Below are 52,706 nucleotides of genomic sequence, written 5' to 3' on the forward strand. Positions count from 1 at the left end.
GTCACCCGGGCGCCGGTGCGCACGTCCACCCCTGCCCGGCGGACCAGGGTCTCGAAGGCCGCCACCACGGCACCCGCGCTGCCCGGACGATCCAGCGGGAAGATCCGGCCATTGTCGCGGCTGTAGGTCTCGACCCCTTCTCGGCGCAGCAGCTCCACCACGGCCTGGTTGTCGAAGGCCAGCAGGGCGGGACGGAGGAACCGGGCCTGGGGCTTGGAAAAGGCCTCCAGCAGGGAGAGCGGCGCGCCGTCATGGGTGATGTTGCACTTGCCGCCACCGCTGATGCGAAGTTTCACGCCCAGGCGGCCATTGGCCTCCAGCAGCTGCACCTGATGGCCGAGGTTGGCAGCCCGCCAGGCCGCCACCAGCCCCGCTGCCCCGCCGCCCACCACGATGACCTTTGCCATGGCTCCATCATGGCCCAGGCGGCGCCTCGCGTACCGGTCGAGCCCCGGGTCCAGACCATCCGGGTACACTCGGACCATGACCGACTTTGGGTTCTCCGTCCCTCGCCCTGCCCAGCTACGCCGCTTCAAGCGGGTGTTCTACCCGGCGGGCCTGCGGATGCAGAAGGCCTTGGCCGAGCACGTGAGCCCCGGGGACCGGCCTGACCAGCTCGTGCTCCTGGAGCATGACCCAGTCTTTACCTTGGGCCGCAACGCCACGCCCGCCGACATCCACATGAGCGACGACTTCCTGAAGGCCCAGGGCGTCAGCGTCCACCGCACGGACCGGGGCGGCGAGGTCACCTACCACGGCCCGGGCCAGGTCGTGGCCTACCCCATCTGCAACCTGCGCGGCGGCCGCGAGGATGTGGGCCGCCTGGTGCGCGGCCTCGAAGAGGCCATGATCCGCACAGCGCGGGACTTCGGCGTCGTGGCCGACCGGCTGCAGGGCGCCCCGGGCATCTGGGTGGACACGCCGCGGGGGCCCGAGAAGCTCGGCGCCATCGGCCTGCATCTGAGCAAGTGGATCAGCACCCACGGTATTGCCTTCAACGTTCAGCCCAACCTGGACCACTTCCGCTGGATCACCGCCTGCGGCTTCACCGACAAGGGCGTGTGCAGCCTGGCTTCCCTGCTGGGACCAGAAGCCCCCACCTGGGAAGCCGCCACCGACCGGCTCCAGGCCCACCTGGTCGAGTTGCTGGCCCTGGACCTCCAGCCCTCACGGCCACCCAGCCGCAGCGTGTCCGCCCTGACCTGGCGCCAGACCGCGGCCGGACCGGAGGTTCTCATGATGCTCCGGGTGCCCACGCACGGCCTCTGGTGGCAGAGCGTCACCGGCATGATGGAGCCCGGGGAGACGCCCGAGCAGACTGCGCACCGCGAGCTGGCGGAGGAGACCGGGCTCACGGGGACGCTGCGACCGCTCGGCCTGTCCCACAGCTTCTGGGTGGATCCCGCCATCGTGCGCTTTCCCGATGACGAGCCGCGCTTCAACACCGAAGTCTGCTTCTCCATGGAGGTGACCCCGGACGCCCAGGTTCGCCTCGAGCCGCTGGAGCACAGCGAATACCTCTGGTGCGGCCTGGACGAGGCCCAGGAGCGCATGAAGTGGGAAGGCTCCAAGGCCGCCGTGGCGCTCCTCCGGACCCTCCTCGCCGGCTGATCCCCCGACGGTACAAGGACTCATGGCCGCCTCCCCCGGAACCGATGAAGGTTCAAGACCGCCATGCCCCCCCTGGACTCCGCTTCCCCGCCTGCTCAACTCGGCACCTGGCCGAGGTCCACGCCATGGCTGCTCCTGGGTTACACCGCCCTGGGCCTGGGCACGCAGCTTCTCTCCCCCTCCGCCCGCGGCCTGGGCCTGAACGCTCTGAACACCCTCATCTTCGCCCATGCGGGTCTCCTCACCTTCACCCGCTCATCACGAGAACCGGATGCCCGGCGGGGCTGGCGCCTGATCACCCTGGGGCTCTTGGCCCAGGCCACCAACCAGGGCTGGGCCACCCTGCACATGTTCCGGCACGAGGCCCCACCGCCATTCCCAGCCTGGGGAGACCTGTTCACGTTCCTGTCCCTGGGCCTGATCATCGCCTCCCTTCTGGCCTGGCCCCTGACGTCCGCCTCGGGGTCCGAGCGCTGGCGGAAAAGCCTGGATGGGCTCGGCGCCGCGCTGTCGGCCTTCTTCCTGGGCTGGTTCTTCACCCTCGGCCCCCTCTTCCGCCAGTCGCAGTCCTCCTCTCTGGAGCACGCGGCCCTGGTGATCTTCTTCCTCGGCAATGCCATGGTGCTGGGGACCTGCGCCTACCTCGGCGCGCGGCAGACCACCCGGTTCCGCGGCCCCCTGGGCTGGATTACGCTGGGGTTCGTCATCTCCATGGCGCAGGTGATGCTTCAGGTACCCCTGACCCTGGCTGGGCAATACCACCTCGGGGATCCCATTGACCTCCTGGTCCTTCTCGCGGCCATCCTCATCCTGCTGGCCCCCCTGGCCCCGCGGTCCCTGGAACCGGGCCCGCCGCCCAGTTCGGAGATCCGGGACCACTCCCCGGTGGCCCGCATTCTGCCCATGCTGCCCGCCGCCTCGTCCCTGGCCATGGTTCTCGCTGCCCTGGCTCTGGCCCCGACCCGCCTGGACCCCATCATCCTGGCGCTGGCCTCGGTGATGGCCGGGTTGGGGCTCCTCCGGGGCGCGCTCGCCCTGCGGGACTTGCAGCACCTGTCCGCGGCGCTGGAGACTCGCGTAATCAGTCGCACCCAGGATCTCGAAGCCATGCAGGACGCCATGCTGAGGACTGAGCGGATGAATGCCATGGCCGTCCTCGGCGCGGGCATGGCCCACGACCTCAACAACACCCTGGCGACGGTCAAGGCCTGTGCCGAGCTGGCCCGCATGAAGCTTGAGGATGGCCAGCGTCCCGAGATCAAGGACCTGGACCACCTCCTGGTGGCGGCGGACCAGTCCGCGGCCCTCACCCGTCGGCTCATGAGCTTCGGACACATGGAGGAAACCCCGCCCGGGATCATCTGCCTCCGCGAGGAGCTGTCCCATCTTGAGACCATCCTCCGCATGCTGCTGGGGCGGCAGATCAGCCTGCACCTCGAACTGGGGGTGGATCGGGTCCCGGTGCTGGGCTCCCGCGCCCAGGTGGAGCAGATCCTGGTGAACCTGGTGGGCAATGCCCGGGACGCCATGCCCCGGGGTGGCCTCATTCTCATCCGGCTCTCCAAATCCACATCGGCCGGCAAGCCCATCGCCCGGGTGGAAGTGGAGGACAGTGGCGAAGGCATGACACCCGAGGTCCAGGAGAAGATCTTCAGCCCCTTCTTCACCACCAAGGGCCCGGGCCTGGGTACGGGCCTGGGCCTCGCCTCCGTGCGCCAGATCATGCACGAGCTCGGCGGCACCTTGGCCGTGGCCTCGCAGCCAGGTATCGGCACGACCTTCGTGCTGAGACTGCCGCTGGCGGAGGGCTGATGCCCGTAACCGTGCATCCAATCCCTGCGGGACTGCCGCGAGGGCTACCATTGGAGTCGCAATATCCTGGCGCTTCCTGAACCTGATGGCGGGGGTCGACCAGCCTCATTCCCGCTCTGAATATTGGCTCAGGACGATATGCCCCCTCCCCTCCCAGCCCACACGGCACCCACCCGGGCACTCCTGGTGGGCGCCCTGTTGCTGATGGCGGCCTTCAGCGCCGTAATCTCGATGCTTCCCGTGCCCAAGGTTCAGCCGGTCGTCAGCGTGGTTCTGGGACTTTCAAACGTAGTGGCCTTCTTCCTGCTCATCCGCCGGGCCCGCCAAGGTGGCCCCGAGGAGCGTGGCTGGTGGATCCTGGCCCTCAGCTTCCTGGGTGTGGTGGGCTCCAATACAGCGCTCTTCATGGCGCCAGCCACCCTTGGCCGCGCCTCTCTGGCAGAGAAAATATTCGTCGGGATTCAGCCGGTCATCGCCATCATCCAGGCCTGGGCGCTGCTGAGCTGGCCCTTCCGGGCTCCTGAGCGACAGGGCAAGCGACTCATGAACCTGCTCGGCTGCGGAATCTTCGGGGGATCCCTGTTCCTGGTGCTCTGGAGCACGACCCTCTATCAGGAGCTGGACCACGGGCAGTGGCCTATCTTTATCCGGTTGATGGGCCTGGCCGTGCGCGTGGCCATCGTCGGTGGCGTGGCCACTTACATACTGGCGGATGATCCTCGCCGTATCCGGGGACCCGTGGGGTTGATCTTCGTGGCTGCCGTGGCCATCCTCGCGGTCATCGTGCTGGTGCGGCCGTACCTGTATGACGAGAGTGCCACCATGCAGGCGACGCCGTGGCTCGGCATCGTGCTGTGCGCCCCCCTAGCCTTCGCCTTGGCCGCCTGGCTGGGGCATCCCGTGGAGGTTCCAGCGGATGAGCCCCGACTGAAATACCCACTGGTCGAGGGACTCCTCTACCTCCCCTTCGTGGCCGTGGGCGGGGTGCTCATCCTGTCGGCCCTCCATCACCGTGATGATCAGGTCGCTCCACTGATCGGCTACATGGCCATCAGCGGCCTGCTCCTTGCGCGGCAGTTCCTGCTGCTCCGGGAGGTGCGGCGGGCCAACGAGCAGCTTGAAGAGCGTGTACAAGCCCGCACCCGGACCTTGGAAGAACTGCAAAAGGTGATGCTCCGAACCGAGCGCCTGAACTCCCTCGGCGCCCTGGGAGCCGGCCTCGCCCATGACCTGAACAATGCATTGGCTGGCATCCGGGCCACTGCCGAGCTCGCCCACATGAAGGCCGAGGATGGCCAGCCCTGTGGCACCTCCGAATTGGACCGGATCCTGGTGGCGGCGGACCAGTCCGCTGCTCTGACCGGCCGACTGATGGCCTTCGCCCGCCAGGAGGTCGAGGCCCTCGGTCCCCTGGACCTCGCCCTGGAGGCCTCCCGGTTGGAAAGCCTGCTCCGCATGCTCCTCCCCCGGAACGTCTCCCTCCACTTCGACATGGGCCCAAGTCGCGTGCCCATCCGCGGATCCCGCAACCACCTGGAGCAGATTCTCGTGAACCTGGTCTGCAACGCCAGGGATGCCATGCCCACGGGCGGCACCATTACCTTGCGCGTACTACTGGTGGACCAAGAGGCGCCGCCTGGAGCGGTCCTGCAGGTGGAAGACACAGGGGGCGGCATGCCGCCCGAAGTGCTGGACCACCTCTTCGAGCCGCTCTTCACCACCAAGGCGCCCGGCAAGGGCACGGGCCTAGGGCTGGCCTCCGTCAAGCACTTGGTCAACGAGGCGGGGGGGCGCATCGAGGTCCACTCCCGGCTTGGCCAGGGCAGCCGCTTCATCCTTCACTTCCCGCTTTTAGACGCCTGACTCCCGTCGAGCCGGAGCCGCCTGCCCCGGGCACGTGGTCTGTGATTCCAATCAAGCGAAGCTTCTGAAGGCCTGACTTGGCATCGGGCCTTGATAACCTGACCCATCTCCAGGAGTCCCAATGTTCCCGACCTTCACCGAAGACCAGTCCGCCATCCGCGAGGCTGCGAAGGACTTCGCCATGGCCGAGATCGAGCCAGGGGCCGCTGCGCGGGACGCCAGCGGCGACTTCCCGAAGGCGATCCTGCAGCAGCTCGGTGAGATGGGCTTCCTGGGCATGACGGTGCCCGAGTCATACGGCGGCGCGGGCGTGGATTTCCTCAGCTACATCCTGGCCCTGGAGCAGATCGCCTACGCCGATGCCTCCGTGGCAGTGACCATGAGCGTGAACAACTCCGTGGCCTGCGCGCCCATCCTGTCCTTCGGGACCGAGGCCCAGAAACAGAAGTACCTCAAACCCCTGGCCAGCGGCGAGGTGCTGGGCGGCTTCATGCTCACTGAGCCCGACGCGGGTTCCGATGCCGCTGCGCTGAAGACCCGTGCCATCAAGGTAGACGGCGGCTGGCGCCTGAACGGTGCCAAGGCCTGGATCACCAACGGCGGCGTGGGGCGATACTTCGTCACCATGGCCCGCACCGACCCCGACAAGGGCAAGAAGGGCATCAGCGCCTTCATCCTCGACGCGGACCAGCCCGGAGTGGTCATGGGCCGTCCCGAAGAGAAGATGGGCCTGCGCTCCAGCAAGACAGTCATGGTGGCGCTGGAAGATGCCTTTGTGCCCGAGGACGCCATGCTAGGCAAGCCCGGCGATGGCCTCAAGGTGGCCTTCGGCGGGCTGGATGGGGGGCGCATCGGCATTGCCGCCCAGGCCCTGGGCATCGCCCAGCGGGCCATGGACGAGAGTGTGGGCTACGCCAGGGCCCGCATTTCCTTCGGCAAGCCCATCGGCGAGCACCAGATGATCCAGACCTACCTGGCCGAGATGGAATCCCGCCTCCAGGCCTCCCGCCTGCTGGTCTACCGGGCCGCCTCCCTCAAGGAGGCCGGAAAGACCTGCACGGTGGAAGCTGCCACCGCCAAGCTCTTCACCACGGAGAGCGCGGTCTGGCTCTGTGACCGGGCCGTGCAGATCCATGGTGGCTACGGCTACTCCCGCGAGTACCTCGTGGAGCGGCTGTACCGCGACGTGCGCGTCACCACGATCTACGAGGGGACCAGCGAGATCCAGCGCATGGTCATCGCCCGGGAGCTGTTGAAGTAGTGGTTTTCAACGACCGATGAAATTACCCTTGCCCTCAAGACGCGAGGGAGAGATCCTGCTTGGGGTTAATCTAAACCGGGGCCTGCATTTGTCCGTAGTCAGCCTGTCCCCGAGGCAGTTCTTTTTGATCTTCAAGGAGTGGTGATGACGCGTCTCCCGATCCTCCCGGCCCTGCTGGTGGCCTTCTCCCTGGTGGCCCAGGAGGCCCCCAAGGTTCAGCCCCCTGCAGGCGCGCCCACAAAGCTGACCCTCCAGGGGGCCATCGAGACCTCGCTGAAGAACAACCTCCAGGTGCAGATCGCCACGGAGACACGTGACTTCACCCGCGCCGGTGTGCTCGTCGAACAGGGCACCTTCGACTGGAACCTCACGGCCGGCCTGAAGGTATCGAAGAGCAACGACCCGCAGTTCGGCGCTGATGCCACCGCGTTCAGCCGCGGTCTCACCGTGGGTTCCACCAAGGCCTTCGGCTGGGGTGGCAACCTCAGCCTCCAGTACGCCCCCACCTACTATCAGAGCACTCCCGTAGGGAGCACGACTCCCTACGACGGCAGCTTTTCGGCCACCTACACCCAGAGCCTGCTGAAGGGCTTCGGCCGGGACACCACCGAAAGCCGACTCATCGTCGCCCGCAAGAGCGCGCAGGCAGCCGATCTCGGCTTCCAGAAGGCCATCATCGACTTGGTGGCCAGCACCGAGTCCCTCTACTGGGATGTGGTCTTCGGCCAGCGCAACCTCGAGAACAAGCAGCAGGCCCTCTCCCTCGCCCAGAAGCAGCTCAAGGAGAACCAGATCCGCGTGCAGGTGGGCACCCTAGCCCCCATCGAAGTGACTTCATCCGAAGCCTCCGTGGCTCAGCGTGAGCAGGACATCATCACCGCCGAGGCCCAGCTGCTGAATGCCAAGGACGCCCTCATCCGGGCCCTGTATCCCTCCACCGAGCGGCCCACGGGCCTGGAGATGGTGGACGCCCCCAGCGTGAAACCCATGGCAATGAGCGAGACCGAGGCGGAGAAGCAGGCCCTGACCAGCCGCATCGAGCTCAAGAGCGCCCGGCTGGACGTGGAGTCCAAGCAGATCCTGGAGACAGCCGCTGGAAACCGCACCCTGCCCCAATTGGACGCCTACTACACCTACAATGGCAGCGCCGCCTCCCACACCGCTTCCGAGGGGCTGTCCGCCGTGAACAAGGACCTGACCAAGAGCACCTATCCCGGCTACACCGTGGGCCTCCAGTTCGCCCTGCCCATCCTGAATCGTACCGCCCGGGGCAGCCAGGCCCAGGCCCGAGCCAACCGCCGCCAGAGCGAGCTGAGCCTGCGCGACCTGGAACTGGGCATCACCCTCGAGGTGCGCCAGGCCTTCCGCAATGTGGATGCCTCCGCCAAGGGCGTGGCCGCTGCCGAGAAGACCCGCTACTTCCGCGAGAAGGACCTCGAAGCCGAGCAGAAGAAGTTCGAGAACGGCATGAGTACCAATTTCCTTGTGCTCTCGAAGCAGAACGACCTCGACACCGCCAAGAGCAACGAACTCCAGTCCCAGATCACCTACGCCAAGGCCGTCACCGCCATGGAGAAGGCCCTGGGCCGCTTGCTGGAAGCCCGGAAGCTCGAAGTGAAGTAGGGATCAAACCCATGCTGAAAACGGGCCCTGAGTGGGGCCCGTTTTCGGTTACCTTCGCCGCGGAGCGGTAGAGCCTGTGGGCGTTTCAGGCTTGGCCTCCGCATCGGCTGGCAGTGTATCCAGCAGCGCCTTCCAGTCGAACCACTCCGGCTTGCCCTTGATCCACTTTTCGAACCAGTTGAACTCGCTGACCATCTTCACCAGCTGATAGCGCGGCTCAGTCAGGCCGTGGGGCATGCCGGGATACACGATGTATTCCACAGGCACGCCCAGCTTCTTGAGCGCCATGTAAAGCTCGTCGCTCTGGGGCTTGGGTACGCGCTGATCCGCCTCACCCACGTGGATGAGCGTCGGCGTTTTCGCGTTCTTGATGTACTTCAGCGCCGACTCGTTCACGAAGTTGTCCCAGGCCTCGTAGGGCTTCCCACCCAGGTAGAACTCCCGGACGCTCTGCACGTCGCTCTCGGCGTACATCGAGATCCAGTTCACGGCGCCTGCCCCAGTGCTGATGGCCTTGAAGCGATCGGTCTGGGTGAGCGTCCAGCTGGACAGATGGCCGCCGGCGCTCCAGCCCATCATGCCCAACTTGTCCGGGTCGGCGATGCCCTCGCGGATCAGGTGGTCCACGCCGCTGATGATGTCGCCGTAGGACAGGCGCATGAAGTTCCCGCCGATCTGGCGCGTGAAGGCCTCCCCGTAGTTCGATGAGCCCCGGTAGTTGGGCTGGAATACCGCGTAGCCGGCAGCGGCGTAGAGGTGGGGGTAGGTCACGTAGCGGCCCTGGAAGGTGTTCATATCCGCCGCGGCAGGTCCGCCATGCAGCTGCACGATGAGGGGATAGCGCCTGCCCTTCACGTAGCCGAGGGGCTTGATGAGCAGCCCTTCCACCTGGACGCCATCCTTGGCCTTCCAGCGCACTGTTTCCGTGCTACCCAGGGACAGCTTCGCTACCTGGGGGTTCGCGTCGGACACCTTGACCCAAGCAGTCGGAGTCCCCACGCTCTGGGGCTTGGCCACATAGAAGTCCATGGGCTTGCGAGGGTGGCTGTGGGTCAGAAGAAAGGCCTTGGCCTCATAGCTGTAGCTGCCCGCCAGGACGCCCGCCTCCTTGGTCAGCTGGGTCATCGTCCCATCCGCCACAGAGAGCGCGAAGAGGTGCTGGTCCACACCCACGGCTTCGGTGAAGTAGAGCGTCCGCGAGTCCTCGCCCCAGTTGGCGGCGGAGACGCTCAGGTCCTTCCCGGCCATCAGGTTTTTGGCAGAGCCGCCCGTGGTGGGCACCACCCACAGCTTCGTATTGCGCAGGCGCTCAAAGCGCTCGGGCGCTGAATAGGCCAACCACTGCCCATCCGGGGAGAAGGCCGAAAACCGCGCGTACTTCTCCAGCACCGGGTGGACCTTGCCGCTGCCCAGGTCCAGCAGGTGCAGGCTGGCCTCCTCTCGGGTGATATCGCCAACGCGGCGTCCTGCGGGCATGGCCCGGAAGGCAGCCCAGCGGCCGTCCATCGAGAGGTCGAAGGCGGTGATGGTGAGACCGGTCCCCTCGGTCCAGCGCTTCTCCACCTTCTCCTTCAGGTCCACGGACCAGAGGTGGACCGGCGCCTGCTCCGGATCCGCGAGGCGCACATCGAACTTCTTCTCCTTGCGCTTCACGTCATCCTTGTCCAGCCGGTCGGGGCTGGTGAAGAAGAGGCGCGCGCCATCATCGGCAAAGGTGAAGTCGCGGATGGGCGTGGCGTGCTTGGGCAGCGCGGTGACGGCAAGTTCCTCCGAGGCCAGGTCGACGAGGGACAGCTGCCGGTCTTCGGCCTTGCCGGCGCTGAAGGCCAGCCACTTCCCGTCCCGGCTGAAGGCGAAGGCGTGGACGCCGTCCTTGGCCTCGGTGAGCTTGCGGGCTTCGCCCCCCTCCACGGCCAGGAGGTACACCTGCTGGCTGCCCTCGCGGTCGCTGAGGAAGGCAAGGCGCCGGCCATCCCGCGCCCACTGGGGGCCCGTCTCGTTCTTCTCGCGGGTGAAGGTCATCTGCCGCGCGACGCCGGTGGCGGCATCCGCCACGAAGAGGTCCGTGTAGGCCTTGCCCGACTTCCAGTGGGGCAGGCTCACCGTGTACACCACCCGCGACCCATCCGGCGACAGGGAACCGGCGCCCACGCTCCGCATCTCCATCACATCCATGAAGGTCATGGGCCGTGTCTCCTGGGCCCGCAGAGGACCCACCAGGACCAACGCCGCCAGGACACCCCATCGCATCGAACGCATACCGCCTCCTGCCTCGTGACTTGAGGCTTTCAGTATGTTCGGGATCCTGCAGCTCAGTCCATCCGCAGGCTGAGGTCCACCGCCGGAGCGCTGTGGGTGAGGGCGCCCACGCTGAGGAAATCCACGCCGGTCTCGGCCACGGCACGGGCCCGCTCCAGGCTGAGGTTGCCGCTGGCCTCCAGGAAGAGGCGCCGCCCGCTGCGATCCCGCAGGGCCACGGCCTCCCTCAGCTGCTCCAGGCTCATGTTGTCCAGGAGCACGCCGTCGACCTCCGGCAGCTCCAGGCAGGCCTTGAGCTGGCCCAGCGTTTCGGCCTCGACCTCGATCTTCACGAGGTTCGGCGCGGCCCGGCGAGCCGCCTCCACTGCGGCTCGGACACCGCCCGCTGCCGCCAGGTGGTTCTCCTTGAGAAGTACGCCATCGCCCAGGGTGAGCCGGTGGTTCACGCCGCCCCCGCAGCGCACGGCGTACTTCTCCAGCAGCTTCAGGCCCGGCGTGGTCTTGCGGGTATCGAGGATGCAGGCCCCGGTGCCTTCGATGGCGTCCACGAACCTGCGGGTGAGCGTTGCGGTGCCCGAGAGGCGCTGCAGCAGGTTCAGCATCACCCGCTCGGCCAGGAGGATGCCGTGGCTGGAGCCCTCGACGCGCAGAACCTCGGTCCCCTTGGTTACGCCTTGTCCATCGGTGGCCAGCAAGGACACGGCCAGGGCGGGATCCGCGAGGCGGAAGACCTCCCGCGCCACCGGCAGTCCCGCCAGCACCAGATCACCCTTGGCGATGACGCGGGCGGTCATTGGCCGATCCGGCACTGCCGCCGTGGTCCAGTCCTGGGTGCCCCAGTCCTCGCGGAGGAAGGCGCCCAGCTGTTCGCGATAGGTTTCGGGATGAGGAGGGTGGAACATCGGAGACTCCGTCCTCAGCGTACAATGACCGCACACCAGGAGCCCCCATGTCCTTTGTCCTCGTCGAGAAAGCCGACCGCATCGCCTGGGTCACCCTCAACCGCCCCGAGAAGCTCAACGCCCTGAACAACGAGGTGCTGAAGGAGCTGGAACATATCTTCGCCGGTCTGGAGCACGACGCCGAGGTGGGCGTGGTGGTGCTCACAGGGGCGGGCGAGAAGGCCTTCGTGGCCGGCGCCGACATCGCCGAGTTGAAAAGCCTCGATACTGCCGCGGCCCGCGTCCAGGCCCTCAGCGGCCAGGCGGTCTTCCAGCGCATCGAGGCCCTGCCCAAGCCCGTCATCGCTGCCGTGAACGGCTTCGCCCTGGGTGGCGGCTGCGAGCTGGCCCTGGCCTGCCACATCCGCATCGCCAGCGAGAACGCCCGCTTCGGCCTGCCCGAGGTGAGCTTGGGCGTCATCCCCGGCTATGGCGGCACCCAGCGCCTGCCCCGCCTCGTGGGCAAGGGCGTGGCCCTGGACCTGATCCTCAGCGGCGAGATGGCACCCGCCGCCGATGCCCTGCGCATGGGCCTGGTGAGCCGCGTGGTGCCGCTGGCCGACCTCAGGGCCACCGTCGAGAAGCTGGCAAAAACCATCCTCTCGCGCGGCCCTCTGGCCCTGCGCAGCGCCCTGGCCGCCGTCCACGATGGTCTGGAGATGGCCCAGGACAAGGGGCTGCAGTATGAGGCATCCCTCTTCGGCCTCCTCGCCGCCACCCAGGACATGCAGGAGGGCATGGGCGCCTTCCTGGAGAAGCGCCAGGCCCAGTTCAAAGGCTTGTAGCTAATGCCGCCGTAAAAAATCGGCGGGCCATCTGGCCCGCCGATTCTTTGTAATGAGGAACGTCCTATCGCTTGGCGCCGCTGACCCCCAGCGACACAGCCGCAGTCTGCTCATTGTTGTGCTGGTCCACCACCCTCACCAGGACACGATCTCCACGGACTGCTTCGCGCGGCACCAGGACGTCGAAGCGCTCCTCCTTCTGATCGAAGACCCGGTCTTCGGGCACGATCTGGAGCCAGCGTTCGCCGTCGGCGCTGATGGCCGCATCCTTGAGGACCGAGGTCTCGTCCCGGGCCAGGAAGCGAACCCGGACGCCCTCGCCCTCCGCCGCGGCGCTCAGTTCCGAGATGGCAGGTGGCGTGTGGTCCACGGTGAAGGGCGCCGTGCGCCAGACGCCGGTCAGCGCCACGTTGAAGGGGGCCGAAGGCGCGTCCGTGGCTGTGACCTCCAGGCGGTAGCGGCCATCGGGCACGGGCAGCGTGTCGAAGCTGAAGAACTTCTCCTTCCAGGCCTTCTCGAGCAGCATGGGCGCGCCCCGTTCCGGGATCAGACGGATGGCGAACTGGACGGTATCGCCATTCGGATCGTTCACCCGGAACTGGAAGCTCTGGCCCCCCCGGCGGAAGCTGCGCTTCTCCGCGCCCATGTAGCCCAGGGCGGGAATGAGCTTCTGGGTCTCCAGGGGCACCCGCTCGATGCCGATGTCGTCGGGCGGCGCGGTGCGGGTGATGACCAGACCGGGCGGCATGATGTCCACGCCCTCCCAGACCGGGGCCAGGTTGCGGTGGGCCCAGAAGAGGCTCACGGTTTCGACGATGGGCGTGGCACCGCCCCGGGTGCTGCTGAGGCGGAGGCGGAACTGGGCGAAGCGCGCCGGCGGCAGGGCCGATCGCTCACCGCTGCGGAGGGGCGGGGTCCAGGGGCTCCAGGTGGCGTCTGGCGTCTCGGTGCTGCCCGTGCGGAACTGGAGCTCCACGTTGGTGCCGGTGGGGGTTTCCGCGTCCAGGTAGGCACGCCCCCAGTCCGCGAGGGGTGCTCCCCTGAGGATCTTCGATTCCAGGGTGCCCTCCGTGGCCTGGGCCTCGGAGAGCAGGTGCAGCTCGGCTGGATTCGAACCCACCACCAGCAGATCGCCTCCGGACGGCAGGAAGGCCGTGGCCTGGGCGGTACCCAGCTCCTGCACCACCGCGAAGGGATCGGTGTCCCGGGCCTTGCCCAAGGGCAGGGAGAAGAGCCGGGACCGGTTGCCCGTGCCCACCAGCAGCTGCCCCTTCCAGGCCGACAGGGCGTAGATCTGGCTCTGGGTGCTCTGCCACAGGGTCTCCGGAACGCGGTCCTTGTCCAGGCGGATGACGGCGGAGCGGGCGGTGCTGCCGGTGTCGGCCTGGAGGTAGCCTTCGCGGCGCTCCAGCTGGCCGGTACTGAACTTGGGCGTGAGGCCGTTGTCGGCGCCGATGTAGAGCTGGCCATCGGCGACCGCCAGGGCGCGGACCTCGTCGAAGGGCGTGTCCATCAGGGTCTCCAGGCGGTCGCCCTGGCGGCTGAAGCGCAGGACCAACCCGCGACCATGGCTGCCGAGGTACCAGCCCCCCTGCCCGTCCGGGGCCAGGGCCGTGAAGGCGGTCTCGTCCGCCAGCTCCGCCAGTCGGCGGCTGGAGCCTTCCCGGGCCTGGACCAGCAGGGCGCCCTTTTCGAAGCCGCCGGCCACGATCACCGCATCCCCATCCACAGCCAGGGCCCACACGATGCGGGCATCGATGTCGGCGAAGGGTTTCACCTCGCCGCCGGGCGACACCCGGAGCAGCTTGCCCTCCCCCGTGGGGGCCACGATCAGGTCCTGGCCCAGGCGGGCCATGGCGAACACGATGCCGCCCTTCACCTGGCCCAGGGGCTTCATCTGGCCGCCCACGTAGTGGAACAGCTTGCCGTCCGTGCCAGCGGACAAGTAGGCGCCGCCCGAGCCATCGGGCACCGCCGCCCAGATCACGCCCTCCGGCAGCTGGCCCACCCGACGGAGGTTCGGGGCCAGACGCAGGCGACCATCGGCGCTAATGCGCACGCCCCGGGTCTCCGAGCCGAGCCAGTCATTGAAGCCCGAGAACGTGGCCGAGGGCTGATCGGCGATGGCCGTCACCCCCATCGCCGCGAATAGAAGAACGGTCATCCAGCGCATAGATCCCTTTCGCGAACGCATCTACTCAATCTCCACTTCCAGCTGGCTCAGGCCGCGCACTTCCCGCTCCAGGGGCAGCAGGGCGCGCCCGATGATGCGGCGCTGCAGCCGATTGTCGCTGCTGACCCCGTCGCCGCTCACCAGGCTGGCCACGGAGGGCGGAATGCCCTCGATGCGGCTGCCGCGGAGCCCCGCGCCGGGCTGCGCCTGCACCAGAAGGGCGTAGGCGTGGTTGTTCCGCAGGGCGCCGTTCAGGATCCGCACCACGTCGCCGAGGGAGGCTGTCTCGATCACGCGCTCATCCGGATCCGCAGCGGTGAGGCTGTAGCCATCGCCCACCATGAGGATGGCCTTCCCCTTGGTGGCCGAGGAGGGCACCTGGATGTTGAAGGTCGCGGTCTCGCGAACCCCCTGGATGTTCTGGAGCGTCACCAGCACGGGCAGGACTTCGCCCCGCTTGGCGCGGGCCTTGAGCAGGCGTACGCCGGCGATGGCGGTCAGGTCCAGGCGCTCCTCGGCCTTGATGGTGAGGGAAATGCCCTCGATCAGGGGCTTCTCATAGGGGTTGAGGCAGATGGCCTGGAGCATGGCGCCCACGTACTGGGCCATGCGCCCGGGGTTCAGGTCTGCGATGACGTTCTCGATCACGATGGCGGGCTGGCCCACCAGCTTGATGTTCCCCTGCATGGAGAGGCTCTGCAGCCCGATGCCCCGGGTGTGGGCATCCAACGTCTGGGCCACGGCCGTGGCGGCCAGGGCGGCGGTCGCCGTGGGGTGGTCCATGAGCTCGAAGCGGAAGTTCAGGGTCTTCTTGCCACCCAGGTTCAGGCCGATGCGCATGGGCACTAGGCGGGCCTCGGCGCCCAGGAGACCGGCCACCCCCGAGCTGCGATCCAGCCGCAGGGCGCCGATGGGGGCCACCGGCATGGCCAGCTTGAAGGAGCTCTGGTAGCTGGCCACCGTGGTGGACACCGTGGCCGACCAGAGGGGCAGGTCCACCGGGCCGAGGTTGAAGAGCTGGTGCCCGAACAGCAGGATGCGCTTGCCAGAGACGTAGGTGATGGTGCCGGAGGCCGCCAGGTCCAGGTCCCCCTGCATGAGCGTGATGGCCGCCATGCCACCAGGCTCGATGGGGCTGGCGTCCTCCCGGCCCCCGGAGAGCGTGGGCACCGCCGTGAAGGTGACCGGCCAGCCGGACCACAGGCGCTGGGCTTCGGTCCCCAGGGCGCTCCCCACCAGGGCCATGGGCAGGGCCTGCGGATCGGACTCTCCGGTCAACGCCTGGAAGTCGAGCATCTGGCCCAGCAGGGCGGCCTTCAGCACCTTGGGCGGCTCCAGCTTGGGCAGGATCAGGGGCGTCCGGCTGGGGGCCAGCTCGGGGATGTCCCGGAGCTGGTCCAGCATCTCCGCAATGGGGGTGATGCCGCCGATGGGTTCCTTCTCGAAGGCGATGCCCGTGCTCAAGGCCCCGATGAGCTTGCCATCGATGTAGCAGGGGCTACCGCTCATGCCCGCCAGGATGCCGGTCTCGGCCAAGGGGCCACCGGAGGCCCGGACCATGATGCGGCTCCGACCCGGGGCCGCGTTCTTCTGCACGCCCAGCACTTCGAACTCGAAGCGGTCGATCTTCCCGCCCTGAAACACGGTCCGGCCATGCCCCTTCATGCCAGCCCGGATCTCCCCCACACCCATGGTGGCCGGCGCCTGGGCAAAAAGGGACATGGAGGACAGGAATAAAACGAGAAGACCGGCCAGTTTCATGAGGATCTCAAGGAAAGAAGAAGCCTAACAGACGGCCCCCCTCGGACCCTCCTGTGACCATCAGGTGTCATCGGCGTCACATTCGTTCCACGACCCAAAGGTCCCCTTCTGCGGAAGCCCCTGCCCCGTTACCCTCGAACAATGGAGGAACTTCACATGCGTTCAAGGCACTTGAGCAGCTCATCCCTCGTGGCCCTGCTGGTGGCAGCGGCCCCCCTCATGGCCCAGGGCGTGTCCGTCCAGCTGGGCGGGCGGGTACTGGACACCAAGGGGTCGGCCGTGGCGGGCGCCACGGTGGTGATCCGCAACGGCGAGACGGGCCTCACCCGCACCCTGCAGACCAGCAACGAGGGCCGGTATCTGGCCACCCTGCTGCCCGTGGGCCCCTACACCGTGACCGTCACCAAGGCCGGCTACCAGACCGCCGCGAACATCAAGGTGAACCTGAACCTGGGCGATGCCGCCCCCCTGACCATCAAGCTCGCCCTCGAGAGCGGCGCCGTGGTGGAAGTGGTCGCCGCCAGCGCCCAGGTGGATTCCGAGCGCGCCAGCGCCGCCGCCATCGTCTCCCCTGACAACCTGACCAGCCTGCCCGTCTTCGGCCGCAACTTCACCAACCTCGCCACCCTGGCCCCCCAGGTGGTGGTGGACAGCAGCCGCGGCAACCTGGCCATCGCCGGTCAGCGCGGCGTGAACACCTCCATCAACATCGACGGCGGCGACAACAACGAGCCCTTCTTCGGTGGCGCCACCGGCGCGGCCGAGGGCAAGACCCCCTTCACCATCTCCATCGAAGCCATCCGCGAGTACCAGGTGATCACCGACGGCGCCAGCGCCGAGTTCGGGCGCATGGGCGGCGGCTATGTGAACGCCATCACCAAGAACGGCACCAATGACCTCAGCGGCAGCCTCTTCTACTACCTGCGCCCCCGGAAGACGGTCGAAGCTGGCCCCACCCTGCGCCAGCCCAACGGCAGCACCACCACCAGCCCGGTGGGCGACTTCCAGCAGGAGCAGTTCGGCTTCAGCGTGGGTGGCCCCATCGTCAAGGACAAGCTCTTCTACTTCGTCGCCTACGATGCCCAGCGCAAGAAGTCCCCCATCAACCAGGTCTGGGGCGGCAACAGCCCCGTGACCCTGGATCCCGTGGCCAACCCTCGGGATGCGGTGCTCATCGCCAAGGGCGGCAGCTACTCCGTGCCCGAGGACTCGGACACCTACTTCGTGCGCTTCGACTTCAACCCCACCGTCAACCACAACATCCAGTTCCGGGTGAACCACTCCAGCTTCAAGGGTGTCACCGGCGCCGGCACCACTGCCGCCTACGAGAACCTGGCCTCGGATGACGTCAAGACCGACGCCTACGTCCTGCAGTGGAACTGGGTGCTGGGCAGCAACTGGATGAACGAGTTCCGCGTGAACATCGTCAAGGACGACATGCCGCGCTCGACCTACTCCAGCATCCCCGAAGTGAGCATCAGCAACGTCGGGTTCTACGGCGCCTACCCCTTCGACCGCACCTACAACACCAAGCGCACCCAGATCCAGGAGAACATCAGCTACGTCACGCCCACCTTCCAGGTGAAGGCCGGCATCGACCACAACACGATTGATGTCTCCGAGTTCTTCGCGGGCAACTGGCAGGGCGTCTACCTCTTCAGTTCGCTGACCAACTTCCGCGCCGGCAACTGGTCCACCTACCGCCAGAACTTTGGTCTGAGCGGCCCCGTGCAGCAGGCGGGTCTCTTCAGCGCCAGCGAGAAGCAGATCGCGATCTTCCTCCAGACCGACTGGCGCCTCACCGACAGCTTCAAGCTGGGCCTCGGCGTCCGCTGGGACCGCCAGGAGAACCCGGAGTACCCGGTCCTGGACATGAGCAACACCACGGCCAACCCCATGCCACTGACTGGGAAGATCCCCACGGACAGCCAGTTCTCCCCCCGCCTCTCCTTCACCTGGACTCCCGGCTTCGACCAGGGCAAGACCGTGGTTCGCGGCAGCCTGGGCCGCTATGTCAGCACCACGCCGGCCGTGTTCCTCTACCAGGCCTTTGCCGCCAATGGCCGGCGCACGGGTCAGAAGGACTTCACCGCCGCCGAGGCTGGCACCTACGGGATTCCCATCGGCGCCGCCTTCAATGCCGCGAGCCCCTACTGGATCTCCTCGTTCCCCACGGGCGCGCCCATTCCGCCCTTCAACATCTGGACCTTCAGCAAGGACTTCAAGAACCCCTACACAGACCGCGTGAACCTTGGCGCCGAGCGCCCCTTCTTCCGCGACCTGGTGCTCGGCTTCTCCGCCACCTACGCCAAGAGCAACCAGCTGGAGCGCACGGCTGACCTGAACCTGGGCACCCCCACGGCCAACGCCCAGGGCCGCCTGATCTATCCCAGCACCATCAGCCCCATCGTCATCTCGGCGCCGAACCCCACCACGGGCCTGTCCACCTGGTCCGGTGGCGCCTACACGCCCGTTCGACCCAACACCAACTACGGCACCATGGGCTACTACCTGTCGGATGCCACCGGCATCTACCATGCCTACACCTTCAGCCTGAAGTACCACAAGGACGACAGCGCCTTCGATGCGCAGGTCTACTACACCTACGCCATCAACAAGGACAGCGACTCCAACGAGCGCAACTACTCCGGCATCTCGATCCAGGACGCTGGCCAGCTGGGCAACCAGTGGGGCTATGCCGACACGGACCGCCGCCATGTGCTCACCGGCTACATGAGCTTCATGGACAAGAACGTCACCGGCGTCCTCTCGTCCCTGTCCTTCCGCTACCAGTCCGGCACGCCCTACACCCTGACCTACGGCACGGACGTGAACGGTGATGGCAACGGCAGCAACGACCGCTACTTCGCCAACGGCGTGGACTCGGGCCGCAACACCCAGCGGGCCGGCTCCGTCTTCTTCCTCGACCTGGGCCTGCGCCGCGACTTCAAGATCACCAAGCGCATCAAGGCGACGGCATCCCTGGACATCTTCAACCTCCTGAACCGCCAGGACACCTGGATGTCCACCCGTGTCTCCTACCCCAGCACTGGAACCAACCCCGGCAATCCAGGCGTCGTTCCGGCCACAGTGGATGCCGGCTACGCCCGGAACCTGCAGCAGCAGCAGAACCCGATCGGCTCGGCTCGCCAGATCCAGGTCGGCGCCCGGTTCGCCTTCTAATTCCAGAAGCAGCAGTAGCACCAGAAAGGCGGCGCCTCTGCGCCGCCTTTTTCGTGGGCCATGATTCCGGATCCCATGGACGGGCGGCCTACTCGATTCCGCGTAACCCAAGTGAATTCAATATGCAAACCTGTTACCCGGAAATAGCACTCGGGGAGTGCCATTTCGCCCTGCTTCAGCCATAATTCGACAATCCCGAAACGGATCCCCCGCTTTTCAACCTGCAGGCCACCCCCCTGGCCCCTCATGGAGGACTACATGCACTTCCGCCGCCCATCCATCGCCGTCCTCACGGCGTTCTCCCTTTGCGTCGTGGCGCACGCCCAGACCAGTCAGACCTCCGGGGCCCTGCGGGGCACCGTCAAGGACCGCGGTGGCAAGGCCATCAGCGGCGCCAGCATCCGCGTCGCCAACCTGGAGACCGGCGCGGGCCGCACGGTGCGGTCCACTGCCACCGGCGACTACAGCTTCCCCCTGCTGCCCAGCGGCGTCTATGAGGTGCTCGTCTCGGCCCCCGGCTTCAAGCCCGTCAAGGAGAACATCCGGGTGACCCTCGGCAACTCCGTGACCCTGAGCCCCACCCTGGAAGCCTCCGATGTCGGCGCCGTGGTGGAAGTGGTGGCGGCGGCCGGGACGGTGGACGTCAAGCAGGTGAGCACGGTGACGACGCTCGAGCAGGACCTGGTGGAGTCCATCCCGCTGGTCACCCGCAACTTCACGGATGTGGCCAAGCTGGCCCCTGGCGTCACCGCTGGTTCCGGCAGCCCGGCCCGCCTGGTGGTGGAGGGTGGCCGCCAGATCTTCAATGCGATCCAGATCGATGGCGCCAGCAACAACTCCGCCTTCTTCAATGAGCAGCGCGGCGGCGTCTACACGCCCTTCATTTTCGGCGCCGACACCATCAAGGAACTGCAGGTCGTCACCAACGGATTCGATGCCCAGTACGCCCAGGCCGGTGCCACCATCAACGCCATCACCAAGGGCGGTACCAACGAAGTGACCGGCAGCGCCCTCTACCAGCTGCGCAAGACCGCCTGGACCGAGTCCTCCGACCGCCCGCCCTTTGGCGGCTCCCCCGCCTCCGCCCGCACCAACGACTCCGAGAACATCAACTTCAACATCGGCGGCCCGCTGGTGAAGGACAAGCTCTTCTACTTCGTGGGCGTGGAGCGCTACACCAAGAAGATCACGGCCAATCCCATCGCCACCACCACCAGCGCCGCCGCCGGCATGACCGCGGGCGACCTGACGACCTTCCTGGCCTCACCCCTGGGCGGCATCATCACCAACCGCTCGGGTCTCACCTTGGCCCAGGAATTCGGCAACCCCGGCGCCGGCATCCCGGCCCACCCCTACCCCATGTCCAACACCAACACGGTGTATTTCGGCCGCCTAGACTGGGTGGCCAGCCAGAACCACCGCTTCGTGTTCCGCGTCAACTTCCAGGACATGACGGACACCCTGCAGAACACCAGCGCGAACCCCAACAACGCCGAGAGCAACAACATCCCCACCCGAGTGCAGTCCGTCAGCTGGGTGATCGAGGCCAACAACATCTGGACGCCCGAGCTCTTCACCGAGAGCCGCCTGCAGCTGGCCCGTGAGGCCCGGCCCATGACCGGCAACGCCGCCACCGGCGTCCCGGCCATCGCCATCCCCACCTCCGGTACCAACATGTCCTTCGGCACCAAGACCTCCACGCCGCGGGAGAGCAACGAGCTCACCACCCAGTTCTTCAGCGCCACCACCTGGGCCCACGGGGACCTGCAGGTGAAGGGCGGCGTGGACCTCCTCCGGGTCGACGAGGACAACCAGTTCTTCCAGAACAACGCCGGTTCCTGGCGCTTCGACACCTATGCCGGCGCCACCGCCTGGGCCACGGGCACCCTGGCTGCGGGCACCCCCGGCGGCATCACTTACGCCGGCGCAGTGAGCCCCTTCAATGGCCGCATCCCCATGAAGACCAGCACCGATGGCTTCTTCGGCCAGGTGCAGTACTCCGGCCTCTTCGACAAGCGGCTGACCCTGACCGCCGGCGTCCGGCACAACAAGCAGGACTTCTCCAACAACCCCCGCCCGAACCCGAACTTCAAGGGCCTGGACCAGGGCTTCGGAGGCACCACCACGGACCCCCGCCTCGCCTTCAGCTTCGATGTGGACGGCAAGGGCAAGACCGTAATCCGCGGCGGCTACGGCGTCTTCACCAGCCCCACCCCGCTGCTCCTGCACTCCAACACCATGACCGGCAACGGCCAGATCATCACCAACTACTCCTTCGCCCTGAACAAGACGAGTGCAGGCAACCTCGCCCTCTTCAACTCCGGCCTGCTGAGCGCCACCAACCTGCTCGGCGGCACCAGCCTGCGCAAGGCCACCGACTCTGAGCTGGCCGCCATCGCCACCAGCGGCCTCTTCACCGCCGGCGCCTCCCCCACCTCCCTCTGGGACCCCAACAACAAGCTGTCCCAGTCCAAGAAGCTGAACCTGGGCGTCGAGCGCGACCTGGGCAACAACCTCGTGGTGGGCATCAGCGGCACCTACGTGAAGTACGAGCACCTGCAGCGCTTCGAGAACATCAACCTGGGCCAGTACGACAGCTATGACCCGGCGACGGGCGTGGTGACTGCCGGCTACTACAACGACGGCTATGCCACCGGCATCAACCGCTGGTCCACCGCCACCCGCCCCGGCTACGCGGTGATCGCGGGCCGCCGCGTGGACTTCGGCCCCGCCGCCACCGTCCCCGGCAACCCCGTGGGCGGCTTCAGTGACGTCTACCTGGTCAAGACCGACGGCTACGGTTTCTATCGCGGACTCAGCGTGACCGCGAAGAAGACCTGGAATGACCGCACGGGCCTGATCGCCAACGCCACGTTGTCCCGCAGCCAGGATACGGGCTCCTTCGAGCGCGGCACCTACACCTCCGCCAGCACCGACTTCACCAGCGAGCTGGGCGCCTCCCTCACCCAAAATCCGCAGGACCCCGCCTCCAACTTCGGTTACGGCGACAGCGACCGCCGCGTGGTGGCGAACCTGGTCTTCTACTTCCCCGTCGGGGAGAACCTGGATGTGGCCATCCGAGGCCTCTACCAGTCGGGCCTGCCCTACACCGCCTACTACTCCAACGACCTGAACGGCGACAACATGGCCAACCATGTCCTGGCCGGCCACACCCGCAACGACCAGCGCCAGCCCAGCTACCAGCAGTTCGATGTGCGGGTGACCCGCGCCTTCAAGCTCACCAAGCGCTTCCATGTCGATGCCATCCTGGATATCTACAACATCCTGAACAAGCCCGACTTCAATGTGGCCAGTGCCAATTACAAGGCTGGCGCCTTGAACACGACGACCAACGCCTTCACCCCGAATACCACCTACGGGTACCTGACCACCGTGGACCGCACCAAGTCCCGCGAAGTGCAGTTGGGCATCCGACTCAAGTACTAGTCGGATCCACTCCAGGCAAAGGCCCCCGCACCCCGGGGGCCTTTTTCATGGGGAATTTAGTTAGGCTGGTTCCATGCGGATACTGGCGTTGGGTGATGTGGTGGGGGAACCGGGGCGGCGGCTGGTGGAGGCCTTCGTGCCCGAGCTGCGCCGGGAGACCGGGGCCGACCTGGTGGTGGTGAACGGCGAGAACGCCGCCCATGGCCACGGCATCACCGAGGCCATCGCGCGGGAGTGGTTCGACAAGCTGGGTGTGGATGTCATCACCACGGGGAACCACGCCTTCGACGTGAAGGGCATCGACGGCTACTTCCGCCAAGAGCCCCGCCTGCTCCGCCCGGCAAACCACCCTGCCGAGACGGCCGGCAATGGCTGGGTCAAGCTGCACACTCCCTCGGGGGCCGAGGTGCTGGTGATCAACCTCATGGGCCGTGTCCACATGCCCCCCTGCGACTGCCCCTTCCGCTGCGTGGACGCCATCCTGCAGAAGGAGCGCGCCGACCTCGTGCTCGTGGACATGCACGCCGAGGCCACCAGCGAGGCCCAGGCCATGGGCTTCCACCTGGAGGGCCGGGCGGCGGCCGTGCTGGGCACCCACACCCATGTGGGCACCCTCGACGCGAAGGTGCTGCCCGGTGGCACGGCCTATGTCACCGACATCGGCATGACCGGCCCCTACGAGGGCGTCATCGGCATGAAGAAGGAGGCCAGCCTGGGCCGCTTCCTGAAGGTCATCCGGCCGAGGTACGAGGTCGCCGAGGGGGACCTCCAGCTCCACGCCGTCCTGGTCACCACCGAAGGCAAGAAGGCCACGGGCATTGAACGGATCCTGCGCAGACTTTGATCGGTTCGCTGCGTGATTTCAGCGAGAGAAACGCATTCTCGGAGCACCGGAACCCGCTCCGCGCGCGGCTTTCAGCCGCGTGCTCCGCGACCCGTCAGCCGCCTTCAGCGACTGAAGCGCCTCAGCATCCGCATGTTCCTGCGGTAAGCCACGCCGCGGGTGAAGTTGATGGCCACCTGGCGGGGGAAGCGGGTGATGGAACTGGCCAGGGTGATAAACGTGCGCACCGTCTGGGCGGCGCCCCGGCCCTGGCGGCTGGCATTGTCGTAGTACACCATCAGGGCCTGGCGCATGGTGGCCCGGGGCAGGTTGAACAGCCCATAGCTCTCAATGACATCGTGGTTGATGCGACGGGTGCCGTCCTGCTCGGTGACGATGAGGTCCTCAGGTCGGATCTCTTGGCTCATGGCGACTCCCTGGGTCAAAAGTGTATCGGCCCCTTCCAGGGATTGCTCAAGCCATGCCAATCCGGAGGGCTATTCCTCCAGCTTGGGGAACACAACCCCCGCCAGGGCGGCGCCGACGAGGGGGGCCACCCAGAAGAGCCAGAGCTGGGACAGCGCCCAGCCCCCCACGAACAGGGCCGGGCCGGTGCTGCGGGCGGGGTTCACTGAGGTGTTGGTGACAGGGATGCTGATGAGGTGGATGAGGGTCAGGCAGAGGCCGATGGCGATGGGGGCGAAGCCGGGGGCCGCCTTCTTGGCGGTGCTGCCCAGGATCACCATCAGGAAGAAGAAGGTCATCACCCCTTCCGTCAGGAAGGCGGCCCCCAGGCCATACTTGCCCGGGGAGTGGTCACCGTAGCCGTTGCTGGCGAAGCCGCCGATGGCGGATCCGTTGCCCGTGGCGATGACATAGAGGACGGCGGAAGCCACCACGGCCCCCAGTACCTGGGCGATCCAGTAGGGCGCCACGTCCTTGTAGGGGAAGCGCCCCCCCACGGCCAGGCCCAGGGTCACGGCGGGATTCAGGTGGCAGCCGGAGATGGGGCCGATGGCATAGGCCATGGTCAACACCGTGAGGCCGAAGGCCAGGCTGACTCCGTGGAGGCCGATGCCCACGCCGGGGAAGGCCGCCGCCAGCACGGCGCTGCCGCAACCGCCGAGGACCAGCCAAAGTGTTCCAAGGAACTCAGCCGCAAGCCGCTTGTTCACAAACCCCTCCTGGTGAAAAAGGCGCATTGATTGGATGTACGTGGCGAGTCTACCCCACCGGGGAGACGATGCAAGCAGAAGCGGTCAGGAAAGCCGGTCCCAGCCCTCGAGGTACAATCCGAAACCTGGGTCGGTCGCAGCCTTCTGCTGAACCAGGGCCCGGATCTGGGCTTCCTCGGCCTCCATTTGCTCCGGTGTCAGGTGACCCGAGAGGGTCATGGCCCGCAGCCACACCAGGAAGGTGGTGAGGGCGTCGAACTGGTTGTAGCGGACGATGCCCTTGAGATCCCCAGCTCGCCAGAGATCAATGACGCTCTTGCCGTCGGTGCCCAGCTTGCCCGGGATGCCGCATGCCGTGGCCAGCTCATGCAAGGTGGAGGAGGCCTTGCCCCAGGCCCCGGTGATCTCGCGCAGGTCGATGTGCTGGTTGCCATAGCGATCGAAGAAGTCACCCGGGGCCCACTTCTCGGCGCTGCGGCCCAGGCCGGGAATGGAGAGTCGATGGACCATGGCCCGCTGCACGAGGATGGGCAGGTCCGCATCCCGGGAGTTGAAGCCCACCAGCTGGGGCTTCTTGTCGCCCATGGCCACCAGAAAGCGGCGAAGGAGGTCGTCCTCCGGCAGCGCCTCGGGGCCCTCCGGCAGAGCGTAAAGCCGGTGCGTGACCTCGCCGTGCTTCACCGTGCGGATCACCGCCGCGAGAGAGACCACCCGGCACAGGATGGTCTTCAGGTAGGGCCGGGGCTCGACTTCCGTGGCGCCACCATAAGTCCACATGCGCTCGATGACGGCCTCATCAGACAGGTCCCTGGGCAGGTCGAGCACCCGACGACCCGTCGCGGGGTCGGGCACCCACTCGGCATCGAAGGCGAAGATCTGGTGTTGCGGGGGACGCAGCATGACGCACCTACCTTTCCAAAGCCCACTTGCCTCCGCCGCCCAGGGCGCAAGCCAGGCCCGCCAGCAGCCGGAAGAGCCCACCGAGGTTGGACAGCAGACCGGCTCCGTGGATCCAGCCATGGACCAGAGGCCACCCGAGCAGGGCCGCCAGGAGGCCGCCGGCCAGCGTGACCCATAGGCCTGCCAGGATCAGGGCACCACAGGCCAATTCGGCGAGGGCCAGGCCCCAGGTCGAGGCATGGGCGAAGGTGATGGCCCCATGGGCCCGGCGGAGGACCTCGAATCCCTGGACCACCGCCATCCCCCCCACCGCCAGCCGCAGCAGGAGGAGGGCCCACTCGGTGCGGGTACTGGAGGTGGCCATGGTGTCCCCGGGAATCGTCCATTGTAGGCTGGGGACACCCCGCAGGAACCGCCATGCTCCGAACCCTGGCCTTCGATGCCGACGATACCCTCTGGCACAACGAGACGCACTATGCCGAGACCCAGGAGGCCTTCCGCACCCTTCTGCGCGCCTACCACGACGACGCCTGGATCGACGCCCGCCTGCACGACACAGAGATGCGGAACCTCCAGCACTACGGCTACGGCATCAAGGGCTTCACCCTCTCCATGATCGAAACCGCCCTCGAGCTCACTGAGGACCGCTTGGACGGTGCGGGCATCCGGCAGGTGGTCGAGTTGGGCAAGACCATGCTCGCCATGCCCGTGGAGTCCCTGCCCGGCGTGACCGAGGTGCTACAGGAGTTGTCCAAGGACTTCGAACTGATGGTTATCACCAAGGGTGACCTCTTCGACCAGGAGACCAAGCTGGCGCGGTCAGGCCTGGGCATCTACTTCTCGAAGGTGGAGATCGTCTCCGAGAAGGATGAGGCCACCTATGCCGCCATCCTGGAGCGCCACGTCATTCCCGCGGATCGGTTCACCATGGTCGGCAACTCCGTGAAGTCCGACATCCTGCCCGTGCTGGCCCTTGGGGCCCGGGCCGTCCACGTTCCCTACCACCTCACCTGGGCCCATGAGCAGGTGGCCGCGCCGGCCGAGGCGGCATTTCCCGTGCTGGCTTCCATTCGCGACCTCCCTGCCCTGCTTCGTGGCTGGTGACGGATTCCCCATGGCTCCAGGGTTAGACTCTGAGTTTGAAGGAGAGGTTCCCATGAGTATCCAGAGCATCGGTGTGATCGGCGCGGGCCAGATGGGCAATGGCATCGCCCATGTCTTCGCCCAGGCGGGGTTCAATGTCCTGATGCAGGACATCACCGAAGCCTTCGCGGCCAAGGGGGTGGCCACCATCGACAAGAACCTGCAGCGGGGCGTGGACAAGGGCAAGCTGACCGCCGACGAGAAGGCCGCCGTGCTGGGCCGCATCCGCACCACCACGAAGCTGGAGGATCTGGCCGCCTGCGACATCGTCATCGAAGCCGCCACCGAGAAGTGGGAGGTCAAGAAGCAGATCTTCGAGACGCTGGATGCGGTGTGCAAACCCGGCGCCATCCTGGCCTCCAACACCAGCAGCATCTCCATCACCAAGCTGGCGGCCATCACCAAGCGGCCGGAAGCCTTCATCGGCATGCACTTCATGAACCCCGTGCCGGTCATGCAGCTCATCGAGGTCATCCGCGGTTTGGCCACCAGCGAGGCCACCTACACCGCCGTGATGGACCTGTCCGCGAAGCTGGGGAAGACGCCCATCGCCTGCAACGACTTCCCGGGCTTCGTGAGCAACCGCGTGCTGCTGCCCATGATCAACGAGGCCATCTACGCGCTCTACGAGGGTGTGGCCACGGTGGAGAGCATCGACGGGATCATGAAGCTGGGCATGAACCACCCGATGGGCCCCCTCACCCTGGCGGACTTCATCGGCCTGGACACCTGCCTCTTCATCCTCAACGTGCTGCACGAGGGCCTGGGCGATCCCAAGTACCGCCCCTGCCCCCTGCTCATCAAATACGTGGACGCCGGCTGGCTGGGCCGGAAGTCGGGCCGCGGATTCTACGACTACAGCGCGAAGGCCTGACCCCGTTCCGGCATTCCCATGCACCTGCCCAGGCCCGATGTCTCACGCCGCGCATTCGCCCCTCAGGGGGCGGAACGGCTCGCCGAGCTGTCGGGCCTGCCCCTCGCGACGTTTCGCCGGCGTATGGCCGCCTTCGCCCTGGATTGGGTGTTCCTCTTCCTGCTTTGGCTGCTGGCGGTCCTCGGCGTGGGCGCGGTCCTCATCAAGTCCGGCTTGCTTCACCTGGAAAACAACACCGTCATCTCCATTAACAAGGGCATCGGGAAGTGGACCTTCCTTCCCGCCTCCCTGCTCTACTTCGCCCTGACCACCTGGCATTGGGAAGGTCAGACGCCAGGCAAGCGCCTCCTTGGGATCCGCGTGCTCTCCCTCCACGGCACCCGACTCCACCTCTGGACCAGCCTTGAGCGCTTCCTTGGCTACGGGGCCTCCATGCTCGAATTCGGATTCGGCTTCCTCCAGTTCTTCCTGCACCCGAACCGCCAGACGGTTCATGACCGCATCGCAGAGACCATCGTGGTTCGGGTCGCACCCGCCGAACCAGCCCGAACGGATGAACCCTCCCCCCCCTTGTAGCGGCCCGCCAACCAGGCCGCCCCCACCAAAGGAGAACCCATGGCCACCGCACGCGTCCGCGAAATCCTCTCCTGGTATGCCTCCGAGACCCCTGGCGTGAAGGCCAACCTCGCGCGCCTCATGAACGCCGGGCGCCTGGCCGGCACCGGCAAGTTCGTGATCCTGCCCGTGGACCAGGGCTTCGAGCACGGACCCGCCCGCAGCTTCGCCCCCAACCCGGCGGGCTATGATCCCCGCTACCACGTGGAGCTGGCCATCGAGGCGGGCTGCAACGCCTACGCGGCACCCCTGGGGTTCATCGAGCACGTGGCCTCGGACTACGCCGGGGACATCCCCCTCATTCTCAAGCTCAACAACAGCGACTGCCTTAGCAAGGGCATCGAGCCCTGCAGCGCCATCACGGGCAGCGTCGAAGATGCCCTGCGCCTGGGCTGCGCCGCCATCGGCTACACCATCTACCCCGGCAGCGGCGCCCGCAACGAGCAGTACGAGGCCCTGCGCGAGCTGATCCTGGAAGCCAAGGCCGTGGGCCTCCCCAGCGTCGTCTGGTCCTATCCCCGGGGCGCGGGCCTGACCAAGGACGGGGAGACCGCCGTGGACGTGGCCGGCTACGCAGCTCAGATCGCCGCCCAGCTGGGCGCCCACATCATCAAAGTGAAGCCCCCCAAGCAGCACCTGGAGGTGAAGGAGGCCGCGGCCACCTTCGAGAAGCAGGGCATCCCCATCGGCACCTTGGCAGACCGGGTCCGCGAAGTCGTGCGCAGCGCCTTCAACGGCCGCCGCATCGTGATCTTCAGCGGCGGCGAGGCCAAGGGCACCGAGGAGGTGCTGAAGGAAGTGGCCGAGCTGGTAGCGGGTGGTGCCTTTGGCTCCATCATGGGTCGCAATGCCTTCCAGCGGCCCAAGGTCGAGGCCATCCAGCTGCTACACACGGTCATGGATATGTTCAAGAACGCGAAGTAGGCTTCCTGCTCTTGACCCGCAGTATGCCGAGCCTATTTCGGCGGATGCTCCAGGAAACCCAGCCCGGGGCACTTCTCCGCCGTGGTCCGCCGCTGCCAGTCGTTCTCGAAGAGGATGGCGGGGTTGCCCTCTGTGTCCTCCACCAGCTCACCCCAGAACCTGCTGGGCTCGGGCCAGCCGCCCGTGATCCAGCGAGCCATCTGGAAGCCCCGGGGCTCGAGCAGCACGGGGCAGGCGTACTCTTCCTTGAGGCGGTGCTGGAGCACCTCGAACTGGAGGCGGCCGATGGCGCCCAGGATGGGCAGGGGTGCGCCGCCCTTGGGCCAGAAGACCTGCACCACGCCCTCCTCGGCGATCTGACCTAGTCCCTTCAGGAAGCCCTTGCGGGCGCCGGGATCGGCCAGGCGCACGGAGGCGAACTGCTCAGGGGAGAACCGGGGAACCGCGTGGAACTCCACGGCTCCCTGGGCGCTCAGCACGTCACCGATGCGGAAGAGGCCGGGGTTGATGAGCCCCAGGATGTCCCCCGGGTAGGCCTCGTCCACGATCTGCCGCTCGCGGCCGAAGAACATGTGGGGGTAGTTCAGCTTGATGGACTTCTTCTCCCGTACGTGGAGCGCATCCATGCCCCGCTCGAAGCGGCCGGACACGATGCGGGCAAAGGCCACCCGGTCCCGGTGGGCCTTGTTCATGTTGGCCTGCACCTTGAAGACGAAGGCCGTGAAGGGTTGCTCCGGCGCGATCTCACCACCGTCCATGAGCGGCCGGGCGCCGGGGGACGGGGCCAACTCCAGGAACTCCTCCAGGAACTCGGCCACGCCGAAGTTGTTCACGGCCGACCCGAAGAACATGGGCGACTGTTCGCCCCGCAGGAAGGCCTCCCGGTCGAAGGCCGGCAACACGTGGTTCATGAGGTCGACATCATCCTTGAGCTGCTGCAGTTCCGCAGGTGTGAGCAGGGCCGCGATCTCCGGATCGTCCAGCCCGCCCTGCCCGGCCACGCGGGCCTTCCGCCCGGCCTTGGCGCGCTCGAAGACCTGGATCTGGCCCGTGGCCCGCACGTAGACGCCCTTGAAGTCTGTGCCCGAGCCGATGGGCCAGGTCATGGGGACGGCATGGAGGCCGAACAGTTCCTCGACCTCGTCGATGAGTTCCACAGGTTCCCGGCCGGACCGGTCCAGCTTGTTCACGAAGGTGAAGATGGGAAGCTTGCGCTCGCTGGCCACCCGGAACAGCTTCTTGGTCTGCTCCTCCACGCCCTTGGCGCAGTCCAGCAGCATCACCACGCTGTCGGCCGCCGTCAGGGCCCGGTAGGTGTCCTCGCTGAAGTCCTGGTGGCCCGGGGTGTCCAGCAGGTTGATGGCCTTGCCCAGGTATTCGAACTGCATGGCCGCCGAGGTGACGCTGATGCCGCGTTCCTGCTCGATGCTCATCCAATCCGAGTGGGCCGCTGCCCCGCCCTCCCGGGCTTTCACGGAGCCCGCCCGGTCGATGGCCCCGCCGTATAGCAGCAGCTTCTCCGTCAGCGTGGTCTTGCCCGCATCGGGGTGGCTGATGATGGCGAAGGTACGCCGCCGCAGGATTTCATCGGATAGGGGCATGGGTTCCAGACACAAGAAAGGCGCGGCAGGGGCCGCGCCTTTCCATTGTCCCGGTTTAACCCACTGGACTCAACCTCGGGCCGCCATCCGGCGCTGCACCTCGGCGTCGTCCACATCCTCGATGTGGGTGGCGATCCACCAGTTGTTGCCCCAGGGATCCTGCACCCCTGCGTTGCGGTCCCCGTAGAACTGGTCTGAGGGTTCCATCAGGGATTCGCCCCCTGCTGCCAAGGCCGCCCGGTAAACGGCGTCCGTATCTGGCACATAGAGGTAGAAGCCGGAGGGCATGGGTTTCCACGGGTCCCTGGCCTGGGCCATCATCAGCTTCGAGTCCCCAATCTGGAGTTCCGCGTTGGCGATGGTCCCGTCCGTGCGAAGCGTCCGGCTTTTCTCCACCGCCCCGAAGGCCTTCTCGATGAAGGCAAGGAAGGCCAGGCCATTGGGCACGACCAGGTAGGGCGTGATGGTGTGGTATCCGGCAGGAATGGGCGCGACCATGCGGCCTCCTTGGGGAGTGGTTACTTGGTGATGCCCACCTGACTCAGCATCCAGGCCGTCTCGAAAGCCTTGTCCTTCAGGGCGTCGTAGCGGCCGGAGGCCCCGCCGTGACCGGCCGGTTCCATCTTGATCTTCAGCAGCAGGGGGTTGGCGTCGGTCTTGAGGGTGCGCAGCTTCGCCACATATTTGGCCGGCTCCCAGTACATCACCTGGCTGTCGTTGAAGCTGGTGGTGACGAGGATGGCCGGGTAGGCCTTCTTCTGCAGGTTGTCGTAGGGACTGTAGGCCCGCATGTAGTCGAAAGCGGCCTTCTCGTTGGGGTTGCCCCACTCCAGATACTCGCCCACCGTGAGGGGCAGGCTGGCGTCCATCATGGTGTTCATCACGTCCACGAAAGGCACGGCGCTGTGTACGGCCTTGAAGAGGTCGGGGCGCAGGTTGGTGACGGCGCCCATGAGCAGGCCTCCGGCGCTGCCACCTTCGATGACGAGCCGGTCCTTGGCCGTCCACTTCTCCTTGACCAGGAAGTCGGCCGAATCGATGAAGTCAGTGAAGGTGTTCATCTTCTTCATGAGCATGCCGTCGTCGTGCCAGGCTTCGCCCAGGTCGTTGCCGCCCCGGATGTGGGCGATGACATAGACCATGCCCCGGTCCAGCAGGCTGAGGCGGGGGATGGAGAAGGTGGCCGACTGGCCATAACCATAGGAGCCATAGGCATAGAGGAACAGCGGGGCCGAACCATCCCGCTTCACCCCCTTCTTGTAGACCACAGACAGGGGCACCTTCGCGCCATCCCGGGCCGTCGCCCATAGGCGTTCCGTGGCGTACCGGGTCTTGTCGTAGCCGCCCAGCACTTCAGTCTGCTTCAAAAGGGTCTGTTTGCCCGTGGCCATCTCGCAGTCATAGATGCTGGCGGGGGTGACCATGGACTGGTAGTTGAAGCGGAACGTGGTGGAGGTGTACTCGGGGGTTCCACCGGGGAAGGCGGCATAGACGCTTTCGGGGAAGGTGACTTCCCGCCATGCCTTGGCCTTGAGGTCAAAGATCCGGAAGCGATCAAGCCCCTGGCTCTTTTCCGTAACTACCAGGAAATCCTTGAAGGGATCCAGGCCTTCCAGGAGGACATCGGCACGGTGGGGCAGAACTTCGGTCCAATGCTTGGGATCTGGGGTGGCCACGGGTGCGGAGACCAGCCGGAAGTTCTTGGCACCCTTGTTGGTCCGGATGTAGAACAGCCCTTCGTGATGCTCGATGCTGTACTTGTGGCCCTTCTCCCGGGGCAGCAGCGCCTTGAAGGCGCCCTTGGGCTCGCCGGCAGCCAGGTAGCGCATCTCCCAGGTGTCCGTGGCATGGCTGCCCGCTAGCAGGTACTTGCGGTCCTTCGAACGGCCAAGGCTCAGGCCGTAGAGCTCGTCCTTCTCCTCGAAGACCAGTTCCGGCTTGCCGCCCTGGAGATCGAGACGCCAGAGCTGGTTCGAACGCTTCGTGACATTGTCTTCCGTCACAAAGAAGATGTGGCGGTTGTCAGCCGCCCAGGTGAAGGAGGTCACCCGCTCCGCCAGGGGAGCACTGATGGTGCCGGTGGCCAGGTCCTTGGTGAAGAGCCTGTACTGCCGGAAGCCGGTGGTATCCGTGATGAACAGCAGCGTGCGCTCGTGGTCGCTGACCGACATCCCGCCCAGGCTCAGGAACTTCAGTCCCTTGGCCAGCTCGTTCTGGTCGAGCAACACCTCCTCGGCGGCCTTGTCATCGTAGGATCCGCTGGGAGCAGCCTTGCGACGGCACTGGATGCCGTACTGCTTCCCTTCTTCCGTGCGCGAGTAGTAGTAGAAGGCTCCCCGACGCACGGGAACACTCAGGTCGGTCTGCTTGATGTGGCCCAGCATCTCCTTGTAGAGCGACTCCGAGAATGGCTTCAGGTCCGCGGTCATGGCCTCGGTGTAGGCATTCTCGGCATTCAGGTAGGCCACCACCTCCGGATTGGCCTTCTCCCGCAGCCAGAACCAGGGGTCGTTCACCTTTTCGCCATGCCAGATGGAGACATGCTCCACCTGCTTGGCCACGGGTGGGAACGGGGCTTGCCCGGCAAGACTCAGGGAGGCGCTCACAAGGGCTGCCAGGCCGAGGAGGCGCAAGGGACGAGAAGGCATGGAAGGCTCCTGAAGGACATGGCGTCCAACGTACCACGAAAAAACAGGCCCCTCGGTTGAGGGGCCTGGCGGTTAATTCTTTGTCAGGTTTGGAAAGGGCTACTTCTCCTCGAGCGTGGGGATGCGCATGCCATAGAAGGAGCGCCACACGAAGACCGTGGAGATGACAAAGAAGACCAGCGCCCAGCCATGGGCCACGACCGGGTTCAGCTCGATGGCCAGCTCCACTGCGAGCAGGCCGAAGAGGGTCGTGAACTTGATCACGGGGTTCAGGGCCACCGAGGAGGTGTCCTTGAAGGGATCACCCACGGTGTCGCCCACGACGCAGGCATCGTGGAGGGCCGTGCCCTTGGCCTTCAGCTCGGTCTCGACGAGCTTCTTCGCGTTGTCCCAGGCGCCGCCGGCATTGGCCATGAAGATGGCCTGGTAGAGGCCGAAGACGGCGATGGAGATCAGGTAGCCGATGAAGAAGAAGTGGTTCAGGCAGGCAAAGGCCAGCGTGGAGAAGAACACGGCCAGGAAGATGTTGAACATGCCCTTCTGGGCGTATTGGGTGCAGATCTCAACGACCTTCTTGGAGTCTTCCACGGAGGCCTTGGTGGCGCCCGAATCCAGGTTGATGTTCTGCTTGATGAACTCCACCGCGCGGTAGGCGCCCGTGGCCACGGCCTGGCAGGCCGCCCCGGAGAACCAGAAGATTATGGCGCCGCCGGTGATGATGCCGAGCAGGAAGAGCGGGTTGATGATGGACAGCCCCTCGACCACCGCCGGCACACCGAACTTGCCATTCAGCAGCTGGATGATGGAGAAGATCAGGGTGGTGGCGCCCACCACGGCGGTGCCGATGAGCACAGGCTTGGCGGTGGCCTTGAAGGTGTTGCCGGCCCCGTCATTCTCCTCGAGATACATCTTGCCGTTCTCGAAGTCGGGCTTGAAGCCGAAGTCCTTCTGGATCTCGGCCTCGATGCCGGGGATGGTCTCGATGGTGGAGAGTTCGTAGACGGACTGGGCGTTGTCGGTCACGGGGCCGTAGGAGTCCACGGCGATGGTGACGGGCCCCATGCCAAGGAAGCCGAAGGCCACCAGACCGAAGGAGAAGATAGCCGGGGCGGCCATGAAGGCACCCAGGCCGAAGGTGGAGACATAGTAGGCCGCGCCCATGAGGGCGACGATGGTGAGGCCCATCCAGTAGGCGGAGAAGTAGCCGGCCACCAGACCCGAGATGATGTTGAGTGACGCGCCGCCCTCCTTGGAGGCCGTGACGACTTCACGGACATGGCCGGAGTTGGTGGAGGTAAAGGACTTCACCAACTCGGGGATGAGGGCGCCGGCCAGGGTGCCGCAGGTAATGATGGTGGAGAGCTTCCACCACAGGCCCGCGGGCAGGTTGCCGATGAGCAGGTAGGACAGCACGTATGTCACCAGGATCGACAGGATCGAAGTCAGCCAGACCAGGGTGGTAAGGGGGGTCTCGAAGTCGAACTTGGCGAGGCCGCCGAACTTGGCCTTGGACCACAGGCCGTTGACCCAGTAGGAGGCGGCGGAGGTCACGACCATGCCAACGCGCATGACGAAGATCCACACCAGCAGCGCCACCTGGATGGCCTGGTAGGTGGGGCCGGCCGTGGTGGGATTGACCGCCAGCAGAATGAAGGTGATCAGGGCCACGCCCGTCACGCCGTAGGTCTCAAAGCCGTCCGCCGTGGGGCCGACGGAATCACCCGCGTTGTCACCCACGCAGTCGGCGATGACACCGGGGTTGCGGGCATCGTCTTCCTTGATCTTGAAGACGATCTTCATGAGGTCGGAGCCGATGTCGGCGATCTTGGTGAAGATGCCGCCCGCGATGCGGAGGGCGGCGGCGCCCAGCGACTCGCCGATGGCGAAGCCGATGAAGCAGGGGCCGGCGGCGTCACCGGGGATGAAGAGCAGGATGCCGAGCATGAGCAGCAGCTCGACCGAAATGAGCAGCATGCCGATGGACATGCCCGCCTTGAGGGGGATCTCCATGGTCGGATAGGGCTTGCCGCCCAGGGACGCGAAGGCCGTGCGGGAGTTGGCGAAGGTGTTGATGCGGATGCCGAACCAGGCCACGGCCACGGAGCCGAGGATGCCGACGATCGAGAAGAGCAGGACCACGATCACCTGGCCCCAGCCCATGGGCGTATGGGAGAGGTATTTGAAGTAGGCGATCATGATGACCGCGATGAAGGCCCAGAGGACCGAGATGAACTTGATCTGCGTGACCAGGTAGGTCTTGCAGGTCTCGTAGATCAGCTCGGAGATCTCCAGCATGGACTTGTGCACCGGCAGGTCCCGGATCTCGGCGTACTGCACGAGGCCGAAGCCGATACCGAGCAGGCAGATGAACAGCCCGATCAGCAGCAGGTTGTGGCCGGACATGCCCAGGAAGCTGCCCTGCAGGGCCGGGATCTTCAGGTCGGCCTCTCCGGCCAGGGCCGGACTGGTGCAGAGAAGGGCAAGAGCGGCAGTCAAGCCCAGCCGAAAGACTCGGGTTGACGCCAGGGCGCCAAGCAGGCGTTTCATCATCTCCATGGTGTTCCTCCAGTTTGGATGCGGGGATGGGGGACTAGGGGTGCGGAAGGGGTGGTCGTCCGATGTGTCGAGGCGGCCTGCGTTGATGCAAAACGAGCCCCCAACCCGGGGGCGAACCACCAAAGATCATGCTTGGATCGTGTGTGACTCTATCGCGGAAGGGCCCCCCGCCGCAAGCCCGGGGCCTTTCCGCGGGATGGATTCCAGCCGACTGGCGGGCAGGGACGCAGTGTGACCTAGGTCCACCCATGGGGGCTTGGGATTCCGGGTCCCTAGGAAGATAATCGGGTCCCATATGACCCCGTTCCTCGAAGCCGGTCCCCTGCCCCCCTCGGGATCCCTGTTTCCTCCCCAAGCTTTCTTCAAGGAGACCCTCTATGTCCGTCGCTGAACAGAGCATCGCGGGCGCGGAAGCACGCGGCCACGGCTTCATGGCTTCCTCGGTCGGCCGAAAGGTCGTCATGGCCGCCACCGGGATCGTCCTCTTCGGGTTCGTCACGGTCCACATGATCGGGAACACCCAGGCCTACATGGGCGCTGAGACCTTCAACAGCTACGCGAAGTTCCTGCACACCATGCTGCATGGTGGCGGCATCTGGATCTTCCGCGCCGCGCTGCTGGCCGCCACGGGCCTCCACATCTGGGCTGCCGTGACCCTCACCCTGGACAACCAGGCTGCCCGTCCCGTGGGCTACCGTGCCCAGCAGAGCGTCGCCTCTACCTGGGCCTCCCGCACCATGCGCTGGAGCGGCTTCATCCTGGCCGCCTTCATCGTCTACCACCTGCTCCACCTGACCACCGGCCAGGCGCACCCCAACTTCGACCACGCCAATCCCTACGCCAACTTCGTTAGCGGCTTCAAGGTTCCCGCCGCGGCCGGGTTCTACATCGTGGCCCAGCTCTGCCTGGGCCTGCACATGTGGCACGGCGTGTGGAGTTTCACCCAGACACTGGGCCTCTCCCATCCCCGCTACGACAGCCTGCGGCGCAACTTCGCCACCGGCCTGACCTTCCTGGTGGTGGGCGTGAACATCTCCTACCCCATCGCCGTCCTCACCGGCCTCATCCGCTGATCCGAAGGAGAGCCCTCCATGGAACTCAACTCCCGAATCCCAGACGGCCCCATCGAGAAGAAGTGGGACAAGCACAGGTTTGATCTCAAGCTCGTGAACCCGGCCAACAAGCGCAAGTACAAGGTGCTCGTGGTGGGCTCCGGCCTGGCCGGTGGCGCCGCAGCGGCATCCCTGGCAGAGCTCGGCTACGAAGTCGAGTGCTTCTGCTACCAGGACAGCCCCCGCCGCGCCCACTCCATCGCGGCGCAGGGCGGCATCAACGCCGCCAAGAACTACCACAATGACGGCGACAGCGTCCGGCGCCTCTTCTACGACACGGTCAAGGGCGGCGACTTCCGGGCCCGCGAAGCCAACGTGCACCGTCTGGCCGAGGTCAGCAACAACATCATCGACCAGTGCGTGGGCCAGGGCGTGCCCTTCGCCCGCGAGTACGGCGGACTGCTGGACAACCGTTCGTTCGGTGGCGCCCAGGTGAGCCGCACCTTCTACGCCCGTGGGCAAACGGGGCAGCAGCTGCTCCTCGGCGCCTACCAGGCCCTGCAGCGGCAGGTGGGTCTCGGCACCGTGAAGATGTTCGCCCGCCACGAGATGCAGGAACTGATCGTGGTGGACGGCGTGGCCAAGGGCATCGTCACCCGCGACATGGTCACGGGCGAGATCAAGTCCCACCTCGCCGACGCGGTCTGCCTCGCCACCGGCGGCTACGGCAACACCATGTATCTGGCCACCTATGCCAAGGGCTGCAACGGCACCGCCATCTGGCGCGCCCACAAGAAGGGCGCGGCCTTCGCCAACCCCTGCTTCACGCAGATCCACCCCACCTGCATCCCCGTCACCGGCGACCACCAGAGCAAGCTCACGCTGATGTCCGAGTCCCTGCGCAACGACGGCCGCATCTGGGTGCCGAAGAAGAAGGAGGACTGCGGCAAGCCCGCCAGCCAGATCCCCGAAGACGACCGCGACTACTACCTGGAGCGGAAGTACCCCTCCTTCGGCAACCTGGCACCTCGCGACATCGCCAGCCGCGCCGCCAAGCAGGTCTGCGATGACGGCCGTGGCATCGGCGAGACCGGTCTCGGCGTCTACCTCGACTTCGAGGCGGCCATCAAGCGTCTCGGCCAGAACAAGATCGAAGAGAAATACGGCAACCTCTTCGAGATGTATGAGCGCATCACGGACGACAACCCCTACAAGACCCCCATGCGCATCTTCCCGGCCACGCACTACACCATGGGCGGCCTCTGGGTGGACTACAACCTGATGAGCACCATCCCCGGTCTCTTCGTGCTGGGCGAAGCCAACTTCTCCGACCACGGCGCCAACCGCCTGGGCGCTTCGGCGCTCATGCAGGGCCTAGCCGACGGCTACTTTGTGATCCCCTACACCATCGGTGGGTATCTCGCGGGCATCAAGCCCGGCACCCGCATCAAGGCCGAGGATCCCGCCGTCAAGGCCGCCGAGCAGTACGTCTCCGACCGGGTCTCCAAGCTCTTCGCCATCAACGGCAAGGAGACCCCCACCCACTTCCACCGCGAGTTGGGCAAGGTCATGTGGGAGTTCTGCGGCATGGGCCGCAACGAGGGCGGGCTGAAGAAGGCCCTGCAGCTCATCCCCCAGATCCGCGAGGAATTCTGGAAGAACCTCCGCATCCCCGGCAGTGGCGCTGAAGTGAACCAGTCCCTCGAGCTGGCCGGACGCGTGGCCGACTTCCTCGAGATCGGCGAGCTGATGTGCCTGGATGCGCTCGAGCGCCGCGAGTCCTGCGGCGGCCACTTCCGCGAGGAATGGCAGACCGAGGAGGGCGAGGCTCTGCGCGACGACGAGAACTTCTGCCACGTCGCCGCCTGGGAACACAAGGGTGAAGGCCAGACACCGGTCCGCCACGTCGAGCCGCTCGCCTTCGAGAACGTCCACCTCGCGACCCGCAGCTACAAGTGAGGAGCTGATCCATGGCCAAGCATTTCAATCTCACCCTCCACGTGTGGCGCCAGAAGAATGCCAACTGCGACGGCAAGTTCGTCGAATACCCAGCCGAGAACATCAGCCCCGACATGTCCTTCCTGGAGATGCTGGACGTGGTGAACGAGGGCCTCATCCGCAAGGGCGAGGACCCCATCGCCTTCGACCACGACTGCCGTGAAGGCATCTGCGGCACCTGCGGGATGGTCGTGAACGGCCGCCCCCACGGCCCCAAGGAGCGCACCACCACCTGCCAGCTGCACATGCGCAGCTTCAAGGATGGCGACAGCATCACCCTCGAGCCCTGGCGCGCGGAAGCGTTCCCCGTGCTCAAGGACCTGATGGTGGACCGTGGCGCCTTCGACCGCATCATCGCGGCGGGTGGCTTCATCAGCGCCCCCACCGGTAGCCCGCAGGACGCCAACGCTCTGCCCATCCCCAAGGAGAACGCCGACCTCGCCATGGACGCGGCCGCCTGCATCGGCTGCGCCGCCTGCGTGGCCGCCTGCCCCAATGCCAGCGCCATGCTCTTCGTCTCCGCGAAGATCAGCCAGCTGGCCCTGTTGCCCCAGGGCCAGCCCGAGCGCTACATCCGCGTCCGCGACATGGTCGCCCAGATGGACGCCGAGGAGTTCGGCACCTGCACCAACCACGGCGAGTGCGAGACCGCCTGCCCCAAGGGCATCAAGATGGAGAACATCGCCCGCATGAACCGCGACTACATCAAGGCCAGCCTCACCTACCGTCCCGCCACCAGTGGCGGCGGCGCCGGCTGATCCGGCCGAGCTTCGGGAAACGCCCGGCATCCGCCGGGCGTTTTTTTAAGTCTCCATCCGCGTCATTCGCACTGGTGTGTCAGTCGCTTGGCGGTTCCCGTTGCACCAGCTCCGCCAGCCGCTCCGGCGTGTTGCCTTGCGGGTCGTCCAACACGGCTTCCAGCAGGCGCTTCTGCAGAGCCCCCAGCCAGGGGCCGCCGGGGCGGCCCGTCAGCCGCATGAGGGCGGCCCCATCCAGGGCCAAAGCGCGGACGGAGAGCGGCGGACGGGCCGCCAGAATGGACCCCAGGCGCGCCATCAGCGCCGCATGCTCGACCTGACGAACCTCCCAGTCCCGCCCCTTGGCTCGCAGGTCCGCCAGCCGGAAGGCAGCCCAGGATTCCAGGCTCAGGCACTCGGCCTCGAGCCGTACCAGGAAGCGGCGGCAGGCCGCTTCGCCCCAGGCCTCCGTGGGGTGGGTGCCGTGGTGACGGATGAGGGCCATTGCCGATTTGCGCAGGGCGTGGCTGACCTTCAGCCGCTCGAAGATCGTTTCGGCGATCTCCAGGGACCGGGTCTCGTGGCCGTAGAAATGGACCTCGCCATCGGCCCCGACGCTGCGGACGCCAGGCTTGCCCGCGTCATGCAGGAGGGCGGCCCAGCGCAGGGCGGGCTCTGCGGGGATGAAGCCCACCACCTCCAGGGTGTGGCGCCAGACATCGTGGGCGTGGTGGCGGTTCTGGCCGCAGCCGAGCATGGGCCGCAGCTCCGGCAGCCACAGATCCAGTAGCCCGCTCTCCGCCAGGAGGACCAGGCCCCGCTGGGGCTCCAGGCTCCGCAGCAGCTTGTCCAGCTCCGTGAAGACCCGCTCCACGGCCACCTTGCGGGCCACCTCCAGGCGCTCGGGAATGGCTGCCAGGGTGGCGGCCTCCACCTCGAAGCCCAACTGGGCGGCGAAGCGGCAGGCCCGCAGTGGGCGGAGGCCATCCTCGGCGAAGCGCTGCAGGGGATCGCCCACCGCCCGGATCAGGCGCACCGCCAGGTCTGCCTGCCCACCGAAGGGATCCACAAGGTCGCCGCCGCCCACCGGCAGCGCCATGGCGTTGATGGTGAAGTCCCGCCGCGACAGGTCCTCCACTAGGCTGACGCCCAAGCGCACCGTCTCGGGCCGCCGGCCATCCAGGTAGTCCCCGTCGCTGCGGAAAGTGGTCACCTCCACGGGGCGCTCCTCCAGGATCACCGTCACCGTGCCGTGCTGCAGTCCCGTCGGGATCACCTTCAGGCCCGCCGCCTGCGCCCGCGCCATCACGGCCTGCGGCAGGAGCCGGGTCGCCAGGTCCCAGTCGGCATGGGGCCGACCGAGCTGTTCATCCCGGACGGCGCCGCCCACGATCACCAGCTCCGCCTCGGGGCCCAGGGCCTCCTGGAGGCGCAGCAGCGGGGGCCAGGTCAACCCGCCCCCTCGGCGAGGCGGGCCAGGGCCTCGCCCTCCACCCGGCAGGTGAGCCAGGGCCGCATGACCTTCGCGCCGTGGGCCTCGTAGAACTCGATGGCCGGCGTGTTCCAGTCCAGCACCTGCCACACGAAGCGGGTCCAGCCCTCCTTCACCGCGAGGGCCGCCAGGTGCTTCAGCAGGGCCTTGCCAATGCCGTGGCCCCGGAAGGCCGGGCGCACGAAGAGGTCCTCCAGGTAGATGCCGGGTTTGCCCTCCCAGGTGCTGAAGTTCAGGAACCAGAGGCAGAAGCCAGCGGGCTGCCCGTCCCAGTCGGCCATGGTCACCTTGACCAGGGGGTGCTCCGAGAACGCGTACCGGAGGATGTCGGCTTCGGTGGCGACGGCCGCCTCTGGATCCCGCTCGTACTCCGCCAGCTCACGGATGTACTGCAGGATCAGGGGGGCATCGGCGGGGACGGCGGGACGGAGGCTCAGCATGGGTCTATGCTAACCCGATGGACCAAGACACCGCCCTGCGCCTGTACGAGGCCATGCTGCTCACCCGCCTGGCCGAGGAACGCCTGGTCAAGCTCTTCCGCCAGGGGCACACCCTGGGCAGCGTATACCGCAGCCTGGGCCAGGAGGCCACCGCCTGCGCCACTGCCATGGCCCTGGGACCTGAGGACGTCATCGCCCCCCTGATCCGCAACCTGGGCTCCATGTTCGTCCGCGGAGTCACCCCCAGTGAGGTCTTCCTGCAGTATCTGGGCCGCGCCCCGGGACCCACGGGGGGACGCGAGCACAACAACCACTTCGGCTCCGTGGCGCGGGGCATCATCGCCCCCACCTCCATGCTCGGGGCCCTCGTCCCGGTGATGGCGGGGGTGGCGCTCTCCTTCCGGCAGAAGGGGGAGCGCCGGGTGGCCATGACCTGGATCGGGGACGGCGGAAGCTCCACGGGCGCCTTCTACGAGGGGCTCAACTTCGCGGTGGTGCAGAAGCTCCCCCTCATCGTCGTGGGCGAGTCCAATGGCTACGCCTTCTCCACCCCGCCGGAGCGCCAGATGGCCGGTCGCATGTCCCAGCGCTCCCAGGGGGCCTTCACCCTGACCGTGGACGGCAACGATGCCGCGGCGGTCTTCGATGCCACCGCCCAGGCCCGCCAGCGCTGCCTCGAGGGCAAGGGGCCCGCGTTCATCGTCTGCGAGACCTTCCGGCAATCCGGGCATGCCGAACACGATGACCAGCGCTACGTGGACCCGGCTGTCCTGGCCGAATGGACCGCCAAGGATCCCCTGCCCCGCTTCCAGGCCTGGATGGGCCAGCGGGGCTGGACCGTGGATCCCAGCCTCGCCGGCCGGCTGGAGGCCAAGCTCATGGCCACGGCCGAGACTGCCCTGGAAGCCCCCTGGCCGAGGCCGGAAGGCCTGGCACGGGGTGTCTTTTCCGACTGATCCAGCAGGGACTCGGCCCCTTTTTCGCATGACGACCCAAAGATCTGCAATGAGATACCGGTCACTGGTCAGACCAGCTAGACTCACCCACATATGGGGGACCCCGTGTTCGTGCTTGTTCTGAATGCCGGCTCATCGAGCCTCAAGTTCAACCTCTTCGACATGGGGAAGGAGACTTCCATCGCCGAAGGCATGGCGGAGCGCATCGGCCTGGCCGACGCGAACCTGACCTTCACCTTCGAGAGCGACAAGCACAAGGAGAACCTGGCCCTGCCGACGCACCGGGAGGCCCTCCACGCCATCATCGAGCGGCTGAAGGCCGTGGTCCTGCACGACACGCCCATCCATGCCGTGGGCCACCGGGTGGTGCATGGGGGACCGAAGTACGGCGACTCCCTGATCGTGACCGACGAGGTGCTCGCCGACATCGACACCTTCGCGATGTACGCGCCTCTCCACAACCCCGCCAATGCCCTGGGCATCCGCGTGGCCCGGGAGGAGTTCCCCGATGTTCCCCACGTGGCGGTCTTCGACACGGCCTTCCACCACAACATCCCCGACCACGCCCGCACCTACGGGATCCCCTACGAGCTGAGCCAGAAGTACGGCATCCGCCGCTACGGCTTCCACGGGTCCAGCCACTCCTTCGTGGCCGCGCGCACCGCCATCCTGCTCTGCCGGCCCCTCCGGGCCCTCAAGATCGTCACCTGCCACATTGGCAACGGCACCAGCATCTGTGCCGTCCACAACGGCCGCAGCGTGGACACCAGCATGGGCATGACCCCCCTCCAGGGCGTCATCATGGGCACCCGCTGCGGCACCATCGACCCCAGCGTGGTGGAGATGCTCATGGAATACGAGCACCTCGACTACAACGGCATCACCGACTTGCTGAACAAGAAGTCGGGCCTGCTCGGCATCTCCGGGGTCTCCTCCGATTTCCGGGAGATCGAGTTGGCGGCCGATGCCGGCAACGACCGCGCCCGCCTCGCGCGCGACCTCCTGACTTACAACGTGCGCCAGTACATCGGCGCCTATGCCACGGTCCTGGATGGCGTGGATGCCATCTGCTTCACCGCCGGCATCGGCACCCACAGCACCTTCGTCCGGGCCAAGGTCTGCAGCAAGCTCAGTTTCCTGGGGGTCAAGCTCGACACGGAATCCAACGAGCACGGCACCGGGGAGCGCATCATCAGCACTCCGGACTCCAAGGTGGTCGTCACGGTCGTGCCCACCAATGAAGAACTGATGATCGCCCGCGAAACCGTGCGGTAGGTTCTCCTGGTCACGAAAGTCAGGCCCCCAATTGAGGGCCTGTCCTGTGCCAGCCCAGAAAACAGGCACTCCCCGGCGCCCGGGAGGTTCTGGCCGATGGTCGGGGGCCGCTCGCCGAATCCGGGGCAAATCGACATCTAAACGGTCCCAGACTCTGGTCCGTAGTCCATTCATCATCCCGGCAAGTCCGGCGTCTTTCCCATCTGGGGGTTTCATGCAGAAGCGATGGGTCATCCTGTCTGTGGCCGGCGCGGCTTTGGCGACCGGCATGTTCTTCACCTTGAAGGGCAGCGACGGCAAGTCCAAGAAACCCGAGGCCAACACTCCCTTCCGCCTGGGCAAGGTCCAGGCCGAGGACCTGCAGGTCAGCGTCCGCGAGGTGGGGGTGGTGGACCCCCTCACCAAGGTGGACGTCAAATCCACGGTATCCGGACGGATCGTGGGTCTCCGCGTCCGCGAAGGGGCGGTGGTGAAGGCTGGTGAAGTACTCGCCGAAGTGGAACCGGATGTGAACCAGGCCCAGACCCTCTCGGATGTGCAGGGCAGCGTCTCCCAGGCCCGGGTGAGCTTCAAGAACGCCGAGCGGGACTTCAACCAGCAGGCGGAGCTGTTCAAGGCCGGGCTCATCTCCGACCAGGCCTTCCGCGGTGCGAAGACCACCCGCGACCTCGCCGAAGAGGCCTTCAAGAGCGCCCAGACCCGCTACCAGATAGTCGAGGACCGCGGCATCCCTATCAGCGGCAACGCCTCCACCCAGCTGGCCCGGGTGACCGCCCCCATGAACGGCGTGGTCATCAAGAAGGGTGTGGAGTTTGGTGACACGATCACCTCCGGCGTGAGCTCCTTCAACGCGGGCACGGTCGTCTTCACCGTGGCGGATCTCAAGTCGCTCATCGTGAAGGTGAACCTCAACGAAGTGGACATCGCCAAGGTCAAGGTCGGCCAGCCCGTCCGCATCACCCTGGATGCCTACCCCCAGCGGGCCTTCACCGGCAAGGTGCGCTTCGTGGCGCCCGCCGCCGACCTGGTGGAGAAGATCAAGGTCTTCAAGGTGGAGGTCACCCTGGACGACCTCACCGATGACTTCAAGACCGGCATGAGCGCGAATGTGGAGATTCTGGGCGAGAAGCGGGACAAGGCAGTGAGCGTGCCCCTGGAGGCCCTGCAGCGCCGGGATGGCCAGACCGTGGTGTACCGGCTGAAGGAGAACCTGCCACCCCAGGACATCGCCAAGGCCAAGGACGGACTCACGGGACGCGGCAAGTTCATCTGGCTGGCCGACCACTGGAAGGAATACTTCGACGTGGTGCCCGTGAAGGCCGGCATCGCCACCCTGGAGCGCGTGGAGATCCTCTCGGGCCTCAAGGCCAATGACCAGGTCAGCCTGGAAGACCCCAGCAAGAAGAAGGTCGAGAAGGACGATGAAAACAATTAGCAGCTCGTCCTCCCCCATCATCCAGACCCAGGCCCTGACCAAGGTCTACGGCTCCAATGGCGCGGCCGTCCATGCCCTGCGCGGCATCGACCTCACCGTGCAGAAGGGCGAGTTCGTGGCCCTCATCGGCCCGTCCGGTTCCGGCAAGTCCACCCTCATGGCCATCCTGGGCTGCCTGGACCTGCCCACTGAGGGCACCTACACCCTGGACGGGCGGCAGGTTCAGGGACTCTCCGGTGGCGAACTGGCCCGCATCCGCAACGAGAAGGTCGGCTTCGTCTTCCAGAGCTACAACCTGCTGCCCAAGGCCAGCATCGTGCGTAACGTGGAACTGCCCATGCTCTACGCGGGGGTGGGTCGCAGGGAGCGCCGCGAGCGGGCCCTGGCACTGCTCGAGAAGGTGGGCATCGCCGACAAAGCGGACAAGCTGCCCGCGACGCTCTCCGGCGGTCAGAAGCAGCGCGTGGCCGTGGCCCGGGCCCTGGCCAACGAGCCCGCCCTCCTGTTGGCGGACGAGCCCACGGGCGCGCTGGATTCCAAGACCGGCGCCGAGGTCCTCGAGCTCTTCCGCGAGCTGCATCAGCAGGGCCACACCCTGCTCCTGGTCACCCACGATCCCTCCATCGCCGCCCTGGCGGAGCGTCGCGTGGAAATTCGCGATGGGTTGATCGCAGTGGCCGAGGGAGTGGCCTAGATGAAGACGTCCGGCGCCTTCCGCGAGCGGCTGTTCGGGGCCTGGGTGGAGGTCCGGGAGAACCTCGGCCGCTCGGTGCTGCAGGCGCTCGGCGTAATGCTGGGCGTGGCCTCGGTGCTCGGCGGGTTCTCCATCTCGGACAGCCAGAGGAAGCGGGCCGATGAGATGTTCGTGAAGATGGGCGGACTCGACAAGCTGAACGTCCAGCCCAGAGCGGCCATCAAGGACGGGCGTCCCACGGCCCTCCAGCAGGCGAACCTGGGCCTGCGGGACGCGGATGCGGTTGGCGGTGAGGCGCTGAAGTCGGAGGCCATCCAGGGGGTGAGCCGCCAGAAGAACACCCGCACCCGGATCGTCTCCGCCTACGCTGACCAGGATCGGCAGGTGAGCGGCATCGGCGGCGACTTCATCCCCGCCAATGGGTATGGCATCGCCCAGGGCCGGGGATTTTCGAACACGGAGATGGAAACCGGGGCCCCGGTGGTGGTCCTGGGTACGGAAGCCGCAAACACCTTCTTCCCCAAGGGCGATGCCCTGGGCCAGTCCCTGCGCATCGGTAACATCCCGGTCACCGTCATCGGCACTTTCCAGGAACGGGTCTTCCGGTTCCGCGAGAACCAGGGCAATCAGTTCTGGTGGCGGAACCGCATCATCGCCGTGCCCGCGAACCTGGTCCAGCGCCGCATGAACGGCGACGCCTACCGGCGCGTGGACCGCGTCACCTTCCGGATTCCCGACATGAACGCCATGAGCGACTTCGCCCAACAGCTGAAGAACCTGGTGAAGTCGAACCACCGTCTGCAGGAGGACTTCCGCCTGGATGACGTGGCGGCCCGGGTGCGGAGGCGGCAGAGCCAGGGCAGCGTCTACGACATCATCTTCATGCTTTCGGGCGTGCTGGCCCTGGTGGGCGGCGGCATCGTGAACGTGAACATCCAGATGGCCAGCCTCAAGGAGCGGGTCCGCGAAGTCGGCGTGAAGATGGCCATCGGCGCCTCGGGCCGCGAGATCTTCAAGGGCTTCATGACCGAGGCGCTGCTGCTCACAGCCCTCGGTGGTCTCGCCGGGCTGGCGCTCGGCGTCGGGTTCTCCTGGGTCATCACCAAGAGCATCGGCATCCCGCTCTTCATGACGCCCGCCAGCTTCGCCTGGGCCTACGGCCTGGCCGCGGCCTTCGGCTTCCTGTTCGCGCTGTATCCGGCGTGGAAGGCCTCGAGGCTGTCCCCCATGGAGGCCCTGCGCTATGAGTGACCAGGCCCTCATCCTCCGTGCCCCGGGCCCCTCGCTGCTCAATGGCGAAGCCCCCGCCCCGGCCGCAGCGACCCGTGGCTTCAGCCTCGCCATGTTCTGGGAGGTGGTCCGCACGGGCCTAGTGGAGCTGTGGGCCCACAAAGTGCGCAGCCTGCTCACCCTCACCCTCCTGATGCTGGGTGTCTTCGCCCTGGTGGTGCTGACCTCCGTGCTCGATGGCGTCATGGACAAGATCAGCACAGGCTTTGCCGGCATGAGCTGGGATGGCACTGTCCGCATCGCTCCGAAGACGCCCGAGACCAGCGAAGATCGCAAGCGCTTCAACATGAGCCCCGGCCTGCGCTTTGAGGACCTCAGCCGCCTGAACGCCCCCAACCCCAAGGTGCTGGCCTTCCTGCCCAGGGCCCAGAAGACCGTCACGGTCCGAGTGCAGGGCGACACCGAGCGCATCTTCGTCAACGGGGTCTCCCCCGACTACGCCCAGTGGATGAACCGCCCCATCGGCCTGGGCCGTGGCCTGACCGAGGACGACCAGCGGCGCCGCTCCACCGTGGCCGTGGTGGGTGCAACCCTGGCCACCAAGCTTTTCGGTGGGGCCGATCCCGTGGGGCGCGACCTGGTGGTGGATGGCGTGCCCTTCCGCATCGTCGGTGTGCAGGCGCCCGGTCAGATCTTCAATGACGAAAACTATTTCGACGCCAACGGCATCCTGATTCCCCTCGAGACCTTCATGGACCGCATGGACCCGGCCCACAAGCTGGCCCAGATCACCGTGAAGCTGCGGCGCCCCGAGGACATGGGCGAAGTCTCGGCCATGCTGCTGGGTCGCGTGCGGCAGGCCCATCACGGCATCGAGGACGCCGAGGTGGTGGACCTGGACGCCGAGGCCGCCAAGGGCTACCAGAACTTCCTGGAGCAGATGCGGGGCTGGCAGATCGTGCTGATGAGCCTGGCGGGCACGGTGCTGCTCGTGGGCGGCGTGGGCGTGCTCTCGGTCATGCTCATCAGCTTCAGCGACCGCCGCTTCGAGATCGGCCTCAGGAAGGCCCTCGGGGCCTCCGACCAGGAGATCTTCATCCAGTTTCTGCTGGAGGCCGTGGTCCTCGCCGCCATCGGCGCCCTCCTCGGCACCCTGTCCGGCGCCCTGCTCTGCCAGGCCCTCTCCGCCAGCTTCCCCTATGGGCTCGTGGTGAATCCCATCGGGCTGGTCACCGCCTGGATCGTTGCGCTCACCCTGGCCGTGGTCTTCGGCCTCTACCCCGCCTTCCGTGCCATGCGCCTGAGCCCCATGGAGGCCATGCGCTAATCTGAAGGCATGGCCGATCCCATCCAAGTCACCGCCACCGTCCGGGTTCCCGGGGAGGCCATCCGCTTCAAGGCGGTGCGGGCCGGCGGCGCGGGCGGCCAGAACGTGAACAAGGTGTCCTCGAAGGTGGAGCTGCGCATCGACTTGGCGGCCATCGAGGGCCTGCCGGAGGATGCCCTGGTCCGTCTGCGAGCCTCCCAGCGGAACCGTCTCGACGCCGAGGGCCTCTGGATGGTCGTCAGCGACAGGACCCGGGACCAGCTCAAGAACCTGGACGACGCCCGCGAGAAGGCCACCGAAGCCATCCGCGAGGCCCTGGTGCGGCCCATCCCCAGGCGCGCCACCAAGCCCACCCGGGGCTCGAAGGAGCGGCGGCTGGACGCCAAGAAGCGGGCCTCCGCCGTGAAGCGGCAGCGGAGCGGGCCCATCGAGTAACCTGGGAGTCACCTCAGGAGCCGCCATGTCCGAGCCCCAGACCTTCCGAAATCACCGTCGCTTCGATCCGCCCTTCCACTTCGTCCTGTTGCCCTTCCTCTTGGTGACGGTGGTTGCGACGGGCTACAAACTCTTCAAGGGGCCCAGCCTCAGGCATGCCTTCTTCCTCCTGGGCGCCCTTGCCTTCACCTTCCTGGCCTTGAAAGTCAGGGAGTACGGCCTGCGCGTGCAGGACCGCGTCATCCGCCTGGAAGAGACCCTGCGGATGAAGGCCCTCCTCCCAGTCGACCTGCAGGGCCGACTCCAGGAGCTGCGCCCCGGCCAGTTCGTGGGCCTGCGCTTCGCTTCCGATGCCGAGCTGGCGGACCGGGTCCGGGAGGCCCTGGATCAGAACCTCGACGGCGAGGCCATCAAGAAGCGCATCCAGACATGGCGACCCGACACCTTCAGGGTCTGACCTACGCCAGCCAAAAATGGGCAACGGATCTGCCACAAAGACGGAAGGACCACGAAGCAGGACAAGCAGCCCTTTCTTCGTGGTCTTCGTGGCTTTGTGGTGAATTTTGGTAATGCGGCCGATCAGTCCCTGACGAAGTGGCAGGTGTACCCGCCGGGGTTCTTGACCAGGTAGTCCTGGTGGTATTCCTCGGCCTTCCACCAAGGCCCCGCGGCCGTGATCTCGGTGACGATGGGACGCGTCCACTTGCCACTGGCGTCCACGTCCGCCTTCACCCGCTCAGCGGTCTGCCGCTGGGCCTCGGAGTGATAGAAGATCGCGCTGCGGTAGGACGAGCCCAGGTCGTTGCCCTGCCGGTTGAGGGTGGTCGGGTCGTGCATACGGAAGTAGAAGCGCAGCAGGGCCTCGAAGGTGGTCTTGGTGGGGTCGAAGTGGATCTGCACCGCCTCGGCGTGGCCTTCGTGGTTCTGGTAGGTTGCGTTCGCCACCTTGCCCCCTGTGTAGCCGACCTCGGTCTTGAGGACACCGGGCTGCTTGCGGATCAGATCCTCCATGCCCCAGAAGCAGCCGCCAGCGAGCGTGGCCACCTCATCCTTCTGAGTGGCCTCAGAAGGGGCCTTCCCGAACAGCGGCAGGAAGGAACCCAGGCCTTCCTTGTCGAGATCCTCCACCGGCACGAACCGCAGCGAAGCGCTGTTGATGCAGTAGCGCAGGCCGCCCTTGTCCCGGGGGCCATCGTCGAAGACGTGGCCCAGGTGGGAATCCGCAGCCTTCGAGCGGACCTCGGTCCTCACCATGCCCAGGCTGCCATCCCGCTTCTCGACCACGTCCTCGGCCGCAATGGGCCTCGTGAAGCTGGGCCAGCCGCACCCGGAGTCAAACTTGTCCTTGGAGGTGAAGAGGGGTCGGCCGCTGACGATGTCGACGTAGACGCCGTCCCGGTGTTCGTTCCAGTACTCGTTGCGGAAGGGCGGCTCGGTGCCGGCCTCCTGAGTCACGTGGTATTGCATCGGAGTGAGCTTCTGTTTCAGGTCGGCGGGGCTGGGCTTCTTGGGGTCGGTCACCTGTTCCTCATGGGGGGTCGGGGCTGCCGCACGCGCGGGCCCCTGGGTGGTGGAGAGGGCGAAGCCGAAGCCCGCCAGGGCCACGGTCAAGGCGATGCCGCCCCAGAACATGCGAATTCGCATGGATCGCCTCCTTTGTAAGCGTTGGATGCATCAATAAGCTGAAATGGTACATGGAATCCAGGAGGCCCCAGCCACCCTGTCTCTGCTGCCGGGACTGCCACCAGCTAGGAGGTCAGGTACGGCTTGTACTCCATGTCCTCACGCAGGATGTGGTTCGTGAGCCAGTCCGCCAGGAAGCGGACCACGGCCTTGTGGCTGACATGGCCGCCGACCATCATGCTGCTCCGCATGTGCCCGACCTGGTCGAGCAGCTCGCGGTGGATCTTCCGGTGCTCGGCAACGACCGGAAATCCGATGTCCTGGATCAACCCTTCCTCGAAGCGGAAGTGGGCCTCACTGAGATGCATGACGTCATCCACGATCCGCGGGAGTTCTTCGACCATCCCCATCTGGATGACGTCATCGAAGTGATTGACGAGTTCGAAAAGCCTCTGGTGCTGCTGGTCGATCTCCGCGTGTCCCACGCTGAATCGCTCATGCCAGGACAGGAAGGCCATGCTTTCTCTCTCTTTCTCGGTCGAACTTCAGGGATGAAACCATGCCTCGGCCGGCCGAACAACCGGACATATGGATCCGGTCCTTCCCCGAAAGGATTAAGGGTGTGCCAGGGGCGGGAAACATTGAAATCAACTACATCACTGCCACCCTGGGGCCCGGTCCTATCATGGACGCACCAGGAACAACCGCCACGGAGGCACCATGCCCCTAGCCGTGTGGAGTGACCGCTACGAGACCGGGATCCGGGAGATCGACGCCCAGCACAAGCGCCTCTTCCAGGCCATCAACCGCATGGAATCGGCCTACCGGGCGGGCACGGAGGAGACTGAGGCCCAGGAGAGCCTGGCCTTTCTCGCCAGGTACACGCTGGAACACTTCGAAACGGAAGAGGTGCTCATGCGGGAGATCGGCTACCCGATGCTCGAGTTCCACCAGAAGGAGCACGCCGAGCTGATGACCCAGATCCTGGCCATGAAGGCCAAACTTGACGGCGGTTTCCTGGTGCCGCTGGATGGGGCCGACTTCGCCGCCCACATGGCCAACTTCGCCGCTGACTGGCTCGCCCACCACATCAACGAGGCAGACATGGGCTACGTCCAGTTCGCCAAGGAGCGGTCACCAGACCAACCGTGAGGGACACCCATCAGCTAGGCCCTGAATCCTGGCCTGCGCCTAGCAAGGGTATGGGGTGAACCCTGTAGTTTCACGTTGAGGACTGGCAGGGTGTGAATCGCCTCCCTAGAATGGGACACCAACCCCATGTGATGCCAAGGAGGACAGCATGTCCGTCGCTGACTGGAACGAGAAGTTCGAGACCGGAATCGAGGAGATCGACGCCCAGCACAAGCACCTGTTCGAGATCATCAACCGGCTGGCCGAGTGCTTCAAGGCTGGCACGGGGGAGACTGGCGCGCGGGAGAGCCTGGCCTTCCTGAATGACTACACCAAGGAGCACTTCTTTGCAGAAGAGGAATACATGCGGGTGCTTGGCTATCCCAAGCTGGCCGCCCACCAGGTTGAGCACACGGAGCTGTTGACCAAGGTGCAAAACCTCATGGTGAAGATGGACGAGGGCTTCCTGATCACCGCCGACGTAGCCACCTTCGTGGCGGACTGGCTGGCGCATCACATCAATGAAGTCGACATGGGCTACGTCCAGTTCGTCCAGGAGAAGACCGCCCACCTGCCGTGAGAAACTGCCTCTCCTCGGCGAAACGGGCCAGGAGCAGAGCGTCACCAGCGGGTTTGAACGCAGGCAGAAGGTGAAGGCTCTGGCCCACACGGGCGGGATTTGCTCCGGTCGGCTACGCCTCGCTCCGCGAACCCCGCAACACAACCCTTAACCCAGGACTCTCACCACCCTTGGTATAGAAGTGGGGGGGACGTCAAGGTTCCTCCTTCGAAAAAAATTCTGAGGCCCGCCGACCTCCGGAAAGCCGTGCTGTCGTTGCGGCGGGTCTTCCGGGTTAGCGAAAGGCGGGCTTGCCAGGTGGTGGACATGCCGAGGTGCACTTG

43 protein-coding genes are annotated in these 52,706 nt (G+C 66.2%); 26 read left to right on the forward strand and 17 right to left on the reverse strand.

Annotated elements, in window-relative coordinates:
• The coding region (locus tag WAS25_RS03225) for an NAD(P)/FAD-dependent oxidoreductase (RefSeq protein WP_422310066.1) at positions 1-407 on the reverse strand (407 nt) is incomplete at its 3' end.
• Between the two features lie 76 nt (positions 408-483).
• Here WAS25_RS03225 and lipB point away from each other — a divergent pair.
• The 5 genes from lipB (at position 484) to WAS25_RS03250 (ending at position 8,170) form a co-directional block, all read left to right on the forward strand.
• Positions 484-1,611: a lipoyl(octanoyl) transferase LipB gene (gene lipB / locus WAS25_RS03230; protein WP_422310067.1), complete on the forward strand. Its 1,128-nt coding sequence runs from the start codon at positions 484-486 to the stop codon at positions 1,609-1,611.
• Positions 1,612-1,674: 63 nt separating this feature from the next.
• A complete protein-coding gene (locus WAS25_RS03235; protein ID WP_422310068.1) occupies positions 1,675-3,423 on the forward strand; it encodes a sensor histidine kinase in 1,749 nt (582 codons plus the stop codon).
• Positions 3,424-3,561: 138 nt separating this feature from the next.
• Positions 3,562-5,286, forward strand: a complete 1,725-nt coding sequence (locus WAS25_RS03240; protein ID WP_422310069.1) for an ATP-binding protein — start codon at positions 3,562-3,564, stop codon at positions 5,284-5,286.
• Between the two features lie 121 nt (positions 5,287-5,407).
• Positions 5,408-6,547, forward strand: coding sequence for an acyl-CoA dehydrogenase family protein (locus WAS25_RS03245; RefSeq protein WP_422310070.1), 1,140 nt, complete (start codon positions 5,408-5,410; stop codon positions 6,545-6,547).
• A 144-nt stretch (positions 6,548-6,691) separates the two neighbouring features.
• On the forward strand, positions 6,692-8,170 hold the full coding sequence (locus WAS25_RS03250; protein ID WP_422310071.1) for a TolC family protein: 1,479 nt from the start codon (positions 6,692-6,694) through the stop codon (positions 8,168-8,170).
• A gap of 48 nt (positions 8,171-8,218) precedes the next feature.
• Here WAS25_RS03250 and WAS25_RS03255 read toward each other — a convergent pair whose 3' ends face one another.
• Together WAS25_RS03255 and nadC are read right to left on the reverse strand one after the other, a co-directional pair.
• Positions 8,219-10,429, reverse strand: a complete 2,211-nt coding sequence (locus tag WAS25_RS03255; protein ID WP_422310072.1) for a S9 family peptidase — start codon at positions 10,427-10,429, stop codon at positions 8,219-8,221.
• 53 nt (positions 10,430-10,482) lie between these two features.
• The gene (nadC, locus tag WAS25_RS03260) at positions 10,483-11,331 is read right to left on the reverse strand and encodes a carboxylating nicotinate-nucleotide diphosphorylase (protein ID WP_422310073.1); all 849 of its coding nucleotides are present in this window, start codon (positions 11,329-11,331) and stop codon (positions 10,483-10,485) included.
• A 47-nt stretch (positions 11,332-11,378) separates the two neighbouring features.
• Between nadC and WAS25_RS03265 the strand changes: the two genes are divergently transcribed.
• Positions 11,379-12,155 (forward strand): enoyl-CoA hydratase-related protein, encoded by a 777-nt coding sequence (locus WAS25_RS03265; RefSeq protein ID WP_422310074.1) that lies wholly within the window; start codon positions 11,379-11,381, stop codon positions 12,153-12,155.
• 64 nt (positions 12,156-12,219) lie between these two features.
• Here WAS25_RS03265 and WAS25_RS03270 read toward each other — a convergent pair whose 3' ends face one another.
• Positions 12,220-14,319, reverse strand: a complete 2,100-nt coding sequence (locus WAS25_RS03270) for a hypothetical protein (RefSeq protein WP_422310075.1) — start codon at positions 14,317-14,319, stop codon at positions 12,220-12,222.
• 30 nt (positions 14,320-14,349) lie between these two features.
• Complete coding sequence (locus WAS25_RS03275; RefSeq protein ID WP_422310076.1) at positions 14,350-16,089, reverse strand: SpoIVB peptidase S55 domain-containing protein; 1,740 nt, start codon at positions 16,087-16,089, stop codon at positions 14,350-14,352.
• A 156-nt stretch (positions 16,090-16,245) separates the two neighbouring features.
• On the opposite strand from WAS25_RS03275, the gene WAS25_RS03280 reads away from it, so the two are divergent.
• From WAS25_RS03280 to WAS25_RS03290, 3 genes are all read left to right on the forward strand, one after another.
• Entirely contained in the window at positions 16,246-19,272 is a 3,027-nt protein-coding gene (locus tag WAS25_RS03280) for a TonB-dependent receptor (RefSeq protein WP_422310077.1), read from the forward strand.
• A gap of 258 nt (positions 19,273-19,530) precedes the next feature.
• Positions 19,531-22,719, forward strand: coding sequence for a carboxypeptidase regulatory-like domain-containing protein (locus WAS25_RS03285; RefSeq protein WP_422310078.1), 3,189 nt, complete (start codon positions 19,531-19,533; stop codon positions 22,717-22,719).
• Positions 22,720-22,792: 73 nt separating this feature from the next.
• Positions 22,793-23,563: a TIGR00282 family metallophosphoesterase gene (locus WAS25_RS03290; RefSeq protein ID WP_422310079.1), complete on the forward strand. Its 771-nt coding sequence runs from the start codon at positions 22,793-22,795 to the stop codon at positions 23,561-23,563.
• 104 nt (positions 23,564-23,667) lie between these two features.
• On the opposite strand, the gene WAS25_RS03295 is transcribed toward WAS25_RS03290, so the two are convergent.
• From WAS25_RS03295 to WAS25_RS03310, 4 genes are all read right to left on the reverse strand, one after another.
• Positions 23,668-23,970 (reverse strand): hypothetical protein, encoded by a 303-nt coding sequence (locus WAS25_RS03295; RefSeq protein WP_422310080.1) that lies wholly within the window; start codon positions 23,968-23,970, stop codon positions 23,668-23,670.
• 69 nt (positions 23,971-24,039) lie between these two features.
• Positions 24,040-24,744 carry an aquaporin Z gene (gene aqpZ / locus WAS25_RS03300; RefSeq protein WP_422310081.1) on the reverse strand — a complete coding sequence of 235 codons (705 nt, stop codon included), beginning with the start codon at positions 24,742-24,744 and terminating at the stop codon, positions 24,040-24,042.
• 57 nt (positions 24,745-24,801) lie between these two features.
• Complete coding sequence (locus tag WAS25_RS03305; protein WP_422310082.1) at positions 24,802-25,617, reverse strand: hypothetical protein; 816 nt, start codon at positions 25,615-25,617, stop codon at positions 24,802-24,804.
• A gap of 7 nt (positions 25,618-25,624) precedes the next feature.
• The gene (locus tag WAS25_RS03310; protein ID WP_422310083.1) at positions 25,625-25,981 is read right to left on the reverse strand and encodes a hypothetical protein; all 357 of its coding nucleotides are present in this window, start codon (positions 25,979-25,981) and stop codon (positions 25,625-25,627) included.
• 53 nt (positions 25,982-26,034) lie between these two features.
• Here WAS25_RS03310 and WAS25_RS03315 point away from each other — a divergent pair, with 53 nt between their 5' ends.
• From WAS25_RS03315 to WAS25_RS03330, 4 genes are read left to right on the forward strand one after another with little or no spacing between them, the layout of a single operon-like run.
• Positions 26,035-26,721, forward strand: a complete 687-nt coding sequence (locus tag WAS25_RS03315) for an HAD family hydrolase (protein WP_422310084.1) — start codon at positions 26,035-26,037, stop codon at positions 26,719-26,721.
• 52 nt (positions 26,722-26,773) lie between these two features.
• Positions 26,774-27,634, forward strand: coding sequence for a 3-hydroxybutyryl-CoA dehydrogenase (locus WAS25_RS03320; protein WP_422310085.1), 861 nt, complete (start codon positions 26,774-26,776; stop codon positions 27,632-27,634).
• A gap of 18 nt (positions 27,635-27,652) precedes the next feature.
• Complete coding sequence (locus WAS25_RS03325; RefSeq protein WP_422310086.1) at positions 27,653-28,210, forward strand: RDD family protein; 558 nt, start codon at positions 27,653-27,655, stop codon at positions 28,208-28,210.
• Positions 28,211-28,249: 39 nt separating this feature from the next.
• A complete protein-coding gene (locus WAS25_RS03330) occupies positions 28,250-29,173 on the forward strand; it encodes a class I fructose-bisphosphate aldolase (RefSeq protein ID WP_422310087.1) in 924 nt (307 codons plus the stop codon).
• A gap of 32 nt (positions 29,174-29,205) precedes the next feature.
• Here the strand turns inward: WAS25_RS03330 and WAS25_RS03335 are convergent, their stop codons facing one another.
• The 4 genes from WAS25_RS03335 to WAS25_RS03350 all read right to left on the reverse strand — a co-directional run bounded on the left by WAS25_RS03335 (position 29,206) and on the right by WAS25_RS03350 (position 35,969).
• Positions 29,206-30,774, reverse strand: coding sequence for a peptide chain release factor 3 (locus WAS25_RS03335; protein WP_422310088.1), 1,569 nt, complete (start codon positions 30,772-30,774; stop codon positions 29,206-29,208).
• A 69-nt stretch (positions 30,775-30,843) separates the two neighbouring features.
• Complete coding sequence (locus WAS25_RS03340) at positions 30,844-31,272, reverse strand: VOC family protein (protein ID WP_422310089.1); 429 nt, start codon at positions 31,270-31,272, stop codon at positions 30,844-30,846.
• Between the two features lie 20 nt (positions 31,273-31,292).
• A complete protein-coding gene (locus WAS25_RS03345) occupies positions 31,293-33,422 on the reverse strand; it encodes a S9 family peptidase (protein WP_422310090.1) in 2,130 nt (709 codons plus the stop codon).
• 99 nt (positions 33,423-33,521) lie between these two features.
• Positions 33,522-35,969, reverse strand: coding sequence for a sodium-translocating pyrophosphatase (locus WAS25_RS03350; protein WP_422310108.1), 2,448 nt, complete (start codon positions 35,967-35,969; stop codon positions 33,522-33,524).
• A 386-nt stretch (positions 35,970-36,355) separates the two neighbouring features.
• On the opposite strand from WAS25_RS03350, the gene WAS25_RS03355 reads away from it, so the two are divergent.
• Genes WAS25_RS03355 through WAS25_RS03365 form a run of 3 tightly spaced genes read left to right on the forward strand, consistent with a single transcriptional unit; the run spans position 36,356 to position 39,786 of the window.
• Entirely contained in the window at positions 36,356-37,051 is a 696-nt protein-coding gene (locus WAS25_RS03355) for a succinate dehydrogenase cytochrome b subunit (RefSeq protein WP_422310091.1), read from the forward strand.
• An 18-nt stretch (positions 37,052-37,069) separates the two neighbouring features.
• Entirely contained in the window at positions 37,070-38,989 is a 1,920-nt protein-coding gene (locus WAS25_RS03360; protein ID WP_422310092.1) for a fumarate reductase/succinate dehydrogenase flavoprotein subunit, read from the forward strand.
• Between the two features lie 11 nt (positions 38,990-39,000).
• Positions 39,001-39,786 carry a succinate dehydrogenase/fumarate reductase iron-sulfur subunit gene (locus WAS25_RS03365; RefSeq protein WP_422310093.1) on the forward strand — a complete coding sequence of 262 codons (786 nt, stop codon included), beginning with the start codon at positions 39,001-39,003 and terminating at the stop codon, positions 39,784-39,786.
• 79 nt (positions 39,787-39,865) lie between these two features.
• Here WAS25_RS03365 and WAS25_RS03370 read toward each other — a convergent pair whose 3' ends face one another.
• Complete coding sequence (locus WAS25_RS03370) at positions 39,866-41,218, reverse strand: CCA tRNA nucleotidyltransferase (RefSeq protein ID WP_422310094.1); 1,353 nt, start codon at positions 41,216-41,218, stop codon at positions 39,866-39,868.
• On the reverse strand, positions 41,215-41,697 hold the full coding sequence (locus WAS25_RS03375; protein WP_422310095.1) for a GNAT family N-acetyltransferase: 483 nt from the start codon (positions 41,695-41,697) through the stop codon (positions 41,215-41,217). The genes WAS25_RS03370 and WAS25_RS03375 overlap by 4 nt, the downstream gene beginning before the upstream one ends.
• A 17-nt stretch (positions 41,698-41,714) precedes the next feature.
• Between WAS25_RS03375 and WAS25_RS03380 the strand changes: the two genes are divergently transcribed.
• From WAS25_RS03380 to WAS25_RS03415, 8 genes are all read left to right on the forward strand, one after another.
• Entirely contained in the window at positions 41,715-42,653 is a 939-nt protein-coding gene (locus tag WAS25_RS03380; protein WP_422310096.1) for a thiamine pyrophosphate-dependent dehydrogenase E1 component subunit alpha, read from the forward strand.
• Positions 42,654-42,758: 105 nt separating this feature from the next.
• On the forward strand, positions 42,759-43,928 hold the full coding sequence (locus WAS25_RS03385; protein WP_422310097.1) for an acetate/propionate family kinase: 1,170 nt from the start codon (positions 42,759-42,761) through the stop codon (positions 43,926-43,928).
• A 214-nt stretch (positions 43,929-44,142) separates the two neighbouring features.
• Entirely contained in the window at positions 44,143-45,363 is a 1,221-nt protein-coding gene (locus WAS25_RS03390; RefSeq protein WP_422310098.1) for an efflux RND transporter periplasmic adaptor subunit, read from the forward strand.
• The gene (locus WAS25_RS03395; RefSeq protein ID WP_422310099.1) at positions 45,350-46,057 is read left to right on the forward strand and encodes an ABC transporter ATP-binding protein; all 708 of its coding nucleotides are present in this window, start codon (positions 45,350-45,352) and stop codon (positions 46,055-46,057) included. The genes WAS25_RS03390 and WAS25_RS03395 overlap by 14 nt, the downstream gene beginning before the upstream one ends.
• Positions 46,058-47,308, forward strand: coding sequence for an ABC transporter permease (locus tag WAS25_RS03400; protein ID WP_422310100.1), 1,251 nt, complete (start codon positions 46,058-46,060; stop codon positions 47,306-47,308).
• A complete protein-coding gene (locus tag WAS25_RS03405; protein WP_422310101.1) occupies positions 47,301-48,614 on the forward strand; it encodes an ABC transporter permease in 1,314 nt (437 codons plus the stop codon). Before WAS25_RS03400 ends, WAS25_RS03405 begins: the two co-directional genes overlap by 8 nt.
• A 9-nt stretch (positions 48,615-48,623) precedes the next feature.
• A complete protein-coding gene (arfB, locus tag WAS25_RS03410) occupies positions 48,624-49,049 on the forward strand; it encodes an alternative ribosome rescue aminoacyl-tRNA hydrolase ArfB (protein ID WP_422310102.1) in 426 nt (141 codons plus the stop codon).
• Between the two features lie 25 nt (positions 49,050-49,074).
• The gene (locus WAS25_RS03415) at positions 49,075-49,506 is read left to right on the forward strand and encodes a DUF6526 family protein (RefSeq protein ID WP_422310103.1); all 432 of its coding nucleotides are present in this window, start codon (positions 49,075-49,077) and stop codon (positions 49,504-49,506) included.
• A gap of 122 nt (positions 49,507-49,628) precedes the next feature.
• Here the strand turns inward: WAS25_RS03415 and WAS25_RS03420 are convergent, their stop codons facing one another.
• Both WAS25_RS03420 and WAS25_RS03425 read right to left on the reverse strand, forming a co-directional pair.
• Positions 49,629-50,693 carry a bifunctional methionine sulfoxide reductase B/A protein gene (locus WAS25_RS03420; RefSeq protein WP_422310104.1) on the reverse strand — a complete coding sequence of 355 codons (1,065 nt, stop codon included), beginning with the start codon at positions 50,691-50,693 and terminating at the stop codon, positions 49,629-49,631.
• 104 nt (positions 50,694-50,797) lie between these two features.
• Positions 50,798-51,190, reverse strand: coding sequence for a bacteriohemerythrin (locus tag WAS25_RS03425; protein ID WP_422310105.1), 393 nt, complete (start codon positions 51,188-51,190; stop codon positions 50,798-50,800).
• A gap of 202 nt (positions 51,191-51,392) precedes the next feature.
• Here WAS25_RS03425 and WAS25_RS03430 point away from each other — a divergent pair, with 202 nt between their 5' ends.
• On the forward strand, positions 51,393-51,824 hold the full coding sequence (locus WAS25_RS03430; RefSeq protein WP_422310106.1) for a bacteriohemerythrin: 432 nt from the start codon (positions 51,393-51,395) through the stop codon (positions 51,822-51,824).
• A gap of 148 nt (positions 51,825-51,972) precedes the next feature.
• Entirely contained in the window at positions 51,973-52,383 is a 411-nt protein-coding gene (locus tag WAS25_RS03435) for a bacteriohemerythrin (RefSeq protein WP_422310107.1), read from the forward strand.
• Positions 52,384-52,706 lie beyond the last annotated feature (323 nt).

Source organism: Geothrix sp., assembly GCF_049292215.1.
Lineage (GTDB): Bacteria > Acidobacteriota > Holophagae > Holophagales > Holophagaceae > Geothrix.

What these genes read in the sequence shown, in the direction of transcription:
- WAS25_RS03250 (WP_422310071.1), top strand. Translation starts at nt 6,692, where the DNA reads ATGACGCGTCTCCCGATCCTCCCGGCCCTGCTGGTGGCCTTCTCCCTG.
- WAS25_RS03390 (WP_422310098.1), top strand. Translation starts at nt 44,143, where the DNA reads ATGCAGAAGCGATGGGTCATCCTGTCTGTGGCCGGCGCGGCTTTGGCG.
- WAS25_RS03420 (WP_422310104.1), bottom strand. Translation starts at nt 50,693, where the DNA reads ATGCGAATTCGCATGTTCTGGGGCGGCATCGCCTTGACCGTGGCCCTG.
- WAS25_RS03405 (WP_422310101.1), top strand. Translation starts at nt 47,301, where the DNA reads ATGAGTGACCAGGCCCTCATCCTCCGTGCCCCGGGCCCCTCGCTGCTC.
- WAS25_RS03355 (WP_422310091.1), top strand. Translation starts at nt 36,356, where the DNA reads ATGTCCGTCGCTGAACAGAGCATCGCGGGCGCGGAAGCACGCGGCCAC.
- nadC (WP_422310073.1), bottom strand. Translation starts at nt 11,331, where the DNA reads ATGTTCCACCCTCCTCATCCCGAAACCTATCGCGAACAGCTGGGCGCC.
- WAS25_RS03380 (WP_422310096.1), top strand. Translation starts at nt 41,715, where the DNA reads ATGGACCAAGACACCGCCCTGCGCCTGTACGAGGCCATGCTGCTCACC.
- WAS25_RS03425 (WP_422310105.1), bottom strand. Translation starts at nt 51,190, where the DNA reads ATGGCCTTCCTGTCCTGGCATGAGCGATTCAGCGTGGGACACGCGGAG.
- WAS25_RS03295 (WP_422310080.1), bottom strand. Translation starts at nt 23,970, where the DNA reads ATGAGCCAAGAGATCCGACCTGAGGACCTCATCGTCACCGAGCAGGAC.
- WAS25_RS03310 (WP_422310083.1), bottom strand. Translation starts at nt 25,981, where the DNA reads ATGGCCACCTCCAGTACCCGCACCGAGTGGGCCCTCCTCCTGCTGCGG.
- WAS25_RS03350 (WP_422310108.1), bottom strand. Translation starts at nt 35,969, where the DNA reads ATGAAACGCCTGCTTGGCGCCCTGGCGTCAACCCGAGTCTTTCGGCTG.
- WAS25_RS03280 (WP_422310077.1), top strand. Translation starts at nt 16,246, where the DNA reads ATGCGTTCAAGGCACTTGAGCAGCTCATCCCTCGTGGCCCTGCTGGTG.
- WAS25_RS03415 (WP_422310103.1), top strand. Translation starts at nt 49,075, where the DNA reads ATGTCCGAGCCCCAGACCTTCCGAAATCACCGTCGCTTCGATCCGCCC.
- WAS25_RS03340 (WP_422310089.1), bottom strand. Translation starts at nt 31,272, where the DNA reads ATGGTCGCGCCCATTCCTGCCGGATACCACACCATCACGCCCTACCTG.
- WAS25_RS03290 (WP_422310079.1), top strand. Translation starts at nt 22,793, where the DNA reads ATGCGGATACTGGCGTTGGGTGATGTGGTGGGGGAACCGGGGCGGCGG.
- WAS25_RS03240 (WP_422310069.1), top strand. Translation starts at nt 3,562, where the DNA reads ATGCCCCCTCCCCTCCCAGCCCACACGGCACCCACCCGGGCACTCCTG.
- lipB (WP_422310067.1), top strand. Translation starts at nt 484, where the DNA reads ATGACCGACTTTGGGTTCTCCGTCCCTCGCCCTGCCCAGCTACGCCGC.
- WAS25_RS03360 (WP_422310092.1), top strand. Translation starts at nt 37,070, where the DNA reads ATGGAACTCAACTCCCGAATCCCAGACGGCCCCATCGAGAAGAAGTGG.
- WAS25_RS03365 (WP_422310093.1), top strand. Translation starts at nt 39,001, where the DNA reads ATGGCCAAGCATTTCAATCTCACCCTCCACGTGTGGCGCCAGAAGAAT.
- WAS25_RS03305 (WP_422310082.1), bottom strand. Translation starts at nt 25,617, where the DNA reads ATGCTGCGTCCCCCGCAACACCAGATCTTCGCCTTCGATGCCGAGTGG.
- WAS25_RS03275 (WP_422310076.1), bottom strand. Translation starts at nt 16,089, where the DNA reads ATGAAACTGGCCGGTCTTCTCGTTTTATTCCTGTCCTCCATGTCCCTT.
- WAS25_RS03435 (WP_422310107.1), top strand. Translation starts at nt 51,973, where the DNA reads ATGTCCGTCGCTGACTGGAACGAGAAGTTCGAGACCGGAATCGAGGAG.
- WAS25_RS03270 (WP_422310075.1), bottom strand. Translation starts at nt 14,319, where the DNA reads ATGACCGTTCTTCTATTCGCGGCGATGGGGGTGACGGCCATCGCCGAT.
- WAS25_RS03430 (WP_422310106.1), top strand. Translation starts at nt 51,393, where the DNA reads ATGCCCCTAGCCGTGTGGAGTGACCGCTACGAGACCGGGATCCGGGAG.
- arfB (WP_422310102.1), top strand. Translation starts at nt 48,624, where the DNA reads ATGGCCGATCCCATCCAAGTCACCGCCACCGTCCGGGTTCCCGGGGAG.
- WAS25_RS03320 (WP_422310085.1), top strand. Translation starts at nt 26,774, where the DNA reads ATGAGTATCCAGAGCATCGGTGTGATCGGCGCGGGCCAGATGGGCAAT.
- WAS25_RS03375 (WP_422310095.1), bottom strand. Translation starts at nt 41,697, where the DNA reads ATGCTGAGCCTCCGTCCCGCCGTCCCCGCCGATGCCCCCCTGATCCTG.
- WAS25_RS03400 (WP_422310100.1), top strand. Translation starts at nt 46,058, where the DNA reads ATGAAGACGTCCGGCGCCTTCCGCGAGCGGCTGTTCGGGGCCTGGGTG.
- WAS25_RS03235 (WP_422310068.1), top strand. Translation starts at nt 1,675, where the DNA reads ATGCCCCCCCTGGACTCCGCTTCCCCGCCTGCTCAACTCGGCACCTGG.
- WAS25_RS03335 (WP_422310088.1), bottom strand. Translation starts at nt 30,774, where the DNA reads ATGCCCCTATCCGATGAAATCCTGCGGCGGCGTACCTTCGCCATCATC.
- WAS25_RS03395 (WP_422310099.1), top strand. Translation starts at nt 45,350, where the DNA reads ATGAAAACAATTAGCAGCTCGTCCTCCCCCATCATCCAGACCCAGGCC.
- aqpZ (WP_422310081.1), bottom strand. Translation starts at nt 24,744, where the DNA reads ATGCGCCTTTTTCACCAGGAGGGGTTTGTGAACAAGCGGCTTGCGGCT.
- WAS25_RS03285 (WP_422310078.1), top strand. Translation starts at nt 19,531, where the DNA reads ATGCACTTCCGCCGCCCATCCATCGCCGTCCTCACGGCGTTCTCCCTT.
- WAS25_RS03265 (WP_422310074.1), top strand. Translation starts at nt 11,379, where the DNA reads ATGTCCTTTGTCCTCGTCGAGAAAGCCGACCGCATCGCCTGGGTCACC.
- WAS25_RS03330 (WP_422310087.1), top strand. Translation starts at nt 28,250, where the DNA reads ATGGCCACCGCACGCGTCCGCGAAATCCTCTCCTGGTATGCCTCCGAG.
- WAS25_RS03255 (WP_422310072.1), bottom strand. Translation starts at nt 10,429, where the DNA reads ATGCGTTCGATGCGATGGGGTGTCCTGGCGGCGTTGGTCCTGGTGGGT.
- WAS25_RS03325 (WP_422310086.1), top strand. Translation starts at nt 27,653, where the DNA reads ATGCACCTGCCCAGGCCCGATGTCTCACGCCGCGCATTCGCCCCTCAG.
- WAS25_RS03345 (WP_422310090.1), bottom strand. Translation starts at nt 33,422, where the DNA reads ATGCCTTCTCGTCCCTTGCGCCTCCTCGGCCTGGCAGCCCTTGTGAGC.
- WAS25_RS03315 (WP_422310084.1), top strand. Translation starts at nt 26,035, where the DNA reads ATGCTCCGAACCCTGGCCTTCGATGCCGACGATACCCTCTGGCACAAC.
- WAS25_RS03245 (WP_422310070.1), top strand. Translation starts at nt 5,408, where the DNA reads ATGTTCCCGACCTTCACCGAAGACCAGTCCGCCATCCGCGAGGCTGCG.